The 56206-nt window shown below is 70.7% G+C and carries 52 protein-coding genes (1 of these 52 only partly in view); 33 read left to right on the forward strand and 19 right to left on the reverse strand.

What is annotated here, in order from left to right:
- The 3 genes from ABZ796_RS03825 to ABZ796_RS03835 all read right to left on the reverse strand — a co-directional run.
- Window positions 1-1177: glycine betaine/L-proline ABC transporter ATP-binding protein (locus tag ABZ796_RS03825; RefSeq protein WP_357334754.1), on the reverse strand; the 1177-nt coding region annotated here is incomplete at its 3' end.
- Complete coding sequence (gene betA, locus ABZ796_RS03830) at window positions 1174-2904, reverse strand: choline dehydrogenase (protein ID WP_357334755.1); 1731 nt, start codon at window positions 2902-2904, stop codon at window positions 1174-1176. The genes betA and ABZ796_RS03825, both read right to left, overlap by 4 nt.
- Before the next feature lie 17 nt (window positions 2905-2921).
- On the reverse strand, window positions 2922-4391 hold the full coding sequence (locus ABZ796_RS03835; RefSeq protein ID WP_357334757.1) for an aldehyde dehydrogenase family protein: 1470 nt from the start codon (window positions 4389-4391) through the stop codon (window positions 2922-2924).
- A 167-nt stretch (window positions 4392-4558) separates the two neighbouring features.
- Between ABZ796_RS03835 and ABZ796_RS03840 the strand changes: the two genes are divergently transcribed.
- The 15 genes from ABZ796_RS03840 to ABZ796_RS03910 all read left to right on the forward strand — a co-directional run bounded on the left by ABZ796_RS03840 (window position 4559) and on the right by ABZ796_RS03910 (window position 19306).
- Window positions 4559-5131 (forward strand): TetR/AcrR family transcriptional regulator, encoded by a 573-nt coding sequence (locus ABZ796_RS03840; RefSeq protein ID WP_357334758.1) that lies wholly within the window; start codon window positions 4559-4561, stop codon window positions 5129-5131.
- A gap of 88 nt (window positions 5132-5219) precedes the next feature.
- Window positions 5220-5972, forward strand: coding sequence for an IclR family transcriptional regulator (locus ABZ796_RS03845; RefSeq protein WP_357334759.1), 753 nt, complete (start codon window positions 5220-5222; stop codon window positions 5970-5972).
- 134 nt (window positions 5973-6106) lie between these two features.
- The gene (gene hutU / locus ABZ796_RS03850) at window positions 6107-7789 is read left to right on the forward strand and encodes a urocanate hydratase (RefSeq protein ID WP_357334760.1); all 1683 of its coding nucleotides are present in this window, start codon (window positions 6107-6109) and stop codon (window positions 7787-7789) included.
- Complete coding sequence (locus ABZ796_RS03855) at window positions 7786-9120, forward strand: formimidoylglutamate deiminase (protein ID WP_357334762.1); 1335 nt, start codon at window positions 7786-7788, stop codon at window positions 9118-9120. Before hutU ends, ABZ796_RS03855 begins: the two co-directional genes overlap by 4 nt.
- 2 nt (window positions 9121-9122) lie before the next feature.
- Window positions 9123-9704, forward strand: a complete 582-nt coding sequence (locus ABZ796_RS03860) for a HutD family protein (RefSeq protein ID WP_357334764.1) — start codon at window positions 9123-9125, stop codon at window positions 9702-9704.
- Between the two features lie 75 nt (window positions 9705-9779).
- Window positions 9780-11234, forward strand: coding sequence for an aromatic amino acid ammonia-lyase (locus tag ABZ796_RS03865; RefSeq protein ID WP_357334765.1), 1455 nt, complete (start codon window positions 9780-9782; stop codon window positions 11232-11234).
- Between the two features lie 346 nt (window positions 11235-11580).
- The gene (locus tag ABZ796_RS03870; RefSeq protein WP_357334767.1) at window positions 11581-12093 is read left to right on the forward strand and encodes a hypothetical protein; all 513 of its coding nucleotides are present in this window, start codon (window positions 11581-11583) and stop codon (window positions 12091-12093) included.
- Complete coding sequence (locus ABZ796_RS03875; RefSeq protein WP_357334768.1) at window positions 12090-12734, forward strand: ABC transporter permease; 645 nt, start codon at window positions 12090-12092, stop codon at window positions 12732-12734. Before ABZ796_RS03870 ends, ABZ796_RS03875 begins: the two co-directional genes overlap by 4 nt.
- A complete protein-coding gene (locus tag ABZ796_RS03880; protein ID WP_357334770.1) occupies window positions 12707-13474 on the forward strand; it encodes an ABC transporter permease subunit in 768 nt (255 codons plus the stop codon). The genes ABZ796_RS03875 and ABZ796_RS03880 overlap by 28 nt, the downstream gene beginning before the upstream one ends.
- 17 nt (window positions 13475-13491) lie before the next feature.
- Entirely contained in the window at window positions 13492-14010 is a 519-nt protein-coding gene (locus tag ABZ796_RS03885; RefSeq protein ID WP_357334771.1) for a glycine betaine ABC transporter substrate-binding protein, read from the forward strand.
- A gap of 9 nt (window positions 14011-14019) precedes the next feature.
- The gene (locus tag ABZ796_RS03890) at window positions 14020-14235 is read left to right on the forward strand and encodes a glycine betaine ABC transporter substrate-binding protein (protein ID WP_357334773.1); all 216 of its coding nucleotides are present in this window, start codon (window positions 14020-14022) and stop codon (window positions 14233-14235) included.
- Window positions 14236-14404: 169 nt separating this feature from the next.
- Window positions 14405-15592, forward strand: a complete 1188-nt coding sequence (locus tag ABZ796_RS03895; RefSeq protein ID WP_357334774.1) for an allantoate amidohydrolase — start codon at window positions 14405-14407, stop codon at window positions 15590-15592.
- An 11-nt stretch (window positions 15593-15603) separates the two neighbouring features.
- On the forward strand, window positions 15604-16746 hold the full coding sequence (hutI, locus tag ABZ796_RS03900) for an imidazolonepropionase (protein ID WP_357334895.1): 1143 nt from the start codon (window positions 15604-15606) through the stop codon (window positions 16744-16746).
- Window positions 16747-16802: 56 nt separating this feature from the next.
- Entirely contained in the window at window positions 16803-17456 is a 654-nt protein-coding gene (locus ABZ796_RS03905) for a hypothetical protein (RefSeq protein ID WP_357334776.1), read from the forward strand.
- The gene (locus ABZ796_RS03910; protein ID WP_357334777.1) at window positions 17453-19306 is read left to right on the forward strand and encodes a YhgE/Pip domain-containing protein; all 1854 of its coding nucleotides are present in this window, start codon (window positions 17453-17455) and stop codon (window positions 19304-19306) included. Before ABZ796_RS03905 ends, ABZ796_RS03910 begins: the two co-directional genes overlap by 4 nt.
- Here the strand turns inward: ABZ796_RS03910 and ABZ796_RS03915 are convergent.
- Window positions 19303-20064 carry a hypothetical protein gene (locus tag ABZ796_RS03915; RefSeq protein WP_357334779.1) on the reverse strand — a complete coding sequence of 254 codons (762 nt, stop codon included), beginning with the start codon at window positions 20062-20064 and terminating at the stop codon, window positions 19303-19305. The two genes, ABZ796_RS03910 and ABZ796_RS03915, sit on opposite strands and share 4 nt — an antisense overlap.
- A 14-nt stretch (window positions 20065-20078) precedes the next feature.
- Window positions 20079-20414 carry a PepSY domain-containing protein gene (locus ABZ796_RS03920; RefSeq protein ID WP_357334780.1) on the reverse strand — a complete coding sequence of 112 codons (336 nt, stop codon included), beginning with the start codon at window positions 20412-20414 and terminating at the stop codon, window positions 20079-20081.
- A 79-nt stretch (window positions 20415-20493) separates the two neighbouring features.
- Here ABZ796_RS03920 and ABZ796_RS03925 point away from each other — a divergent pair, with 79 nt between their 5' ends.
- Together ABZ796_RS03925 and ABZ796_RS03930 are read left to right on the forward strand one after the other, a co-directional pair.
- Complete coding sequence (locus ABZ796_RS03925; protein ID WP_357334781.1) at window positions 20494-21171, forward strand: response regulator transcription factor; 678 nt, start codon at window positions 20494-20496, stop codon at window positions 21169-21171.
- Entirely contained in the window at window positions 21168-22505 is a 1338-nt protein-coding gene (locus ABZ796_RS03930; RefSeq protein ID WP_357334782.1) for an ATP-binding protein, read from the forward strand. The genes ABZ796_RS03925 and ABZ796_RS03930 overlap by 4 nt, the downstream gene beginning before the upstream one ends.
- Here the strand turns inward: ABZ796_RS03930 and ABZ796_RS03935 are convergent.
- Window positions 22502-23125 (reverse strand): TetR/AcrR family transcriptional regulator, encoded by a 624-nt coding sequence (locus tag ABZ796_RS03935; protein WP_357334783.1) that lies wholly within the window; start codon window positions 23123-23125, stop codon window positions 22502-22504. The genes ABZ796_RS03930 and ABZ796_RS03935 overlap by 4 nt on opposite strands.
- Window positions 23126-23189: 64 nt before the next feature.
- Between ABZ796_RS03935 and ABZ796_RS03940 the strand changes: the two genes are divergently transcribed.
- The gene (locus ABZ796_RS03940) at window positions 23190-24020 is read left to right on the forward strand and encodes an alpha/beta hydrolase (protein WP_357334784.1); all 831 of its coding nucleotides are present in this window, start codon (window positions 23190-23192) and stop codon (window positions 24018-24020) included.
- Between the two features lie 76 nt (window positions 24021-24096).
- Window positions 24097-24885 (forward strand): enoyl-CoA hydratase/isomerase family protein, encoded by a 789-nt coding sequence (locus ABZ796_RS03945; protein WP_357334785.1) that lies wholly within the window; start codon window positions 24097-24099, stop codon window positions 24883-24885.
- Window positions 24886-24895: 10 nt separating this feature from the next.
- Here ABZ796_RS03945 and ABZ796_RS03950 read toward each other — a convergent pair whose 3' ends face one another.
- Window positions 24896-25480, reverse strand: coding sequence for a hypothetical protein (locus ABZ796_RS03950; protein WP_357334786.1), 585 nt, complete (start codon window positions 25478-25480; stop codon window positions 24896-24898).
- Between the two features lie 52 nt (window positions 25481-25532).
- Between ABZ796_RS03950 and ABZ796_RS03955 the strand changes: the two genes are divergently transcribed.
- Window positions 25533-25979 carry a MarR family transcriptional regulator gene (locus tag ABZ796_RS03955; RefSeq protein WP_357334787.1) on the forward strand — a complete coding sequence of 149 codons (447 nt, stop codon included), beginning with the start codon at window positions 25533-25535 and terminating at the stop codon, window positions 25977-25979.
- Window positions 25980-26139: 160 nt separating this feature from the next.
- On the opposite strand, the gene ABZ796_RS03960 is transcribed toward ABZ796_RS03955, so the two are convergent.
- The 4 genes from ABZ796_RS03960 to ABZ796_RS03975 all read right to left on the reverse strand — a co-directional run bounded on the left by ABZ796_RS03960 (window position 26140) and on the right by ABZ796_RS03975 (window position 29872).
- A complete protein-coding gene (locus ABZ796_RS03960; protein ID WP_357334788.1) occupies window positions 26140-26556 on the reverse strand; it encodes a hypothetical protein in 417 nt (138 codons plus the stop codon).
- Window positions 26510-27784, reverse strand: a complete 1275-nt coding sequence (locus tag ABZ796_RS03965; protein ID WP_357334789.1) for a DUF222 domain-containing protein — start codon at window positions 27782-27784, stop codon at window positions 26510-26512. Before ABZ796_RS03965 ends, ABZ796_RS03960 begins: the two co-directional genes overlap by 47 nt.
- Window positions 27785-28361: 577 nt before the next feature.
- Window positions 28362-28745, reverse strand: coding sequence for a DoxX family protein (locus ABZ796_RS03970; protein ID WP_357334790.1), 384 nt, complete (start codon window positions 28743-28745; stop codon window positions 28362-28364).
- A gap of 74 nt (window positions 28746-28819) precedes the next feature.
- A complete protein-coding gene (locus tag ABZ796_RS03975) occupies window positions 28820-29872 on the reverse strand; it encodes an Lrp/AsnC family transcriptional regulator (protein ID WP_357334791.1) in 1053 nt (350 codons plus the stop codon).
- Between the two features lie 122 nt (window positions 29873-29994).
- On the opposite strand from ABZ796_RS03975, the gene ABZ796_RS03980 reads away from it, so the two are divergent.
- Entirely contained in the window at window positions 29995-31173 is a 1179-nt protein-coding gene (locus ABZ796_RS03980) for a dipeptidase (protein WP_357334792.1), read from the forward strand.
- 4 nt (window positions 31174-31177) lie between these two features.
- Here the strand turns inward: ABZ796_RS03980 and ABZ796_RS03985 are convergent, their stop codons facing one another.
- Both ABZ796_RS03985 and ABZ796_RS03990 read right to left on the reverse strand, forming a co-directional pair.
- The gene (locus tag ABZ796_RS03985; protein ID WP_357334793.1) at window positions 31178-32074 is read right to left on the reverse strand and encodes a MerR family transcriptional regulator; all 897 of its coding nucleotides are present in this window, start codon (window positions 32072-32074) and stop codon (window positions 31178-31180) included.
- 8 nt (window positions 32075-32082) lie between these two features.
- Window positions 32083-32520: an SRPBCC family protein gene (locus tag ABZ796_RS03990; RefSeq protein ID WP_357334794.1), complete on the reverse strand. Its 438-nt coding sequence runs from the start codon at window positions 32518-32520 to the stop codon at window positions 32083-32085.
- Window positions 32521-32622: 102 nt separating this feature from the next.
- Between ABZ796_RS03990 and ABZ796_RS03995 the strand changes: the two genes are divergently transcribed.
- The 7 genes from ABZ796_RS03995 to ABZ796_RS04025 all read left to right on the forward strand — a co-directional run bounded on the left by ABZ796_RS03995 (window position 32623) and on the right by ABZ796_RS04025 (window position 41760).
- On the forward strand, window positions 32623-33894 hold the full coding sequence (locus tag ABZ796_RS03995) for an FAD-dependent oxidoreductase (RefSeq protein ID WP_357334795.1): 1272 nt from the start codon (window positions 32623-32625) through the stop codon (window positions 33892-33894).
- Complete coding sequence (locus ABZ796_RS04000) at window positions 33891-34646, forward strand: DUF1365 domain-containing protein (RefSeq protein WP_357334796.1); 756 nt, start codon at window positions 33891-33893, stop codon at window positions 34644-34646. The genes ABZ796_RS03995 and ABZ796_RS04000 overlap by 4 nt, the downstream gene beginning before the upstream one ends.
- Entirely contained in the window at window positions 34643-35935 is a 1293-nt protein-coding gene (locus tag ABZ796_RS04005) for a cyclopropane-fatty-acyl-phospholipid synthase family protein (RefSeq protein ID WP_357334797.1), read from the forward strand. The genes ABZ796_RS04000 and ABZ796_RS04005 overlap by 4 nt, the downstream gene beginning before the upstream one ends.
- Entirely contained in the window at window positions 35932-37290 is a 1359-nt protein-coding gene (locus ABZ796_RS04010; RefSeq protein ID WP_357334798.1) for a deoxyribodipyrimidine photo-lyase, read from the forward strand. The genes ABZ796_RS04005 and ABZ796_RS04010 overlap by 4 nt, the downstream gene beginning before the upstream one ends.
- The gene (locus ABZ796_RS04015; protein WP_357334799.1) at window positions 37287-38633 is read left to right on the forward strand and encodes a TIGR01777 family oxidoreductase; all 1347 of its coding nucleotides are present in this window, start codon (window positions 37287-37289) and stop codon (window positions 38631-38633) included. Before ABZ796_RS04010 ends, ABZ796_RS04015 begins: the two co-directional genes overlap by 4 nt.
- Window positions 38630-39631, forward strand: coding sequence for an SDR family NAD(P)-dependent oxidoreductase (locus ABZ796_RS04020; protein WP_357334800.1), 1002 nt, complete (start codon window positions 38630-38632; stop codon window positions 39629-39631). The genes ABZ796_RS04015 and ABZ796_RS04020 overlap by 4 nt, the downstream gene beginning before the upstream one ends.
- Window positions 39632-39747: 116 nt before the next feature.
- Window positions 39748-41760 carry an MMPL family transporter gene (locus ABZ796_RS04025; RefSeq protein ID WP_357334801.1) on the forward strand — a complete coding sequence of 671 codons (2013 nt, stop codon included), beginning with the start codon at window positions 39748-39750 and terminating at the stop codon, window positions 41758-41760.
- Here ABZ796_RS04025 and ABZ796_RS04030 read toward each other — a convergent pair.
- Both ABZ796_RS04030 and ABZ796_RS04035 read right to left on the reverse strand, forming a co-directional pair.
- Window positions 41744-42784, reverse strand: a complete 1041-nt coding sequence (locus ABZ796_RS04030) for a 2-oxoglutarate and iron-dependent oxygenase domain-containing protein (protein ID WP_357334802.1) — start codon at window positions 42782-42784, stop codon at window positions 41744-41746. The genes ABZ796_RS04025 and ABZ796_RS04030 overlap by 17 nt on opposite strands.
- A 122-nt stretch (window positions 42785-42906) precedes the next feature.
- Complete coding sequence (locus ABZ796_RS04035; RefSeq protein ID WP_357334803.1) at window positions 42907-43614, reverse strand: dienelactone hydrolase family protein; 708 nt, start codon at window positions 43612-43614, stop codon at window positions 42907-42909.
- A gap of 79 nt (window positions 43615-43693) precedes the next feature.
- Between ABZ796_RS04035 and ABZ796_RS04040 the strand changes: the two genes are divergently transcribed.
- A complete protein-coding gene (locus ABZ796_RS04040) occupies window positions 43694-46948 on the forward strand; it encodes a BTAD domain-containing putative transcriptional regulator (RefSeq protein ID WP_357334804.1) in 3255 nt (1084 codons plus the stop codon).
- 7 nt (window positions 46949-46955) lie between these two features.
- Here the strand turns inward: ABZ796_RS04040 and catC are convergent, their stop codons facing one another.
- The 4 genes from catC to ABZ796_RS04060 are packed head-to-tail and all read right to left on the reverse strand — an operon-like array spanning window position 46956 to window position 50174.
- Window positions 46956-47237, reverse strand: a complete 282-nt coding sequence (catC, locus tag ABZ796_RS04045; protein WP_357334805.1) for a muconolactone Delta-isomerase — start codon at window positions 47235-47237, stop codon at window positions 46956-46958.
- On the reverse strand, window positions 47237-48112 hold the full coding sequence (gene catA / locus ABZ796_RS04050) for a catechol 1,2-dioxygenase (protein WP_357334806.1): 876 nt from the start codon (window positions 48110-48112) through the stop codon (window positions 47237-47239). The genes catC and catA overlap by 1 nt, the downstream gene beginning before the upstream one ends.
- 38 nt (window positions 48113-48150) lie before the next feature.
- Window positions 48151-49254 carry an enolase C-terminal domain-like protein gene (locus ABZ796_RS04055; protein ID WP_357334807.1) on the reverse strand — a complete coding sequence of 368 codons (1104 nt, stop codon included), beginning with the start codon at window positions 49252-49254 and terminating at the stop codon, window positions 48151-48153.
- The gene (locus ABZ796_RS04060) at window positions 49251-50174 is read right to left on the reverse strand and encodes a LysR substrate-binding domain-containing protein (RefSeq protein ID WP_357334808.1); all 924 of its coding nucleotides are present in this window, start codon (window positions 50172-50174) and stop codon (window positions 49251-49253) included. Before ABZ796_RS04060 ends, ABZ796_RS04055 begins: the two co-directional genes overlap by 4 nt.
- 192 nt (window positions 50175-50366) lie before the next feature.
- Between ABZ796_RS04060 and benA the strand changes: the two genes are divergently transcribed.
- From benA to ABZ796_RS04080, 4 genes are all read left to right on the forward strand, one after another.
- Window positions 50367-51734, forward strand: a complete 1368-nt coding sequence (gene benA / locus ABZ796_RS04065) for a benzoate 1,2-dioxygenase large subunit (RefSeq protein WP_357334809.1) — start codon at window positions 50367-50369, stop codon at window positions 51732-51734.
- Between the two features lie 2 nt (window positions 51735-51736).
- Complete coding sequence (benB, locus tag ABZ796_RS04070; protein WP_357334810.1) at window positions 51737-52261, forward strand: benzoate 1,2-dioxygenase small subunit; 525 nt, start codon at window positions 51737-51739, stop codon at window positions 52259-52261.
- Window positions 52262-52271: 10 nt separating this feature from the next.
- Window positions 52272-55016, forward strand: a complete 2745-nt coding sequence (benC, locus tag ABZ796_RS04075) for a benzoate 1,2-dioxygenase electron transfer component BenC (RefSeq protein WP_357334811.1) — start codon at window positions 52272-52274, stop codon at window positions 55014-55016.
- 72 nt (window positions 55017-55088) lie between these two features.
- Window positions 55089-56206, forward strand: partial view of an aromatic acid/H+ symport family MFS transporter gene (locus tag ABZ796_RS04080; RefSeq protein ID WP_357334812.1) — the 5' portion only. It continues 169 nt past the right edge of the window; 1118 of the gene's 1287 nt are visible here — the first part of the coding sequence; the start codon lies at window positions 55089-55091; the stop codon falls past the right edge of the window.

Genomic DNA, 56206 nt, shown 5'->3' on the forward strand with positions numbered 1-56206 from the left:
TCGAGCGCCGAGGCGGACATGCCACTCCCTCCCCGGCCCCGGCCCCGGCCCCGGGGCCGGGGCCGGTCTCGGGGCCGGTCTTCGTGACCGACTCCTCCTCGGCGACCACCACGCGGAGGATGGCCTCGTCGTCGACGATGCCGATCAGCTCGCCGTTCTCGACGACGCGCACCGGATGGGCGGAGGCCAGGGCCGCGCGGGCGGCCTTCCACACGACCGTGTCGGGATCCATGGCGGGCCCGTCGAGCGAGTCCCAGGGGCGTACCGGCTGCATGACGTAGCGCAGGGTCAGCACGTGCCCCTTGGGGACCTCGCTGACGAAGTCGCGGACGTAGTCGTCGGCCGGGTGGGCGACGATCTCGGCGGCGGTGCCGAGCTGCACCATCTCGCCGTCGCGCATGATCAGGATCCGGTCCCCGAGCTTGATGGCCTCCTGGAGGTCGTGGGTGATGAAGACCATGGTCTTGCCGACCTCGTGGTGCAGCCGCACGATCTCGTCCTGCATGTCGCGCCGGATCAGCGGGTCGAGGGCGGAGAACGGCTCGTCGAAGAAGAGCACCTGCGGGTCGACCGCGAGGGCACGGGCCAGGCCCACGCGCTGCTGCATGCCGCCGGAGAGCTGGTCGGGGAAGGAGTTCTCGTAGCCCGAGAGGCCGACCAGGTCGACCATCTCCTGGGCCCGGCGCCGGCGCGCGGCCTTCCCCTCGCCACGTACCTCGAGGCCGTAGGCCACGTTGTCGATCACCTTGCGGTGGGGGAGCAGGCCGAAGTGCTGGAAGACCATCGACATGTGCCGGCGGCGCATGTCGCGCAGCTTGCCGGAAGGGAGCGAGGTGATCTCCTCGCCGTTGACGACCACGCTGCCGGCGGTGGGCTCGATGAGCCGGTTGAGCAGCCGGACCAGCGTCGACTTCCCCGACCCGGACAGGCCCATGATCACGAAGACCTCCCCGGGCAGGACCTCGAAGGAGACGTCCTTGACCGCGGCGACACAGCCGGTCTTGGCCTGCAGGTCCGTGCGGGACAGCTCCGCGTCGCCGGAGCCGATGACCTTGTCCGCCTTGGCGCCGAAGATCTTCCACAGGCCCTCGACCTCGAGGGCGGGCCGGCTGTCGGCAGCGGTCTCGGGAGCTCCGGGTGCGTCGATGCTCTCTCTGTCAGTGGTCGGCACGGTCATGCCCGCTCACCTGTCCTGGCCGCCGGCTCGGGGTGGAGCGGGCTGCCCTCGCGGTAGTTGTAGAAGGGCGCCTCGGACGGCGGCAGCGGCGTCTTGCCGAGGATCAGGTCGGCGGTCTTCTCGGCCACCATCATCACCGGTGCGTAGATGTTGCCGTTGGTGACGTAGGGGAAGACGCTGGCATCGCAGACCCGCAGGCCGTCGGTGCCGTGCACCTTCATCGTGAGCGGGTCGGTCACGGCCATCTCGCCGGTGCCCATCGCCGCCGTGCAGGAGGGGTGCAGCGCGGTCTCGGCATCCTCGCGGACCCACTCGAGGATCTCCTCGTCGGTCTCCACGGACGGTCCGGGCGAGATCTCGCCGGCGTTGTACTTCGCGAACGCGGGCTGGTTGAGGATGTCGCGCGCCACCCGGACCGCCTCGACCCACTCCTTGCGGTCGGTCGGCGTCGAGAGGTAGTTGAACCGCATCGAGGGATGCACGCGTGGGTCCCTGGACCTGATCCGCACCCAGCCGCGGGTGTCCGCGTACATCGGGCCGATGTGGACCTGGTAGCCGTGGCCCTCGGTCGGGCTGGTGCCGTCGTAGCGGATCGCGATCGGCAGGAAGTGGAACATCAGGTTGGGGTAGTCGACGTCCTCGTTGGAGCGACAGAAGCCGCCGCCCTCGAAGTGGTTGGTCGCGCCCAGCCCCTTGCGCTGGAACAGCCACTGGAAGGCGATCTTGGGTCGCTGGTGCCAGGCCAGGCCGGGGGCGATCGAGACCGGCTCCTTCGAGGCGTACTGGATGTAGACCTCGAGATGGTCCTGGAGATTGGCCCCGACGCCGGGCAGGTGGTGGACCAGCGGGATGTCGTGCTCGGCGAGGAGCTCACGGTCGCCGACGCCGCTGAGCTGGAGCAGCTGCGGGGTGTTGATCGCGCCGCCGCAGAGGATCACCTCACCGGCGTGGACGGTGTGCCGGCGGGCGGCGCGGCCGAGGCCGCGGGTGTATTCGACACCGGTCGCCCGGGGCTTCTCGCCGGTCGTGTCGAAGAGGATCCTCTCGACGAAGGCGAAGGTCTGGACGGTGAGGTTGGGACGCTTCCGGGCCGGGTGGAGGTACGCCCGGGCCGCCGACCAGCGGCGGCCCCGCTTCACGTTGCGGTCGAAGGGCGCGAAGCCCTCCTGGCGGTAGCCGTTGACGTCGTCGGTCAGCGGGTAGCCGGCCTCCTGGGCGGCGTCGAAGAACGCTCCGAAGAGCGGGTTCTCGCACTTGCCGCGCTCGAGATGGAGCGGGCCGTCGCCGCCGCGCCAGTCGTCGGCGCCGGAGCTTCCGTCGGCGAGGTGTCGGCTCTCCATCCGCTTGAAGTAGGGCAGACAGTGGGCGTAGTCCCAGGTCTCCATGCCCGGGTCGGCGGCCCAGCGCTCGTAGTCCAGCGGGTTGCCGCGCTGGAAGATCATGCCGTTGATGCTGCTGGAGCCACCGAGGACCTTGCCGCGGGCGTGGTAGACCTTGCGGCCGCCCATGTGCGGCTCCGGGTCGGTCTCGTACTTCCAGTCGTAGAACCGGCTGCCGATGGGGAAGGGGAGCGCCGCCGGCATGTGCACGAACGGGTCGATCTTGTAGTCGCTGTGGCCGGCCTCGAGCACCAGGACGCGGTGAGCGGGGTCCTCGCTGAGGCGCGCGGCCAGAGCGCTGCCCGCCGAACCACCGCCGACGATCACGTAGTCGTACTGCTTGTCCATCGAAGTAGCTCCTGCTCTCACGCGCCGAACCAGCGGCTGGGCTCTGGGGTGGTGTTGTGCCAGATGTGCTTCGCCTCGCGGTACTCGTCCAGGCCGGCCATGCCGAGCTCGCGGCCGACGCCGGACTGCTTGAAGCCGCCCCACTCGGCCTGCGGCACGTACGGGTGGAAGTCGTTGATCCAGACCGTGCCGGCCCGCAGCCCCGCGGCGATCCGGCGCGCTCGGTCGGGGTCGGAGGTCCACACCCCACCGGCCAGACCGAAGATCGTGTCGTTGGCCAGGGCGAGCACCTCCTCCTCGGTGCGGAACGTCTCCACGGTCAGCACCGGCCCGAAGGACTCCTCACGCAGGACGGACATCCCGGCGCGGCAACGGTCGAGCACCGTGGGCGGGAAGAAGTAGCCGGCGGCGTACTCGGGATCGGTGAGGCGGGACCCGCCGCAGCGCAGGACTGCGCCCTCGGCGATGCCGGCCTCGACGTACGCCGTCACCTTCTCCAGGTGCGGCAGCGAGATGAGCGGACCGGTCTCCGCCTTGTCGTCGAACGGCCCTCCGAGCCGGATGGCGGATGCCCGCTCGACCAGAGCGTCGACGAACTCGTCGTGGATCGACTCCTCGACCAGGAGGCGTGCGCCGGCGGAGCAGACCTGCCCGGAGTGGAGGAAGACCGCGGTCAGCGCGTTGTCGAGGGCCGTCTCCCGATCGGCGTCGGCGAAGACGATGTTGGGGTTCTTGCCGCCGAGCTCGAGGGCGACCTTCTTGACCGTGGCGGCGGCGGTGGCCATCAGGTGCTTGCCGGTCTCGAGGCCGCCGGTGAAGGAGAGCAGGTCGACCCGCGGGTCCTCCGCGAGCGGGGCGCCCGCGACCGGGCCGGCGCCGAGAACGAGGTTGCCCACGCCCGCCGGGAGCCCGGCTTCGGCGAGCAGCCTCATCAGGTGGATCGCGGTGTGCGGCGTCAGCTCGCTCGGCTTGAGGACGAAGGTGTTGCCCGCCGCGAGCGCCGGGGCGACCTTCCAGGCCGTCTGGAGGAGCGGGTAGTTCCATGGCGTGATGAGCGCGCAGACGCCGACGGGCTCGTGGACGATCACGGACTCGACCTCGGGCCGGTCGGTGACGACCGGGCGAGTGTGGTCCTCGACGGCGAGGCGGGCGTAGTGGTCGAAGACGGCGACGATGTCATCGACGTCGAGCTCGCTCTCGACCAGGCGCTTGCCCGTGTCGAGCGACTCGGCCCGGGCCACCAGCTGCTTGTCTCGCTCGAGCAGACGGGCGACCCGCTCGAGCAGGGCTCCGCGCTCGGCGGCCGGAGTCCGGGGCCAGGGACCCTTGTCGAAGGCGCGGCGTGCCGCGGCGATCGCGGAGAGGGTGTCCTCGGCTCCGGCCTCCGCAACGGTGCCGACGAGCGCGCCGTCGGCGGGACAGCGGATCTCCCGCTGGTCGCCCGACTGCGCGGGCGACCAGCGCCCGTCGATGTAGATCTCGCTCATGCAACCTCCGGCGTCTGGTTGCCCAACAGGCAACCGCGGGTGAATTGCAAAAGATCCTGCGCGGCCACGAAGGGCCAGGTCAAGGGCTGGAGGGACAAAATTGTTGCAGGCGGTACAAAATTGTTGCAACTGATACAAATGGCTTCGTCAGTTGTTACAGTCGCCGCATGACGAGCGTGAGCCCCGCCCCGGCCAAGGACCCGCAGCGCCGTGCTGCCTGGGCCGAGCTGGCGACCGACTACGTCCACGAGCGTGGTCTGATCGGCCTGAGCCTGCGCCCGCTCGCCGCCGAGCTGGGCACCAGCAACCGGGTCCTGCTCTACCACTTCGGCACCAAGGACCAGCTGGTCGCGGACGTGCTCCGCACCTCCAACGAGCGGTCGGTCGCCGAGGTCGCCTCGCTCGAGCCCTCCGAGGACCTGCGCAGCGCCGTCCATGACCTCTGGTCGGTGATGGAGGGCGACCGGTGCAGCTGGATCTATGTGGAGGCGGCCGCGCTCGGCCTCTTCGGCAGGGAGCCGTACGCCTCGGCGGTCCGTGAGGCCAACGCGGTGTGGATCGCCGGCCTGATCGCGCACCTGGAGAAGTCCGGCGTGGGTTCCGCGGTCGCTGAACGGGCAGCCCATGTCATCGACGCGGCCTTCCAGGGTCTCCAGCTCAGCCTCGGCCTCGACGGCAGCCTCCCCGAGCGCGCCCGCTCCGTCGACGATCTCGCCGACGCCGTCGCTGCCCTGGCCTGATCCTTCGTGGGCGCTCCCGCCGGCAGGTGAGATCCTGGCTGCCACGAGTCCGTGACCGAATCGCCGGTCCGATCCGAGAGGTGGCGTCTTGGGAGTCCCTGCTGCCGAGCAGACGCTGGCCATCCTGCGCCACCTCGCGAGCCAGGCGAGCCCGCTGCAGGCGTCCGCGATCGCGCGGGCTCTGGAGCTGCCGCGCTCCACGACGTACCACCTCCTGAACACGCTCATCGAGTTCGGCTTCGTCGTTCACTACCCCGATCAGCGGGTCTACGGGCTGGGCGTGGGGGCCTACGAGCTCGGCAGCGGCTACGCACGTCAGGAGCCGTTGCAGCGGCTGGCGCGGCGTCCCGTCGCCGCGCTCGCCGACCGCTGCGGCAACAGCGCCCATCTCTCGGTGCTCCTCGGCCGCGACGTCGTGTACGTGATCGAGGAGCGGGCCGCGGGCAGGCCGCTCCTGATCACCGAGGTCGGGGTGCGGCTGCCGGCGGCGACCACGGCCTCCGGCCGCGCGATGCTCGCATCCCTTCCGCATCCCCAGGTCAGGGCGCTCTACGCCGACCGCGAGGCGTTCTCGCTCGAAGGTCCCGGGGCGCCGACATCGCTGTCCCAGCTACGCCGCCTGCTCGTCGACGTCCGCGCCAACGGCTTCGCCGCCGAGCACGGGGAGGTGACCGAAGGCCTGGCCTCGGTCGCCATGCCCGTGCTCGACGGCACGGGCTACCCGGTCGCCTCGGTGGCGGTCACCTATCCCCAGGCGGAGCAGTCGCCAGAGCTCGTCGAGCGGCTGGTCGGCGAGGTGCGTACGACGACGCGGATGCTGTCGCGCCGCCTGGGCGGCTGACCGTCTGGCGACGGGTCTGGTATCCCAGACCACGATCGGGAGAACGCCCTTCCTCTCGTGCCGGGCCGGGAGTGCAATGGCACTGGGCCGAGAGCCCTCGCCGATCGACGTGAACCACCAATGAGGAGAAGCCCATGGAAGGCGCCCGCCCCGTCCGCTCACCCCGCGGCACCGAGCTGACCGCGCGCAGCTGGTCGACCGAGGCCCCGCTGCGGATGCTCATGAACAACCTGGATCCGGAGAACGCCGAACGTCCCGACGACCTGGTCGTCTATGGCGGGACCGGAAAGGCAGCCCGCAGCTGGGAGGCGTACGACGCACTCGTCCGTACCCTGAAGAACCTGGGCGACGACGAGACCATGCTGGTGCAGTCCGGCAAGCCGGTCGGTGTCATGCGCACCCACGAATGGGCACCGCGTGTGCTGATCGCCAACTCCAACCTGGTCGGCGACTGGGCCAACTGGGAGGAGTTCCGCCGGCTCGAGGACCTCGGGCTCACGATGTACGGCCAGATGACCGCCGGCTCGTGGATCTACATCGGCACCCAGGGCATCCTGCAGGGCACGTTCGAGACCTTCGCGGCCGTCGCCGACAAGCTCGCCGCATCCGGCCGGATCAAGGACGGCAACGGAACGCTCGCGGGCACCATCACGCTCACCGCCGGCCTCGGTGGCATGGGTGGCGCCCAGCCGCTCGCCGTCACCATGAACGACGGTGTCGCGATCTGTGTCGACGTGGACCAGAGCCGCATCACCCGCCGCATCGAGCACCGCTACCTCGACGTCCAGGCCGACGACCTCGAGCACGCCCTCGAGCTGGCCGTCCGGGCCCGGAACGAGAAGCGCGGCCTCTCCATCGGCCTGCTCGGCAACGCCGCCGAGGTCTTCCCGCGGCTGCTCGAGATGAAGGCGCCGATCGACATCGTCACCGACCAGACCTCCGCCCACGACCCGCTGTCCTACCTGCCGGCGGGCGTCGACTTCGACGACTGGCAGGCCGCGGCCGAGCGCGACCCGGCGGGCTTCACCAAGGACGCGCAGGCCTCGATGGCCGCACACGTGCGGGCGATGGTGGAGTTCCAGGACGCCGGCGCCGAGGTCTTCGACTACGGCAACTCGATCCGCGACGAGGCACGCAAGGGCGGCTACGAGCGGGCCTTCGAGTTCCCGGGTTTCGTGCCGGCGTACATCCGCCCGCTCTTCTGCGAGGGCAAGGGCCCCTTCCGGTGGGCGGCGCTGTCCGGCGACCCCGAGGACATCCGCAAGACCGATGAGGCGATCCTGAAGCTCTTCCCGGAGAACGAGCGCCTGCACAAGTGGATCACCATGGCGCAGGAGCGGGTGCACTTCCAGGGTCTCCCGGCGCGCATCTGCTGGCTGGGCTACGGCGAGCGCCACCTGGCCGGCCTGAAATTCAACGAGATGGTGGCCAGCGGCGAGCTCTCCGCACCGATCGTGATCGGCCGCGACCACCTCGACTGTGGCTCCGTCGCCTCGCCGTATCGCGAGACCGAGGCGATGAAGGACGGCTCCGACGCGATCGCCGACTGGGCCCTGCTCAACGCCCTGATCAACACCGCTTCGGGCGCCTCCTGGGTCTCGATCCACCACGGCGGCGGCGTCGGGATGGGCCGTTCGATCCACGCCGGTCAGGTCTGCGTGGCCGACGGCACGGACCTGGCGGCGCAGAAGCTCGAGCGGGTCCTGACCAACGATCCGGGTACGGGCGTCATCCGCCACGTCGACGCCGGATACGACGAGGCCGTCGCCGTCGCCGACGAGCGCGGCGTGCGCATCCCCATGCGGGAGCAGGCGTGACGGCGTACCTCGCCGAGTACGCCTGGCTCGGTGGGGACGAGGTCGACGTCGACGTCCTCATCGAGGTGGACGGCGACCGGATCCGTGCCGTCACACCGGGCGTACCCGGTTCGGCTTCCCCCGCAGGCGCGACGCGCCTGCGGGGGCTCACCCTTCCCGGGCTGGCGAATGCGCACTCGCACGCCTTCCACCGGGCGCTGCGCGGCCGCACCCACCGGGGCGGCGGCACCTTCTGGACCTGGCGCGAGGACATGTACGCCGTCGCCGGACGACTCACCCCGGACTCGTACTACGCGCTGGCCCGGGCGACGTACGCCGAGATGGCGTTGGCCGGGATCACCACGGTGGGGGAGTTCCACTACCTCCACCACGATCCCGACGGGCGCCCGTACGCCGAGGCGAATGCCATGGGCGAGGCACTGATCGCGGCGGCGGCTGACGCCGGCATCCGGATCACGCTGCTCGACGCCTGCTACCTGACCGGTGCTCCGGGGCAGCCCCTCGAGGGCACCCAGCTGCGCTTCGGGGACGGCGACGCGGCAGCCTGGGCCGACCGCGTCTCGGCGCTGTCCGGCTCGGATCACGCCCGGATCGGAGCGGCCATCCACTCCGTCCGCGCGGTGCCCGCCGACCAGCTCGCCACGGTGGCCGGCTGGGCCGCCGAGCAGGGAGCGCCACTCCACTTCCACCTCTCCGAGCAGCGTGCCGAGAACCAGGCCTGCCAGGAGCGCCACGGCTGTACGCCCACCGAGCTGCTCGCCCGCCACGGGGCGCTCGGCCGGCTCTCGTCGGCGGTGCACGCGACCCACCTGACCGACACGGACATCGCCGCGCTCGGCGACTCCGGTACGACGATCTGCATGACCCCGACCACCGAGCGCGACCTCGCGGACGGCATCGGGCCCGCCCGCGACCTCGCCGACGCCGGCTCGCCGGTCTCGCTCGGCAGCGACAGCAACGCGATCATCGACCTGCTGGAGGAGGCCCGGGCACTCGAGCTCGACGAGCGGCTGCGTACCGAACGACGCGGCCACTGGTCCGCGGCCGGGCTCCTGCGGGCGGCGACCGTCGACGGGCACGCCTGCCTCGGCTGGCCGGAGTCCGGCCGGATCGTGCCGGGGGGCCTGGCCGACCTGACCACGGTCTCCCTCGACTCCGTGCGCCTCGCGGGGTGGGCGCCCGGGACGCTCCTCGAGTCGACGGTCTTCGCCGGTGCCGCGCAGGACGTCACCGACGTCATCGTGGGTGGCAACGAGGTCGCCCGCGATCGCCGGCATCTCGCTGTCGGTGATGTGGCCGGTGCGCTCCACCGCGCAATCACCGGGATCTGAGGATGGCGTTCGATCTTCGCCGCGCGGAGGAGCACGTCCGGCGCTCGTGGCGCAACGGCGGGGGCATGACCGCCGAGGTCGCGGCGTGGCCCCCGGGCACGGATGCCGGGTCCGACTTCTCCTGGCGGGTCAGCTTCGCCGACGTCGCCGAGTCGGGTGACTTCTCGACGTTCCCCGGCGTGGACCGGGTGATCACGCTGATCGACGGACCGCCCATGACGCTCGAGCTGCTGGGGGAGACGACGGTGCTGCGGCCGTTCGTGCCGTACTCCTTCGACGGTGGGGTGCCGGTGCGGTGCTCGGTGGCGGCGCCCACCCGCGACCTCAACGTGATGACCCGGCGCGGGCGGGCGTGCGCCACGGTCGAGATCCTGGACGCGGGTAGCGGCGAACAGCCTCTGTCTCAGGCGTCGCCGCTGCTCGTGATCGGCCTCACGGGTGAGGTGGGCGCCTGCTCGGGCGACGACTCGGCCACGCTCGGCTCGGGTGACGTGCTCATCACCGACCAGCCCGTGACCGTCGAGGGTGCCGGAGTCGCGGCGGTCGTCCGCATCGCCTCGGGACCGTCTGGGATCCAAGACTGAATCCGCCCGACGACGAGTGCGCCGCAGGATGCCCGAAGCGTTGAATTGAGCCCACGAAACCCCAAGGAGCTCACCATGTCGCGCGGCAAACCTCACGTACTCATCGACGGCACCTCACTCGGCCGTGACGAGATCCTCCTGGTCGCTCGTGGAGGCGCCTCGGTCGAACTCGACCCAGCCGCGCGAGAACGGGCGCAGAAGTCGTGGGAGACGGCGGAGGCCGTTGCCCGCAGGCGTCACGTCTACGGGCGTACGACGGGGGTGGGTGCCAACCGGCAGGAGGAGGTCGGCGGCGACGCAGTGCTGGGACACGGACTCCGGTTGCTCCGCAGCCATGCGGGCGGAGTCGGCTTCGAGCTGGCCGCCGACGTGGTTCGCGCCACCATGGTCATCCGGCTCAACCAGCTGGCCGCAGGTGGGTCCGGGGTCCACGTACGCGTCCTGGACGCTCTCGAGCAGGCTCTCGACCTCGGCGCTCTGCCGAGGGTGCACAGACTCGGTGCGATCGGCACCGGCGATCTGACCGTCCTCGCGGAGATCGCGCTCACCCTGGCCGGCGAGCGTCCGTGGGCGGTCGGGGAGGCGCCGCCGGTTGCGGTCGACACCGGGGACGCGCTCGCGTTCATGAGCAGCAACGCCGCGACGCTGGCCGAGTCGGTCATCGCCTGCGCCGACCTGCAGACTCTCCTTCGCGCCAGCCACACCGTCGCCGCCCTCTCCTTCCTGGCGCTGGGTGGCTCCGCCGAGGCCTATGCCGCGGTCGTGCACGAGGCACGACCGCATCCTGGCCAGGAGCACTGTGCCGCGGAGATGCGTCGGTTGCTCGGGCTGACCGGACATCCGGTGGCGGGCCGCCGGATCCAGGATCCGTTCGGCCTGCGGGCATTCCCGCAGGTTCAGGGACCCGCGCTGGACAGCCTTGCTCAGCTCGAGCAGGTCCTCTCCGTCGAGGTCAACGCGCGGGCTGAGAACCCGTTCATCTCGGTGGAGGCCGACGACGTGTTCCACCACGCGCACTTCCACACGGCGTACGTCGCGGTGGCGCTGGACCAGGCTCTCGCATCCGTTCACCAGGTGGCGGAGCTGTCCGCCGCCCGCCTCGGCGACCTGGTCGAGCCGACCATGACGGGTCTGACACCGTTCCTCGCCTCGGGGCCGGCGGGCAGCTCCGGTGTGATGATCCTCGAGTACGTCGCCCACGACGCCCTTGCCCAGATGCGGCACGCGGCGCTGCCCGTGACGATGGGCACCGCTGTCGTCTCCCGCGGGCTCGAGGATCACGCGAGCTTCTCGACGCAGGCGGCACGACAGGCGATCGTGGTGGTCGAGGCGTACCGCCACGTGCTCGCCTGCGAGCTCGTGGCCGCGGTGCGAGCGCTTCGCGTGCAACAGCCTGAGCTCGGCGACATCCCCGCGCGGGCCGCGCTCGAGCGAGCGGCCCAGGTCCTGGACCCGAGCCTCGAGGACCGGTCGCTCGGCGACGACCTCGATCGCGCGGCCGATCTGCTCCATGAGCTGGCAGCGCTGTGAGCTGAACGGTCAAGTCTCGGATCCCAGACAGTACCGGGCTGTGGCCCGTATCCGTGGCCGATGCCCGAGAGGTGCACTGGGACCCACACCACATTCGATGACCCCAGCAGTGGAGGTGAGTGCCGGATGATCCGGTTCGACTCAGTGAGCAAGGAATACCCCGACGGGGCCGTCGCCGTAGGTGGCCTGGAGATGACCGCGCCGACCGGCAAGATCACGGTGCTCGTCGGGCCCTCGGGCTGAGCTGCAGGACGAGTTCCTCCGGCTCCAGAGCGACCTGGGGAAGACCATCGTTTTCGTCACCCACGACATCGATGAGGCGGTCAAGCTGGGTGACCAGGTCGCCGTGCTCCGGGTCGGCGGCAAGCTCGCCAAGATCGCAGAGCCCGCGCGGCTCCTGGCGCACCCCGTCGACGACTTCGTCGCCGACTTCGTGGGGCGCGACCGCGGATACCGCGGACTCGGCTTCCAGAAGGCCCCCGAGCTGCCGCTCACGTCGGAGCCGACGGCGAGCCTCGGTGACAGCGCCGAGCAGGTGCGAGCCGCCGCGGGTGGCGAGCCGTGGACCCTGGTCGTCGACGACAGCGGGTGCCCTCTGGGCTGGGTCGACGCAGAGCAGATCGCCGGCACGGTCACCGCCGAGGTGCTGCACCGCGGAGGCACCCTGGCCGCCACGAACGGGACGCTGCGCAACCTGCTCGACGCAGCCCTGTCCTCGCCGGCGCGGCGCGGCGTGGTCGTGGACGAGCACGGAGCGTTCCTCGGCACCGTCCTCGCCCACCAGGTGCTCGACGTCATCGAGAGCACCGAGCGCACCGCGGCGGTCGACACCGAGCCGGCCGGGAGTGCGACACGATGAGCTGGTTCATCGACCACCTGCCTGCGGTGCTCTCGCTCACCTGGAGGCACGTCTACCTGGCCGGCGTCCCGCTCGTGCTCGGACTGCTCGTCGCGGTTCCCCTGGGCTGGCTGGCGCGGCGGTACCGGGTCCTGTACCCGCTGCTGATCGCCGGGACCGGTCTCCTCTACACGATTCCGTCGCTCGCCCTGTTCATCCTGATGCCGCTGTTCATCGGTACCAAGATCCTCGACCCGGTCAACGTGGTCCTCGCGATGACGATCTACACGGTGGCACTGCTGGTGCGTACGGTGGCGGACGGTCTGGGGGCCGTGCCCGACTCGGTCAACCAGGCGGCGACGGCGATGGGCTTCGGGCGGGTGCGACGACTGTTCATGGTCGAGCTCCCGCTGGCGGTCCCGGTCATCTCGGCCGGCCTCCGGGTCGCCGCGGTGAGCAACGTCAGCATCGTCAGCGTCGCGGCGATCATCGGCGTACCCCAGCTGGGCTCGCTCTTCACCGACGGCTTCCGCCGCAACTTCATGGAGCCGATCCTCGTGGGCGTGGTCGCGTGCGTCCTGCTGGCGCTCGTCTTCGACCTCGTGATCATCGCCGGAACCCGGCTCATCACCCCGTGGCAGCGTACGAGGAGGGCCGCCTGATGAACCTCGTCCTCACCTGGTTGACCGACCCCACCCACTGGTCGGGCGACGACGGTGTCCCGCACCGCATCCTCGAGCACCTGACGTACTCGGCCGTCGCCCTCGTGATCGCTGCGATCATCGCGATCCCGCTCGGTCTGTACGTCGGTCACACCGGCCGCGGGAAGTTCCTGGTCGTCAACATCGCCGGGGCCGCCCGCGCCATTCCGAGCCTGGGTCTGCTGTTCATCATGGTTCTGGCCCTCGGACCCCGGCTCTCGGGCGACGCGGCCTTCGTGGTTCCGTGCCTTGTCGTCCTGGCCGTGCTGGCCGTCCCGCCGATCCTGGCCGGTGCGTACGCGGGCGTCGAAGAGGTCGACGCCGGCGCCCGGGATGCCGCGAAGGGCATGGGGATGCGAGACGTCCAGGTGCTCGTCAAGGTCGAGCTGCCGTGCGCGCTGCCGCTCATCTTCTCGGGCCTGCGCTCGGCCACGCTCCAGGTCGTCGCGACCGCGACCATCGCCGCGACAGCCGGCCTCGGCGGGCTCGGGCGTCTGCTGATCGACGGCCTGGCGGTACGTGACTTCGGCCAGATGGCTGCGGGAGCCGTGCTGGTGGCAGCACTCGCACTCGTCGTCGATCTGGCCTTCGCGCTGGTCCAGCGCTACGCGGTGTCCTCGGGCCTGACGGGCCGTCGAGCTGCTTCCCGACGATCGCGGCCGAAGGCGTCCGCCGATTCCATCCCGATCACCATCAGCTGACCCGAGAGGAAAACCCAATGCACAGCATGAAGATCTACCTCGCCGTAGCGGCCTCGGCCGCGCTGCTCGCCGGATGTGGCAGCGGCGACCCGCTGGCGACCGAGCCCGCCGGAGCAGACGAGGAGGGCACCATCACCGTCGGTTCCGCCGACTTCCCGGAGAGCGCCCTGATCGCCGAGATCTACGCCGGAGCGCTGGAGGCGAAGGGCGTCGAGGTCGACAAGACGTTCAACATCGGCAGCCGTGAGGCGTACGTCCCGGCGTTGCAGGACGGCTCCATCGACCTGATCCCGGAATACACCGGCGCGCTCCTGCACTACTTCGACGAGGACGCGACCGCCACCGAGCCCCAGTCGGTCTACGAGGCGCTGACGGCCGCTGCGCCGAAGGGGCTCTCGGTCCTGGCCATGTCGCCGGCCGAGGACAAGGACGCCATCGCGGTCACGAAGGAGACTGTGGACGAGTACTCCCTGAAGTCCATCAGTGACCTCGCCGCGGCGGACCTCTTCACCACCGACCCCTCGATCGAGCAGTAGGGGTTCATCATGCTCGAGGATCCCGAGAACCTGTTCCCTGCGGAGAACGTGGTCCCCCTGATCGCCGAGTCGAAGGTCGACGACACGACCTCGCAGGCGCTCGACGCGGTCTCGGCCGAGCTCGACACACAGACGCTGGCGGCTCTGCTCAAGGAGGTCATCGTGGACAAGAAGGATGCCGAGGACGTGGCGGCAGGGTTCTTGTCCGAGGCCGGCCTGGCCTAGCTCGGCTGGTTCGACCGGAGCGGCATCGCGAGCCCAGGGCCCGCGATGCCGCTCCTTGCTCTTCTTCCCGAGCCGATGCGGTGTCGTACGCGGGGCGTGTCTGGGATACCGGACAGTTCACCCCGACGACACCCTTGCCCCGGACCCCGGAACCCGATGAACTCGTGCCATGACGTTCGAGCGCATGTGGGCCGACATCGCCCCGGTGGGCAGATCCGCCACCTCCCAGGGTTACTTCCGTCAGCCGTACACCTCGGCCGAGATGGAGCTGCGCTCCTGGTTCGCCGAGGAGTGCGCCCGGCGAGGGCTCGATCTCGAGCGTGACGGCAACGGCAACCTGGTCGCCTGGTGGGGGAGCGGCGACGACGCGGTACTCACCGGGTCACATCTGGACAGTGTCCTCGACGGCGGGGCGTACGACGGACCGCTCGGGGTGGCTTCCTCCTTCGCGGCCGTCGATGTCCTGCGGGACCGAGGTTTCACCCCGCGCCGCCCGATCGCGATCGGCGTCTTCGCCGACGAGGAGGGGTCTCGCTACGGGCTCGGCTGCCTCGGCTCCCAGCTCGCGACCGGCCTGACGACCCCGGAGCAGGCGCGGGCCCTGCGTGATCGCAACGGCCTTCCTCTCGAGGAGGTCATGGCCGACGCGGGCCTCGAGCCGGCGCTCGGCCGGTCCGCCTGGCTGGACCGCGTCGGCTGCTACGTCGAGCTCCACGTCGAGCAGGGCCGCAACCTCGTCGACCGTGACGCCGCGGTGGGCGTCGCGAGCGGGATCTGGCCGCACGGTCGATGGCGCTTCGACTTCGACGGGGAGGCCAACCACGCCGGCGCCACCCGCATGGAGGACCGGCGCGACCCGATGCTGACGTTCGCCATGACCGCGCTCGCGGCCGACGAGGAGGCCCGCCGCGCCGGGCAGCGCGCCACCTTCGGCCGTGTCGAGGCCACCCCCAACGGCACCAACGCGGTGCCCTCGAGAGTCGCCGCGTGGCTCGACGCCCGCTGTGAGAACGACACCATGCTCAGCGATCTCGTCGCCACCCTGGAGAAGCGGGCCGGCGAGCGGGCAGGTCTCGACCGGACCCGCGTCACCGTGACCGCCGAGTCGCTGTCGGCCGCCGTCGAGTTCGACCCCGACCTGGCGACCCGGATCGCCGCTCCGGGCGGCTGGCCGATCATCCCGACCCAGGCCGGACACGACGCCGGCATCCTGTCGACCGCGGGCATCCCGACCGCGATGCTCTTCGTCCGCAACCCCACCGGCATCTCGCACTCACCCGAGGAGCGGGCAGAGATGGCCGACTGCATCGCCGGCGTCGAGGCGCTCGCCGACACCCTCGCGGAGCTGGCCCGGTGAGCGTCGCGACGCTGGTCACCGGCATCGGCGAGCTCTTCGTCGGTGACGCCGCCGGAACGGTGCTGGAACAGGCCGCGTTCGTCGTCGAGGGCGGCCGGGTGGCATGGGTGGGACCCGCCGCCGAGGCACCGGCTGCCGACGCGGCGTACGACGTGGGCGGGCGCGCCGTGATTCCCGGGTTCGTCGACTCCCACAGCCACCTCGTCTTCGCCGGCGACCGCTCGGCCGAGTTCGCCGCGCGGATGGCGGGGCAGAGCTATGCCGCCGGCGGCATCCGTACGACCGTGCGCGCGACCCGCGAGGCCAGCGACGCGCAGCTCACCGCCCACGTCGCGTGGCTCGTGGCCGAGATGCGGGCGCAGGGCACCACCACCCTCGAGATCAAGAGCGGCTACGGGCTGAGCGTCGCCGGCGAATCGCGCTCGTTGGCGGTGGCGCGGCAGTTCACCGACGAGACGACGTTCCTCGGCGCTCACGTCGTGCCGGAGGGGATCAGCGCGGAGGACTACGTCGCGCTGGTCACCGGCCCCATGCTCGAGGCCGCGCGGCCGCATGCCCGCTGGATCGACGCCTTCTGCGAGCGCGGTGCCTTCGATGCCGACCAGGCCAGGGCGGTGCTGGCCGCGGGGGCGGCTGTCGGTCTGAAGGGCCGGCTGCACGCCAACCAGCTCACCTACGGCGCCGGCGTCCAGCTGGCCTGTGAGCTCGGCCTGGCGGCGGTCGACCACTGCACCTATCTCAGCGACGCCGACGTGGACGCGCTCGCGCAGTCGGGCACCGTCGCCACCCTGCTGCCCGGCGTGGAGTTCTCGACCCGCCACCCGTACGTCGATGCCCGTCGCCTGATCGATGCGGGCGTCCGGGTCGCGCTCGCGTCGGACTGCAACCCGGGTTCCTGCTTCACCAGCTCGCTGCCGTTCTGCATCGCGCTCGCCGTACGTGACATGGGCATGACGCCGAGCGAGGCCGTGCGGGCCGCGACCGCGGGTGGCGCCGCGGCCCTCGGCCGGACCGACGTCGGCCATCTGAGCACCGGAGCGGCCGCCGACTTCGCCGTTCTCGATGCGCCCTCCCACGTGCACCTAGCCTACCGGCCGGGGGTGCCCCTGGTCGCCGAGACCTGGCGGGCCGGTCAGCGGGTCGACGGGCGCTGACCGCTCAGCCGCTGTGTCTGACCGTCATCGGCCGCATTTGGTGACAGGGTTTGGCCATGAGCGAGGACGCGGTCGACGAGGACAAGACGAGGCTGCGAGCCCTCGGCGTACGTGTTCGGCAGGGGGTCCGGGATCTGCTCCCGACCACGTCGTTGACGTTGCGCGGGGGAGAGGTCGCGGTGGCTGTCGGCCCGCCGGGAGGTGGGCACACGTCGCTGGCGCTGGCGCTGGCCGGGCGGCTCCGGCTGGATGCGGGCAGGGTGGAGGTGGACGGTGACGCGTCGCCTCGGGTCCTGCAGGCCGCGGTGGCGCTGGTCGACGTGCCGGGCGTGTCCGAGCCGGACGAGATGGTGCCGTTCCGCACGATTCTCGGCGAGGAGCTCGCCATGGCGAAGCAGAAGCCGAGTGCGGTGGCTATCGACGGCTGGCTGGGGGAGTACGACCTCGCGACCGGCATCACCACGGAGGCGGTCCCCCCGGGGCCGCGCCTGGAGATCCTCGCGCGGATGGCGCTGCTGCGGCCGGGCACCCGCTACCTCGTCCTCACCTACCCCGAGCGTCTCGGCCTGCCCGTCGGGGACTGGCTGGGCATCGCGACCGACCTCGCCGAGTCCGGGAGCCGGCCCGGGGTCCTGGTCACCGCGAGCCCCGCGGTCTCGATCCCCGCCGGAGTGCGTACGTTCACCATCGGTCCGACGGAGGAAGCATGAACTCGCTGCGTATCGCCCTCACCGAGCTGCGCCGGATCACGGCCGGACGCCTGGCGAAGCTCGTCATCGTGGCGCTCGTCCTCGTCCCCACGCTCTACGCCGGGCTCTACCTCTACGCCAACCACGATCCGTACGCCCACTTCGACGAGCTCCCGGCGGCGCTCATCGTCGAGGACACCGGCGCGACCACGACCGACGGCACGAAGATCGACGCCGGCCGAGACGTCGCCGACAAGCTCCTGAAGTCGGGCGACTTCGACTGGTCGGAGGTCTCCGCGGCCACGGCTGAGAAGGACATCCGCGAGGGCGACTACTACTTCGCGCTGCGGATCCCGGAGGGGTTCTCCCGGACGCTGACCGGGGCGGAGCGGCTCGACCCGGAGCAGGCGCAGATCCAGGTCATCACCAACGACGCCAACTCCTACCTGTCCACCACGATCGCGACCAACGTCACCGACAAGGTCCGCGACGCCATCGCCAGCGAGGTCTCCGAGCAGGCCGCGGCCAGCTTCCTGCTCGGCATCTCCGACCTCCGCTCGGGTCTGGTGAAGGCCGCCGACGGTGCCGCGAAGCTGGAGAAGGGCGCGGGCACGCTGCGCGACGGCGCCGGCGAGCTGGCCACCGGGGCCGGCGACCTCGAGAGCGGCCTGAACACCATCGAGGGCAAGGTCACCGACCTGCCTACCAAGACGCGCGAGCTCGCGACCGGCGCCCGGAAGGTCGCCGACGCGAACGGCGAGATCGCCGCCACCGGGCAGCGGGCGGCGACCGCCGTCGACGACGCCGTCGCCGCCTACGACGCGACCCGGTCCGACCTCGACGCCCGGCTCGAGGCCGAGGGTCTCGACCAGCAGCAGCGCGCCGAGGTGCTGGCCGTCTACGACCGCGGATCCGCTCCGCTCGACCGGGTCGACCAGCGGGTCGGCGATGTCTCCGGGCAGCTCAACGACCTCGCCGCCGGAGCAGATCAGGTCGCCGACGGCAACGAGCAGCTCGCCTCGGCGATGCCCGATCTGGTCGCCGGGATCTCCCGGGCGGCGGACGGCGCCGGCGAGCTCAGCACCGGTGCGACCCAGCTGCGTGACGGTGCCGCGAAGCTAGCCACCGGTGCCGGCGACCTGAAGAAGGGGCTGCAGGACGGCGCCGCGCAGGCGCCCGCCACCAACGAGGAGCTGCGCGAGCGGATCGCCTCGACGATCGCCGACCCGGTCGCCATCGACTCGGTCTCCGAGGCGAAGGCGTCCTCCTACGGAGCCGGGCTGGCTCCCTTCTTCCTCGCCCTGGGCGCATGGATCGGCGGGTACGTCCTCTTCCTGCTCGTCCGGCCGATCTCGACCCGCGCGCTGGCCGCCAACCAGACTCCGCTACGGATCGCGCTGGGTGGCTGGCTCACGCCAGCGCTGATCGGTGCCGCGCAGATGGTCGTCGTGCTCGTGGTCGTCGGTACCGCCGTCGACATCACCCCGGTGAACTGGCTCGGCACGTTCGGATTCCTGCTGCTCACCTCCGCGACCTTCATCGCGATCGTGCACATGCTCAACGCGCTCCTCGGTGCACCGGGCCAGTTCCTCGGTCTGGTCCTGATGGTCGTCCAGCTGGTCACCGCCGGCGGCACGTTCCCCTGGCAGACCATTCCCGGGCCGTTGCACTGGCTCCACCACGTACTGCCGATGAGCTATGCCGTCGACGGGCTGCGCCAGCTGATGTACGGCGGGCTCTCGGGGCGGGTCGTCTCCGACGCCCTCGTCCTGGCCGCCTTCCTCGTCGGCGCACTGCTGCTGACCAGCTACGGCGCCCGCCGACAGCGTGTCTGGACGCCCAAGCGGGTGCGTCCGGAGATCGCCATCTAGCTCCGGTACGCCTCACCCAGCCGTGCCTCTCCGGCGCGGCGGGCCTGCGCGGGGGAGACGCGGGTGACCGAGAGCAGCTCTTCGCGGCCACCGGCCCCCTTGTCGATCGTGAGGACCAGTCCGATGCCTCGCGCGTAGTACTTGTGCTCCAGCACGTCGGGCTCGAGCGGCGTGGTGTCCGCGGTCATCAGCAGGTCTCGGTAGTCGCCGGCGGGCACCGTCGCCCGCCGGCCGGTCGCGAGGATCTCGCCCCTGTCCTCGGCATGGCCCTCGTAGAACTCCTGCCGGTAGCTGGCCCCGACCTCCGGCGAGGCGGGCATGATGACTCCGGCCCGGGCGGCGTCGACGCCGGCCTCGAACGACCCTTCGCGGGTGGCGATCTTCCCGTTCTCGAACTCGGCGGTGTGCTCGCCGAGGTACCAGACCGTGCCGGCCCCGTCCTGGGCGTACCAGTCGAGGGTGTCCTCGACGACCTCTCCGTCGCGGGTGACCGTGTCGCGTACGACCCGGGCGGTGACACCGTTGGCGATCTCCCGGGTGACCGAGGTGGCCGTGACGATCACGTCGAGGGTCTCGCCGTCCTCGGTGGTCTCGCGGTAGGTCCAGCGCGTTCCCGGCTCGAGCGGGAACCAGGGGTTCGTGACCTCGGTCGTGAACTCGGTGGGGTCGAGGTCGGTCGCCTTCGTGGCGGCATCCTCGGCGCCGCAGCCGGCCAGCGCCACCAGGCAGCCGGCGAGGGCGACAGCGAGGCGAGGCATCGTACGTCCTCGGGTCAGTCGTCGTCCGAGCCGGAGTCGTGGTCACCATCGGTGCCGACGACCTGGAAGTGCTCGTCGAGCTGGACGTCTACCTGGATGCCGTCCTCGAGGGTCACCTCGACCTCGTACTTGCTCTCCTCGTCGTCGACCTCGGTCCCGGTGACCTTGCCGCCGCCGGTCTCGTCCAGCGCGGCCTGCTCGGCCTGATCGAGCTCGGAGGCGGGGATGGGCCGTTCGGTGGTGTCGTCGTCGCCGGACAGGGCACGTGCGGCGCCCACGGTTCCGGCAGCGACCACGGCCGCGCCCGCGATGACCATGGCGATGCTCTTGTGGTTCAGCTTGATCTTCATGTCTCTCACGCTAGGTCGATCTGATGAGGAGCCGATGAGTCTCTCATCCGGCACTCATCTGCGCGCCTAGCATGAACACGTGCGGGTGCTGCTGGTCGAGGACGAGGCGAAGCTCGCCGCGCTCGTCGCCCGTGGGCTCACCGAGCGTGGCGGCGTGGTCGACTCCGTCGGGACCGGCGCGCAGGCGCTCGCCTCGGCCCGCGGTGGCGAGTACGACGTGATCCTGCTGGACGTCATGCTGCCCGACATCGACGGGTTCGAGGTCTGTCGCCGGGTCCGTGCCGCGCGGGTGTGGACCCCGATCCTGATGCTGACCGCACGCACGGCGGTGGTGGACCGCATCGCCGGCCTGGACAGCGGTGCCGACGACTACCTGGCCAAGCCGTTCGCCTTCCAGGAGCTGCTGGCCCGGATGCGCGCTCTGGCCCGGCGCGGCCCCGTGCCCAGGCCGGTGGCGCTGGAGGTCGGCGACCTGCGGATGGACCCGGCGGCGCGACGAGTCTGGCGTGGGGCGACCGAGCTGTCGCTCTCGACCCGCGAGCTCACCCTCCTGGAGGCCCTCATGCGCCGGCCTGACCAGGCGCTCACCCGCGAGCAGCTGCTCGCACTGGCGTGGGGCGACCCCCACGACGTCACCTCCAACGTCGTCGACGTCTACGTGCGCTATCTGCGAGCCAAGATCGACCGGCCCTTCGGCGTGAGCACCCTGCGGACCGTACGTGGCGTGGGCTACCGACTCACCGCGGAGACGTCGTGAGGGGCTGGCCGCCGTCGCGGTGGCCGTTGCGTACCCGGGTCGCGCTCGCCTTCCTGGCCGCGACGGCGATCGCGGTCACCGGCCTCGGTGTCCTGGTCCAGCTGCGGGTGAGCGATGCGCTGGAGGACCGCCTGCGCGACTCGGTCGCCGCGGAGGCCGACCGGCTCGAGGCGGAGCGCGACGGAGACCTGCCGGAAGCCGTCTCGGCCCTCGGCGGCGAGGTCCATGCCCAGCTCCTCACCGAGGACGGCGACGTCGAGGCGACCTCGAGGCTCGTGGCGGACCCGCTGCTCGACGCCGCCGAGCTCCGGGCGTCCCGCAGGAGCGGCTGGCTCGAGAAGACTGTCACCGTCCTCGACGACGACGCCGCGGCCGAGGGAAGACCCGACCCGGAGCAGGAGCGGCTCCTTCTGCTGGTCAAGCCGGTCGGGCAGGGCTTCCTGGTCGTGGGTACGTCGCGCCAGGACGCGGACGACGCCCTCAGCACGCTGCGCAACCAGCTGCTGATCGCGGGGCCGCTCGCTCTGGCCGTGGCCGGTGGGCTCGGCTACGTCGTCGCCGGTGCGGGCCTGCGGCCGATCGAGCGGATGCGCTCCCATGCGGCCACGATCTCCGCGCGCAGCGCCGGCGAGCGACTACCTGTCCCGGAGGCCGACGACGAGCTCCGCCGCCTCGCGCTCACCCTCAACGCCATGATCGGCCGCCTCGACGAGGGTCTGCAGCGCGAACGCAGGTTCGTCGCCGATGCCAGCCACGACCTGCGTACGCCGCTGGCGCTGATGCGCACCGAGATCGAGCTGGCGCTGGCCGGGCAGCGAACTCCCGAAGAGCTGAGGCTGGCCCTGCACTCCGTCGAGAAGGAGGTGCGACGCCTGATCGCGCTGGCTGAGGAGCTGCTGGCGCAAGCCGGGTCCGGGGACTCGTTGCCGATCGAGTCGCGCCCGGTCGACCTCGTGGACCTGGCCGCGCGCGTTGTCGAGCGGTTCCGGGTGGCCGCCGGAGGCCGCGACATCACGCTGACGGCGCCACGCACCGTCGACGTCCCCGGCGACGCCGCCCGCCTCGACCGGGCCCTGTCGAACCTCGTCGACAACGCGATCCGGCACGGCGCCGGTGACATCGAGGTCGTGGTCGGTGCCGCGCCCGGCGGTGCGGTCGTCACGGTCACCGACGAGGGTGACGACCTCCCGGACCACACCTGGCCGCAAGACCCGGGGCTCGGCCTGACGATCGTCCGCGAGGTCGCCCGGGCGCACGGCGGCACGATCGACGTCGACCGCGTCGATGGCCGCACCTGCGTACGTCTGGTGGTTGCGTCGCCGCAGGACCACTAGCGGTCATGGCACGGGTCAGCGGTGGCGGTGACGAGGCCGGCCGCGAGCCGGTGGAAGACCTGGGACATCTCGGCGCGCGCCCGGGGCCGGTCGTCGGCGGCGAGCACGTAGAGCGCGGCCTCGTCGGCCATCGCGACCAGCGCGTGTGCCAGCGGGCGGGTCGGGAGCGCCTCGATGGAGCCGTCGTCGATGGCCTGGCGGAGGAGGCCCTCGATGAGGTCGAGGATGTAGGGCTGGCACAGCTCGCGCCAGCGCGCCCAACCGAGCACGGCCGGTCCGTCGAGCAGCACGATGCGCTGAACCTCCGGCGCCTCGCACGCGTCGAACCACGAGTCGAGGGCGGCGCGCATCAGACCGGCGAACTCGGTCTCGCCGCTCGACAACGCCTCGGCCGCGACCCGCTCGGTCACCTCCGACTCGACTGTCGTGAGCACGCTGGCGAAGAGCTCCACCTTGTCGCCGTACTGGTGATACAAGGCGCCTCTGCTCACGTTGGCGGCGGAGGTGAGCGCCTCGGTGCCCACGCCGTTGAAACCGTGGGTGGCGAAGAGCTCGCGCCCGGCTGTGACCAGCGCGGCTCTCGTCGCCGCGGAGCGGTCGGCTTGCGTACGTCGTTCCATTTCCATACAGTCTGTTCGTAACTTACCTACACCTTGCACGTAACTGTATCCCGCAGGAGAGTCCATGCCGGTGATCACTCTGCCCCAAGGTCGGCTCAACGTCCGGGTCGCCGGGCCGGAGGAGTCCGGCCGTCCCCCGGTCGTGTTCCTGCATCCGATCCTCGCCGACGGGGCGTTGTGGCGCCCCGTGGCCGACCGGCTTGCGGAGCAGGGTGTGCGCAGCTACGCGCCCGACTGGCCACTGGGTTCCCACACCCTTCCGCTGGAGCCGGCGGCCGATCGCTCGCCGGCGGGTGTGGCGGGTATGGTCAGCGACTTCCTCGCCGCCCTCGACCTGCGCGACGTCACGCTGGTCGGCAACGACACCGGAGGCGCCATCGCGCAGTACGTCGTGGACGCCGGTGATGAGCGCGTCTCGCGCGTCGTGCTGATGAACTGCGACGCCTTCGACGTGTTCCCGCCGTTCCTGGTCAACTTGATCCTCGGCCCTCTGCGCAGCGTCCTCGCCGGCAGGATCGCGTTGCTCCCGATGAGGCTGCGCCCGGTGCGTCATTCCTGGCTGGGATTCGGTCTGCTCGCGAAAAGCCTGCCCGCAGAGCTCACGCGCTCCTGGATCGAACCGGCACTGCGTGACCGTCGGATCCGCTTCGACCTCTCGAGGCTCCTCCGCAACGTCCGCCCGGCGGAGCTGCAGGGCGTGACCTCGCGGCTCGCGCGGGCCACGGTGCCGATCACCGTTCTCTGGGGGACGGGGGACCGGGTGTTCCGGCCGTCCCTGGGTCGGCGACTGGCTGACACCATCGGGACCGACCTCGTCCCGGTCGACAGGGCGAGGACCCTGCTCGCACTGGACGCTCCGGATGCGGTGGTGGCCGCCATCCGCGCCGCCGCCTGAGGGGCCACGGGGTGGGAGTCCTCTACGGTGTGACGCGTCGCCTGACGTACTCGTGCTTGAAGGGAACCGCGAAGCCATGAACACGAACCAGCCGGACAGTGCCGTCGACCCGGGTGTCGGTCTGAGCGTCGACGGTGCGGTGGCGACCGTGCTGCTGGACCGTCCTGACGTACGCAATGCGCAGCATCCGGCGATGTGGGCGGCGATCGCGGGGTTCCTCGAGTCGCTCCCGGACGAGGTGCGGGTCGTCGTGGTGCGCGGTGCTGGGGGCACGTTCTCGGCGGGGCTGGACCTGTCGCTGGTCGACCCGGGTCAGACCGAGGTGGAGGGCAGCCTGGTTGCGACGCTGGCGCGCAGCGACCAGGAGGTCGTCGACCTCATCGGGGAGTACCAGCGGCCGTTCGTGGCGCTGGCCGACCCGAGGTTCATCTCGATCGCCGTCGTCGACGGGTACGCGATCGGTGCCGGTTTCCAGCTGGCGCTGGCGTGCGACCTGCGGATCATGGCCGAGGACGCCTGGGTCTGCATGAAGGAGCCTGCGCTGGGACTGGTGCCCGACCTGGCCGGCACCAAGCCGCTGGTCGAGGCGGTGGGCTATTCGCGAGCGCTCGAGATCTGTGCCACCGCGCGGAAGGTGGGTGCCGAGGAGGCCGGGCGGATCGGGCTCGCGCAGAGCGTGGTGCCCAGGGCCCAGCTGGACTCCACGCTCGCCGATCTGGTCGCCTCGCTCGTCGCCCACGATGCGACCGCGGTGCGGCGTACGCACGAGCTCCTGGCGGCGGCGTCGGGGCGGAGCCTCGATGAGCAGCGTCTCGCCGAGCGCACCGCGCAGGTGGGCCGCCTCCGCGCCGTGCTCGGACGCTGAGTCGGCGAGCCTAGGAGACCGGCTGGCCCTGGTCGACGAAATCGATCCCGACGGCCAGCTGGCGCAGCCGGGTGCCGAACCAGGCGGCCGCGAGGCAGATGACGAGGTACATCGAGACCGCCTGGGTCGCGTAGTTCGGGTAGTGGAGCACCCAGATCACGTGGTCGTCGGGCGAGGCTGGGTCGGCCCAGATGTAGGGCATCATCCAGGCGATGAAGCCGCCGGTCAGCTGGGACGCGACGAAGATCAACAGGGCCTCCCCGGCGCGGCCCCACCACTGGCGAGGCAGCTCGCGACGCAGCGCCGGCCCGACCTTGCCGACGAGTCCCGGCCGCCAGCCGGCACCGGGCGCGACCCGGGCCGAGAGCCGCGGAGCCACCGCGATCAGCAGGAACGAGAGCACCAGGAACGCGGTGATGCCGAACGAGGTGATCCCCGGCACCAGGGCGACCCGGCTCCGCATGAGGCCGGGGGTCAGCAGCAGTGCGGCGAGCGGAGTGCCCACGAGCAGGGCAGCGAGGTAGCACCGGAGCAGGGCACCGGCGAAGGTGAGGGAACCAGCGGCCGACCGGGGTGGCGAGAGCTCGATCCTCATGGCCGGAGACTAGCCTGTTATTTCACCAAGGTGAAACAAATTAGGAGTCCACGTGTCCGAGGACGGCAACCGGCTCGGTTCCGAGCTGAGCCTCCATGTGGTGATGTTCCACGAGGCCATCGCCCGCCGCCTGGGCGTCGGCAACAGCGAGCACAAGATGCTCGACCTCGTCGCCCGTCACCCCGACGGCATCACCCCCGGGGAGCTCTCGGCCGCCACCGGCCTGAGCAACGCCGCCGTCACCAAGATCGTCGACAAGCTGGTCGCCGCCGACTACGTACGACGTGAGCGCAGCTCGCGTGATCGCCGGTCCTTCCGGATCCACACCACACCCCACTTCCGGCAGACCTCGCGCCCGACGGCGGCCGGGCTCGCTCGGCGGATCGAGGAGATGAACCGAGGGTTCGACCAGGAGGAGCTCGCTGCCATCGGGAGTTGGGTCACGGGAGTGATCGAGGCGCTGCGGGCCGAGACCGAGCGACTGGAGTCCGGCGACTGAAGGCACGTCAGTCGGCCTCGAGGACCGGGCTGCCGTCGGTGGGATGACGATGGCGCTGGCGGGAGTCAGGTCGACCCGATAGGTGTCGCCTGCGGTCACCGAGGCGAGCACAGCCTCAGCTTCGGCGCGGCTCCCGAAACGCTGCGTTGCTGGAGGCGTTCTAGGACCATCGCGCCCAGTCCGCTGGAGTGTCGACCGACGGCTGATCGACCACCCATTGGCGGAAACGGTCGATCTCGGCTTGGTAGGCAAGCGGTGGGTAGCTGCTCCAGTCCTTGACTCCCGGCCAGAGCAGCTCGACCTCGATGTCGTTGTCGCGCGCCGTGATCGAGTAGAGCTCCCGGTTGTCCCGTCGGGAACCGATCACCATCCCGTTGAGAACGTGGTCGCAGGTGAAGTCTCGAACCCATCGCGGCCGGAAGCGGCTGCGCCGGGCGTCAGGTGTCGGGCAAGGAGCGACCTCGATGCTGTGGATAACTCGGATCGAGGCCAGGTTGTGGACGGAAAGTGGCCCGCGGTCATGATCGGAATCAGGTGCGGCGGGTGAACCGGATGCTGCCATCCGGTAGGCGCTCATGAACGTACGCCGGGTTGTGCGCCAGCCGGTGATGATGGGGACACAGCAGGGCCCCGTCTTTCAGGTCGGTTTTGCCGCCGGCGGCCCAGGGGTCGAGGTGGTGAGCGTCGCACCACTCCGGTGGCATGTCACAGCCCTCGGCTTGGCAGCACTTGTGCTGCAGCCGGAGTGCTTTGCGCTGGATGGGTTGGAAGAACCGGCTGCCGCGGCCGGCGTCGAGGACCTCACCGTCACCACCGAGGACCCAGGGGATGATGGTGGCGTTGCAGGCCATCCGCCGGGCCTCGGCCGCGGTGATGGTGGCCCCGTTGGTCTCGTCATAGCCCAGGGTGGCGACCCCGAGGTCCTTGCGGAGCTCCTGGAGGCTGATGACCACGTTGACCACGGTGGCGTCGCCACCGTGACGCGGCAGGCTGGCGGGATCGATGGTCTCCAGCAGACGCGAGAACCCCTGACCCATCAGCCGCTCCCACGGCAGCAGCGGGCTGCCCTTGGCGACGAGCTGTTGTTTGCGGGGTTGGGCGTAGGCCTCGACGAGTCGTTTGAACCGCATCCCGATCGAGACCGGGAGGACCCCGTCGAATCCGATGGTGCCGTCGTGGTTGTCCCACACCCGTACCGCGGTCTTCTGCTGGGCGCGTTCCTCCTCAGCGAGGAGGGCTTTGGCTTCGGCGTCCTCGAACCGAGCGGGGTGGATCTCGACCAGGATCCGTTTGCCCGCGATCCGCAGCTGGTTCACGGTCAACGTGCGCGCGTAGTCGACCAGCAGCTTCTCGGCCAGGGCCAGGTCCTCGGCACTAGCGACCGGATCCGTCTCGATCGTGTCGAGTGCTTGGGTGACTACCCGGGCCTTGTCCAACGACACCACGCCTTCGACCAGGCCGGCAGCGACCAGGTCGTATCGGGCGACCCTGGTCGCCAGTTTGATCTGCGAGCGCGCCACACCCTTGTCGACCAACAACTCGGCCCGCATCCAGGCCGAGGCGTCCTTCGCGCCGGTCTCCTCCGCGATGTCACCGGCAGATGCGAGCACCCGCAGCTTCAACGCGGCCTGCTGCGCCTGGAGCTTCTCCAACCGACCCAGCAGGTCCTTCTTCTGGCTCGTGCGCCAATAGGCGGGGTCGCTGGCGAGGAGGTCGTGAAGGGCGGTCTCGATGGTCTGCAGGGCAGCGTCGATCGCGTCGCCGGGGTTGGTGCCCCAGTGGTCGATGTTGCGGCCGAGGCTCATCGGATGCCTCTCCTTAGAGGTGTGTTGTGATGGGTCTGATTCTACGCTGAAACCAGCCCTGCTGGCTATCTATTTTCCCAGGTCAAACCCTACTTTTGGGATGAGTGAAAGATGTCGTTCTTGTGGATGGTAAGTGGCCCGAAGGGCCATCCCTCACGCCCCAGCAACACCATCTGTCCCGGGGAGTGAATGCGCTGCGCCACACCCGGGCCGCCGCCCCGATAACCAGCCAAATCTTTTCTCGATCTGGTCCGGTGTCCAGGACCGCCGCAGGCGGCCGGCGAAGCCGGCGCCCGTAGGGCGTCCTTGACGCCGGACCAGATCGAGAAGACCCTCCAGAACGGGTCGGCGGCCCACGGTCCGCCAAGAACCAGTCCCTAACCACTGTCTACGACAGAAAGGTCACCACGCTCGACCGGACCAGTCGCGGAAGCGACTGTGTTGGTCTCGACACGCTCGCTGGCGCTCGCGGCTCGACCAGCGAGCGAGGACTCGTCAGCGGGATGGATGTGCCGGCTCGACCAGCGAGGGAGTCGGCACTCGTCAACGGGACAGATGCGCCGACTCGACGAGCTGGTCAGGCGGTGAAGGGTGTGGTGCCGAAGCGTCCCACGACGACGAAGGTGGCCAGGGCGAGGTAGACGACGTTGACCAGGGCGAGCTTCGCCTGGCCTAGGCGGCCGTGGGTGATCATCGTGCCGATCATCAGGGCGATCCAGCAGGCGGCGGTGACGGGCACCAGGACAGGCGCGACGTCGAACACAGCGGGAAGGGTGAGGCCGATCGCGGCCAGGATCTCGAGGATCCCGAGAGCCCTGACGAAGGTCGGGCTGGCGCCGCGGGTCCATGCGGCGCCGTCGTGCTGGGCCAGCTTGTCCAGCGGCATGAAGGTCTTGGTGAGGCCTCCTGCCAGGGCGACGAGGGCCAGCAGTCCGGCGATGATCCAAAGGGCGACGTCCATCGTTCTCTCCTGTTCTGTGGGGTCACACCTGGAGACGAGACGGCACGATGCTCTGTGACATGACCCGATCGGCGTCAACCAGCTTTGGGAGTGTGGGTGCCGTCGGTGCTGGGCGGGTAGGGGACGAGCATCCCGGTGGAGCGGCCGAGCTCGTCGAGCTTCCAGCCGAGGCGCTTGATCTGCCGCAGGACGATCGCGGACTCGGCCACCTTGAGCGGCGCGAGGTCGCGCTGGAGATGCTCGTGGAGGAGCATGGCGCTCTCGGGCGAGCGGGTCCAGGTGCTGATCAGCAGGTTGGTCGGCCCCGGCAGACCCACGACCTGACGTACGCCTGGAGTGGCCCGGAGACGGTTCGCGCACGCGGTGACGTCGTCGACCGGCGCCTGGCACCAGGTCTGCACCACGATCGGCAGCAGCGTCAGGCCCTGGGCGACCTCGCAGCGGAAGGTGACGGCGTCGGAGGCGAGCAGCTGGCCGAGCTGGCGGCGGGTCGTCGACAACGGCCGGCCGGTCCGGCGCGCGATGTCGGCCGCGCTGCTGCGGCCGTTCCGGATCAGCGCCTGGGTGAGAGCGGCGTACGGCTCGGCCCAGGGGTTGACCGGGGCGGACCTGGCGTCGCCGGCGCTGCTGTGGTCCGGGATCCGGGCGACCGCCCGGGCGCGCTCCGGGTCGAGCCCGCCGACCCGCCAGCTGCTCGCGTCGAGGTGGAGCCGGGCGACATGGTGGGCGCGTACGCCGAGGACGCCCGGCAGGGCGGACAGGTCGTCGAGAAGCAGCTTGGGCATGTCACCGGGGCCGAGGCCGACAGCCGTCACGATCAGCCCGTAGTCGCGGGCCGCCTCCTCGATGGTGATGATCATGGGCCATGCGGCCAGCTCCTGGGCGAGGGTGCCGGCGCGTCCGCTGACGCAGGAGATCTCCGCGACGGCGAGGCTGGTCCCGTACTCGCCGCGGACACGCGGATGGCCCATGACCCAGGCGCTGCCGTCGGCGCGCAACCGCTCCCAGCGACGGCTCAGCGTCGCCGGCGAGGTGCCGAGGGCGGCGGCGAGGTCCGTCCAGGAGGCGCGCGGCCTGATCTGCAGTGCGTGGATGAGCGAAAAGTCGTCCTCATCCAGTGTCGCCATGGTCACATCCTGTCCGATCGCCCTTTCGGACGGGCGATTCGGTCCAATTCGGCGGCCGCCGGAGTACGCCTCGCCATACTCGTCCCGCTCACTCGAGCCTGCACCCGAGAGGACCCCGAAACATGACCCGACGCTGGACGAAGCGACTGCTCCTGGCCGTACTCACCATTCTCCTCATCGGTGGCGCCGGCTTCTTCGCGCTGGCGCCCGGGATCGTGGAGAACGCCCAGAACAAGCTCCGTCCGGCCAGCCTGCCGGAGGTGACGCCCGAGACGCGACGGCTGCACGACTCCCTGCGGGTCATCGACATGCACAGCGACACCCTGATGTGGGACCGCGACGTCCTGGAGCACTCGGACCGCGGTCACCTCGACCTGCAGCGGATGGAGGACGGCAATGTCGCGCTGCAGGTCTTCTCGTCGGTGTCGAAGTCGCCCAAGGGGCAGAACTACGACAGCAACACGGGGGACAGCGACAACATCACCCTGCTGACCTTCGCCCAGCTCCAGCCGCCCCGCACCTGGACGTCGCTCCTCGACCGCTCGCTCTACCACGCCGAGAAGCTCGACCGGGCGGCCGCTGACTCCGACGGCAGGCTGCGACTGATCCGCACCCGCGCGGACCTCGACGCCCTGATCGCCGACCGCGAGTCCGGGAAGGAGGTCACGGGTGCGCTGTTCTCGGTCGAGGGCCTGCAGAACCTCGAGGGCGACTTCGACAACCTGGACACGCTCTACGACGCCGGCATGCGGATGGCGGGATTCACCCACTTCTTCGACAACGAGGTGGCTGGCTCCATGCACGGTGTCGAGAAGGGTGGTCTCACCGACCTGGGACGCCGAGTGTTCGCCGAGATGGAGCGTCGCGGCATCATCGTCGACATCGCGCACGCCAGCCACACCGCGGTCGCCGAGATGCTCGCGATGGCCACCAAGCCGGTGGTGCTCAGCCACGGCGGCGTACAGGCGACCTGCGACGTCAACCGCAACCTGACCGACGAGGAGGTACGCGGGGTCGCCGCGACCGGTGGCGTGGTCGGGGTCGGTTACTGGGACGCCGCGGTGTGCGACCTGACCGTCAAGGCCGTCGCCGACGCCATCGACCATGTCGTCGAGGTCGGCGGCATCGATTCCGCGGCCCTCGGCAGCGACTACGACGGCTCGACCACCGTCGGCTGGGACGCCGGCGACCTCGCCGCGATCACCCAGGAGCTCGTCGATCGGGGCTATGACGAGACCGAGGTGGCGGCGATCATGGGCGGCAACACGCTGCGCGTGCTCCGCGCCACCCTGCCCGAGTAGGGGGTCAGCGCTGCTTCTGCGAGATGGCGTCCGCCAGCGTCCTCGCGCCGGCAGCGATGTCGTCGCCCAGGCGTACGGCGGGTTCGGGAGCGTGGCTCTGCTGGGCTCCGCCGACGGCCACGACGAGATCGGGGCGGTGGTCGTGCAGCGCGGTGATCACCGCGGCGGAGGCGGCGATGTCGGCGGTGGTGGGGATCGCGAGCACGGCGGCGGCGAGTCCTGGATCGTCGATGACACCGAGCCAGTCGTCGATCGGCAGGTCGGCACCGAGGTAGTCGGTGTCCATGCCGTGTCGTCGGGCGGCGACGGCGAAGGCGAGGAGGCCGATCTCGTGCCGGGTGTCGGGTGCGGTCCCGAGGGCGATGCGCGGCCCGTGGCCGTGGGCGGCCGCCGCCTCGTAGGCCAGGGCGAGGCGGCGCATCACCGCGTTCGAGGCCAGATGCTCGCCGGCGACGCTGACCCGGCCGTCGGCCCATGCGTCGCCGAGCTTCTCCAGCGCGGGGAAGACGTGGTCGGTCATCACCGTCTCGAAGCCGCCGAGGGCGAACACCTGGTCCAGGTTCGCCGCCAGGCCGGTGGTGTCGAGTGCCGCAGCGGCGGTCGTCAGTCGCTCTGCGAACCCGGGGGAGGGGCCGGCTCCGTCGCCCCGTGCCTCGGCGGCGATCTCGGGGGACGGCTGAGTGCGAGCGAGCCGGATCGCCTCGGCCGCGGCCAGGCCGGCCGACCATCCCTCGTCCACGAGCTGCTTCATCGAACGCAGGACGGCGACGTCGTGGTCGCCGTACAGGCGGTAGCCGCTCTCGGACCGGTGGGGAGCGATGACGCCGTATCGGCGTTCCCAGGCACGAAGCGTCGCGGTGGTGATGCCGACCCGCTGTGCCGCGTGCTTGATGGTGTACATCTGCGCGGCTACCGGCCCAGTCGGTCCAGGGTCGCGCGCATCTGCTCGGAGGCAGAGTCGCCCAGGCGGGTGAACGCGGGGGTCAGCAGTGGGGCCACCATCCTGGCCATGCCTTTCAGCTCGAACTCGGCCACGTAACGCACGGATGTTCCGCCCGTGGCTGTCGGTACGAAGGTCATCGTGTCATGGGCCACGACCGTCTTGTTCTCGCCTCGTAGGACGACGCGCTCGCCGGGCTCGTAGACCTCCACCACGTAGGTGAGATCGGTGTTGCGCCCGAGGAAGCGAGAGGTGTTCGCGTACGCCGTTCCCACCCCGCCGTCGCCGGAGATGCGGTCGGTGCGCACCGTGCCCGGATCCCACTCCTCGGTGGTCGTGAAGTCGGACAGGAAGTCGAACACCTCGGAGGTCGGTGCGGAGGTCTCCACGGTTCGATCGATCTTCATCATCGGGCCCTTTCAAACCTTTGACATACCTTGTACAAACATTGTACGTTCGATTTCAGAAACTAGCCAGCGGCGATGCCGTTGCCGGAAGAGGGAGTTCCCATGAGCCGAGCGGCCAACACCCCGCGGCCGACCGTCGCCGTGATCGGCGGCGGAGTCTCGGGGCTGACCGCTGCGTACCTCTTGGCACGTAGCCACGACGTCACGCTCTTCGAGGCCGAGCGGAGGCTCGGTGGCCATGCGCACACCCACGAGGTCTCGAGTGCGGCGGGAGCCGTCCTCCGGGTGGACAGCGGCTTCATCGTGATGAACGAGCGCACCTATCCGAACCTGCTCCGGCTCTTCGCGGAGCTCGGCGTCGAGACCCGGCCGACCGAGATGAGCATGAGCATCGTCTGCGACGACTGCGGCCTCTCCTACGCCGGTGGCAAGGGGCTGGTCGGCATCCTGGCCGACCCGGCTCGTCTCGGTGACCCGCGCTTCCTGCGCATGCTGGCGCAGGTGCCGCGGTTCCACCGTCGCGCCCGTCGGCTGCTCGAGACCGACAGTGATCTGACATGGGGCGAGTTCCTGAAGGAGGGCGGCTTCAGCGACTACTTCGTCCAGCACTTCGCCGTGCCGCTGGTCTCCTGCGTCTGGTCGTGCGGTGACGAGGACGCCGCGGCCTACCCGGCGCGGCACCTGTTCGCCTTCCTCGACCACCACGGGATGCTCCAGGTGACCGGGTCGCCCACGTGGCGCACGGTCGTGGGCGGGTCCCGCGCCTATGTCGACAAGATCGCCGAGCACGTGGGCGACCTCCGTGTCGGTGAACCGGTGACCGCCGTGGAGCGGTACGCCGATGGGGTCGAGGTGCGCACCGGGACCGGGTCCAGGCGCTTCGACCGCGTGGTGGTGGCGACCCACGCCGACCAGGCGCTGAGGCTCCTGGCTGACGCGTCCCCGGAGGAGAAGGCGGACCTGATGGCGATCGGGTATTCGCGGAACGAGACTTGGCTGCACCGTGACGACGCCCTGCTGCCGGCCTCGCCCCGTGCCCGGGCGTCGTGGAACTATCGCCTCGCCTCGTGCGGGGGTGGCGCCGACAAGGTGGTCGTCAGCTACTGGATGAACCGGCTCCAGGGTCTCGACGACCACGACGAGCATGTGGTGACGCTCAACGCCACCGAGCATGTCGATCCGGCCAAGGTCACCGCACGGATGAGCTACGAGCACCCGGTGTTCACCACCGAGGCGGTCGCGGCAGCGGCCCGGCTGCGTACGTCCGGGGGGCCTCGCCTGGCCTTCGCCGGTGCCCATCTCGGCTGGGGCTTCCACGAGGACGGCTGTCGCTCCGGCGTGGGGGCGGCCGAATCGTTCGGGGTGACCTGGTGAGCACTTCACCGGTCTTTCCCGAGGTCCCGGCGCTGGTCGTGGGTCATGTCAGCCACACCCGCGAGAGGCCGTTGCGGCACTCGTTCCGTCACCGCAGCTACCAGTGGCTCGTCGACGTCGACGAGCTGCCTCGCCTCCCGCTCTGGCTGCGTCCCCTGGCCGGGTTCCGGGCTGCCGACCATCTCGAGGCAGGCTCCTCGGGGCGCGGCATCCGGGGCGACCTCGGCGCGTTCCTCGCCGGCCACGGCATCGACCTCACGCCGGCCGATCGGGTGCTGATGCTGGCGAACGCCCGTGTCCTGGGCCATGTCTTCGATCCCCTCACGGTCTTCTGGGTGCAGGCGGACGACGGTGCTTTGCGCGCCGTCGTCTTCGAGGTGCACAACACCTACGGCGGCCGCCACGCCTACCTGCTCGACATCGATCGACACGGGCACGCCCGCACGGGCAAGGCCTTCTACGTGTCGCCGTTCAACGACATGGCCGGGACCTACGAGATCGGGCTGCGGGTCGACCCGGAACACGTCTCGGTCACCGTCGGTCTCGACCGCGACGGCGCCCGCGTGCTGACGGCGAACACCCGCGGGACCCCGGAGCCCGCGACGCGTCGTGCGCTGCTGCGGGTCAGCCTCACCCATCTGCTGATGCCCCATCGGGTCAGTGCGCTCATCCGGTTCCACGGGATCCGGCTGTGGCTGCGCAGGTTGCCCGTCATCCCACGTCCCGTCCCCCAGAAGGAGGCCACATCATGAGTGTGAAGCCGGTGACGCTCGAGAGCGCGGAACCCGTGCTGCTCGAGCTGTCGGCGAATGGATCGCAGGCTCCCACGGGCGGCCTGCGAGCAGGCATCGCCAAGCAGATCCTGCGCCTGGCCACCCGGCAGGTCTCGGTCGACGTCGCGCTCCCCGACGGCACGCTGCTCAACCGCCGCCGCGGATCCTCCGCCGATGGAAGGCCGGGCATCGTGCTGCGACGCCCGGAGTCGTTCTACGGCCGGATCGCGGCGAACCCGAAGATCGGTCTCGGCGAGGGCTACACGGCCGGTGACTGGGACACCGCGGACGGCACCGATCTCGCGGACGCGCTGACGCCGTACGCCGAGCGCCTCGGCGGGCTGCTGCCGGGCTGGATGCTGCGGCTGGGCCGCCTGGTCGACCAGCCCATCCCCGCCGACCAGCGCGGCGCCGTGGAGCACTCCCAGGAGAACATCGCGGCTCACTACGACCTCGGGAACGACATGTTCGCCGCGTTCCTCGACCCCAGCCTCAGCTACAGCTCGGCTCTCTTCGACCACACCCGACCGGTCGCCGAGCAGAGCCTGCACGAGGCCCAGCTGCGCAAGGTCGACGCGGCCCTCGACCTGGCCGGCGTCGGTGCCGGCGACGAGGTGCTGGAGATCGGTACGGGGTGGGGGACCCTCGCGATCGAGGCGGCTCGGCGCGGTGCCCGGGTCACGACCGTCACGCTCTCGGTCGAGCAGGCCGCCCTGGCCAGGGAACGGATCGAGGCCGTCGGCTGCAGTGACCGGGTCGAGGTGCTCGTGCAGGACTACCGCCACGTCGTCGGCACCTTCGACGCCGTGGTCAGCGTGGAGATGATCGAGGCGGTCGGCGAGCGCTACTGGCCGGACTACTTCGCCGCCTTGTCACGTCTGGTGCGTCCGGGCGGGGCCATCGCCCTGCAGTCGATCCTGATGCCGCACCAGCGCTACCTGGCGACCCGCCACTCCTACGGCTGGATCCAGAAGCACATCTTTCCGGGCGGGCTGATCCCGTCCGCCACCGCCATCGCCGAGCAGGCCGCCCACGTCGGACTGAGCGTGACCCGCACCGACCGGTTCGGAGCCGACTACGCCGAGACCCTGCGCCGCTGGCGCTCCGCCTTCCTGGCCGCGTGGCCGACGATCGAGTCGGACACCTTCGGCGAGGAGTTCCGTCGAACCTGGGAGTTCTACCTGGCCTATTGCGAGGCGGGCTTCCGGGCGGGAGCCATCGACGTCGCCCAGATCCGCCTGGAGGCCGACGGACGGGAGGACTCGTGACGACGTCGTTGATGTGGTTCCGGCGGGACCTGCGTCTGGGGGACCATCCCGCCCTGCAGGCCGCGGCCGCCGACGGGCCGGTGGTGCCGCTGTTCGTGCTCGACCCGCGCCTGGCCGGCTCCGGGCGGAGGTGGGGACGGCTGCTGGCCTCGCTCGCCGCGCTGCGCGAGGAGATGGGCGGGGCTCTGGTGATCCGCCAGGGCGACCCGGCCGAGGTGGTGGCCCAGGTCGCCGCCGAGGCGGGGGCGAGCCAGGTGCACGTCTCGACGGAGACGACCCCCTACGGCCGCCGACGCGACGCAGAGGTGGAGCGGCACCTGGCGGACGCCGGTATCGGGCTGGTCGGCACCGGCAGCTCGTACGCCGTGACCCCGGGCAGGGTCCGGAACGGGACCGGGGCGCCGTACCGCGTCTTCACACCCTTCCTGCGGGCGTGGCGCGAGCACGGCTGGCGGGCGCCCGCGGGTGACCCTCAGGTCGAGTGGATGACGAAGCTCGAGTCGGAGCCGCTGCCCGATCCCCCCGACCAGCTCGACCAACTCGAGCAGGAGGCCGGTGAGCGTGCGGCGCTCGACCGCTGGGAGGACTTCTGCGCCGACGACCTGGCCGGTTACGCCTCGGCCCGGGACCGGCCCGACCTCGACCGGACCAGCCGGATCTCGACGGCTCTGAAGTACGGCGAGATCCACCCGCGTACGCTCCTCGCCGATCTGGGCGCGCACGACACCGGCGCCTCCGGAGAGGACGTCGAGCGTTTCGTCGCGGAGCTGGCCTGGCGTGAGTTCTACGCGGACGTGCTCTGGCACGAACCCCGGTCGGCCTGGCGTGACCTGCGGGGAGCACTGCACGGCATGCAGTACGACGAGGACCCCGAGCTGGTGGAGGCGTGGAAGTCGGGTAGGACCGGCTTCCCGTTCGTCGATGCCGGCATGCGCCAGCTGCTCGCGGAGGGCTGGATGCACAACCGCGTACGGATGGTGGTGGCGAGCTTCCTGGTCAAGGATCTGCACATCTGGTGGCCGGTCGGCGCCCGGCACTTCCTCGACCATCTCCTCGACGGTGACCTGGCCTCCAACAGCCATGGCTGGCAGTGGGTCGCCGGGACCGGAACCGACGCCGCGCCGTACTTCCGGGTCTTCAACCCGATCACCCAGGGGCTTCGGTTCGACCCGCAGGGTGAGTACGTCCGGCGCTGGGTACCTGAGCTCCGTCATCTCCAGGGCGCGGCCGCCCACGAGCCGTGGCGCCACTCCGACGGCTTGGCCGACGGCTACCCTGAACGCGTCGTCGACCATGCCGAGGAGCGTCGCGAGGCGTTGGCCCGACTGGCAGAGCTGAAGGACTCGACCCCATGATTCCGTCGCGTACGGCGACCCATGAGTTCCGGCACACGGTGCCGGACGCGGCCGACGTCGTCTTCGGCTGGCACGGCCGGCCCGGCGCGTTCCAACGGCTGGTGCCACCGTGGCAGCCTGTCCGGATCGCCGAGGAGGCCCAGGACCTCGCCGGAGGCACGGCGGTGCTCGACTTCCCCGCCGGCCGGCACTGGGTGGCGCAGCACCTGCCCGAGGAGTACGTCGCCGGGCACAGCTTCGCCGACCGCCTGGTCTCGCGTCCGTTCCTGGTGCCGGTGTCCTGGCACCATCGCCACGACTTCGAGAGCGTCGGCGACGGCACCACCGTGGTCGACAGGGTCACCACGACACTGCCGAGGCGGCTGCTCGAGCCGATGTTCGCCTACCGGCAGCGTCAGCTCGCCGACGACCTGGCGGTTCACCGCTCGGCGGCCGACACACCCCGGCTCACCGTGGCGGTCACCGGCGCCTCCGGCCTGGTGGGGAGCGCGGTCGCGGCCTTCCTCACCACCGGCGGCCACACCGTGGTCCGCCTGGTGCGCCACCGGCCGACCGCCCCCGACGAGCGTTCCTGGGACCCGGCGGACCCCGACCCGGCCTCGCTGGCGGGAGTGGACGCCGTCATCCACCTGGCCGGGCACAGCATCGCCGGCCGGTTCACGGACAGACACAAGGAGCTGATCCGCGACTCCCGCATCGGGCCCACCCGTCTGCTCGCCCGGGCCAGTGCGTCGGCAGGAGTGGGTGCCTTCGTCTGCGCGTCGGCGATCGGGATCTATGGGGCCGACCGCGGCGAGGAGATCCTCACCGAGGACTCCACGACCGGGGACGACTTCCTCGCCCACGTCGTCCGCGACTGGGAGGAGGCGGCGCTGGCCTCGGTCGATGCCGAGACGCGGGTCGTTCTGGTGCGCACCGGGATCGTGCAGAGCCCGCGAGGGGGAGCTCTGCGCGTGCAGCGACCGCTGTTCGCCACCGGCCTCGGCGGACCGATGGGGTCAGGGGAGCAGTGGCAGTCGTGGATCGGGATCGACGATCTCGTCGACATCTACCACCGGGCTCTGGTGGATCCCGGGCTCCATGGTCCGGTGAACGCCGTCGCGCCCGCCCCGGTGCGGCAGCGTGCCTATGCCGCTGCCTTGGGGCGAGCGCTGCACCGTCCGGCGATCCTGCCGACACCGTCGTTCGGTCCCCGTCTGCTCCTGGGCAGGGAGGGGGCGCAGGAGGTGGCCTTCGCCAACCAGCGGGTGGTCCCGCAACGACTCCTCGGGCTCGACCACCGCTTCCGGTTCATCGAGGCCGAGCAGGCCTTGCGACATGTCCTCGGGAGCGTGCGCACATGAGCCGGACCACAGCACCTGACCAGGGGCTCGACCGGGTGCTCGACCGCACGGTCGTGCTGGGCTACACCCGCATCGGCTACGCGATCCGTCGCCGTCGCTGGGCCGAGGGTGACCCACGCCCGGAGGCGCTGGCAGGTAGCACCGCCGTGGTCACCGGCGGCGGGAGCGGTCTCGGGGAGGCCACCGTGCTGGGCCTGGCCCGGCTCGGCGCGCGCGTCCATGTCCTCGTACGCTCGCCCGAACGCGCCGCACCCGCGGTGGCGCGGATCGAGCGGCTGCTTCGCGTCGAGGGCCGGGTCGCCGACCTTCGGACCGAGCGCTGCGACGTCTCCGATCCGGCCATGATCGACGCGTTCGCCGAAGACTTCTGCGCGCGCGACGGCGGGCGCACCGCTGTCGACGTGCTCGTGCACAACGCGGGGGTCATGCCGCCCGAGCGGGCCGAGTCGGTCGAGGGCCACGAGCTGTCCGTCGCCACCCATGTGCTCGGGCCGATCCGGCTGACCGAGCGGCTGCTGCCGGCCCTGCGCCGCTCGGAGCGCGGCGCCAGGCAGGTCTTCGTCGCCTCGGGCGGGATGTACACCCAGCCCCTTCCCGTGGACGACCCCGAGTTCGAGCACGGCACCTACCAGGGCGCCGTGGCGTACGCGAGGTCCAAGCGCATGCAGGTGGAGCTGGCCCCGATCCTGGACCGGCGGTGGTCGCCGGACCGGATCTCCACCTTCGTCATGCACCCCGGCTGGGCGGACACACCCGGCCTCGCCCGATCGCTCCCCGCCTTCCGTACGTTGAGCCGACCGTTGCTGCGACCGGCCGAGGCCGGCGCGGACACGGCCGTCTGGCTCGCCGCCACCGAGCCCGTCCCGCCGTCCGGCACCTTCTGGCACGACCGGCGGCAGCGTCCCACGAGCTATCGGTCAGCGACCCGCCCCGGTCGCGGAGAGGCCGAGGCGCTGTGGAGCTGGGCGGCGGCCGCCGCCGGCCTGGACGGGCTCTAGCTCCGATGTCACCCGATGCGTCACCAACCCCCTCTTGGAAAGGCCTGACCATGCGGTCCGCGCTAGCAGTCCTCGCACAAGTCACCACGAGAAAGGCCACGGCATGGCTGGTCCTGGTGATCACAGTCCTCCTGGCCGGTGCGGTGATGGCGGTCGGATCGTCACTGAGCTCCACCAGCGCGGCGCCCGATCCGCTGCCGGAGGACGCCGAGTCGGCCCGGGTCGCCGAGCTCCAGCAGAGCTTCCCGGGCGGGGACGTGCTGCCCGCGGTCGCGGTGGTCGAGCGTGCGGGTGGGTTGACCGCGGATGACCGGGCTTGGGTCGCCGAGGTGTCGCAGCGCTGGGCCGAGATCAGCGGGAACGAGGTCTCGCCGTCGATCCCGGCGACCGACGGCGACGCCCTGATCGTCGCCATCGACGTCGATGCCGATGTGACCGGGCTCGATCTCACCGAGCTCGTCGGCGACCTGCGGGACACGGTCGACGAGGACCGGCCCGACGGCCTCACCGTCGAGCTCACCGGTGGTGCCGCCTTCGCCGCCGACATCTCCTCGGCGTTCGAAGGTGCCGACGTGCGGCTGCTCCTCGTGACCGCCGCGGTCGTCGCCATCCTGCTGATCCTGACCTACCGCTCGCCGGTGCTGTGGCTCGTGCCCCTGATCGTGATCGCGGTGGCCGACCGCACCGCCTCGGTGGTGACTCAGATCGTCGCGGACTGGACGGGCAGCGGGCTCGACGGCTCGACGTCGGGGATCACCAGCGTGCTCGTCTTCGGTGCCGGCACGAACTATGCGCTCCTGCTGGTCTCGCGCTACCGCGAGGAGCTCCGGCGGCACGCCCACCACCGCGATGCCCTCGCCGCCGCGGTGCGCGGTTCGGCCGAGGCGATCGTGGCCAGCAACCTCACGGTCGTGCTGGCGCTGCTGGTGCTCGTGTTCAGCGTCGCTCCCAACAGCCGGTCCCTGGGGGTCTCGGCTGCGATCGGCCTGCTGGTGGCGCTGCTGTTCGCGCTCTTCGCTCTGCCCGCCGCGCTGTCGTTGTTCGGTCGCGGCCTGTTCTGGCCGTTCGTTCCTCGGAACGGCGACGACAAGAAGTCCCGCGACGGGGTCTGGTTCCGGATCGCCCGCACCGTGGTGGCCCGGCCGGCCGCGGTGCTGGCCGTGGCCGCGGTGATCCTCGGCGTACTCGCCTCCGGGCTCCTGGGCGTCAAGGTCGGGCTCTCGCAGACCGACCAGTTCCGTGTCGACGCCGAGTCCGTCGACGGCCTGGACACGCTCTCGAAGCACTTCCCGCCAGGCGCCTCCGACCCGGTGACGATCGTGGTCGGAGCCGACGAGGCCGACGCGGTGCTCGCGCAGGTCAACCAGCTGGACGGCGTCGACAGCGCGCGCCCCTCGGGCGAGAGCGGCGACCTGGTGAAGATCACCGCGACGCTGGACGACGCGCCGGCGACCCCGGAGAGCATCGAGACGATCGAGACGATGCGCAGCGATCTGGCCGGGACCGGCGCCCTGGTCGGCGGCAGCGTGGCCAAGGACCTGGACAGCCGCAACGGCGCCGAGCGTGATCTCAAGGTCGTGGTGCCGATGATCCTGCTGGTGGTGCTGCTGGTGCTCTTCGCGGTGCTGCGGTCGATCGTGACGCCGCTGGTGCTCGTCACGATCAGTGTGATCGCCACCTTCTCCGCCCTCGGCCTGGGGGCCTGGATGAGCACGCACGTCTTCGGGTTTCCCGCACTCGACGTCAGCACACCGATCTACGCCTTCCTGTTCCTGGTTGCGCTCGGCGTCGACTACACGGTGTTCCTCGTCCTGCGGGCGAGGGAGGAGGCCGCCGAGCACGACACCGTCGATGCGGTGGTCATGGCGGTCGGGCTGACCGGTGGCGTCATCACCAGCGCCGGCATCGTGCTGGCCTCGGTGTTCGCGGTGCTGGGTGTGCTGCCCCTGATCACGCTGACCCAGGTGGGCCTGATCGTGGGCCTGGGCATCCTGCTGGACACGTTCCTCGTCCGCACGGTGGTCGTGCCGGCGGTCTTCGCGCTGGTCGGCGACAGGATCTGGTGGCCGGCGGCGATCTCCCGCCGGCGCACCGAGGAATCCGAGCCGCTGGTCAGCGACCCGCGGTGAGCACGCGGGCTGCCTCCCGGCCGGCGGTGGCGTTGAGCACCCCGGCTCGGGAGCCCGCGAGCTTGGCGGCGATGTGCTCGTCGACGGTGACGTCGCGGTAGAGGCGGGGATGCTCGTCGTCGACGAACCGCGGCAGCGGCCCGACCATCGCCTCGGCGTCGCCGTCGAAGAAGTACGCCGCCGACCGGCGCCGCTGGATGGTGCCGTCGACGATCGGGGGCTTGACCCGGTGCAGGGTCGAGAGCCACTGCTCGTTGGTCAGCCGGGTGGTGAGGTCGCCGAGGTTGATCAGGAGCGCTCCCACGGCCGGGCTGACGTCGTGCCAATTGCCGCCGTGCAGGACCTGGAGTCCCTTGACCCGGTCGGCCCACAGGATCGTGACGATGCCGAAGTCGGTGTGCTCGCCCATGCCGATCATGTCCTCGTCGACCTCGACCCGGGTGCCTTCCGGCAGCGCGTAGTTGTTCATCCGCAGGACCTCGATCGGGTGGGCCGCGAGGCTCGCGATCGCGCCGCGCTCCAGGTCGAGCGCGTCCTCGAAGATCGTGACCATGGTGCGCGCGACCCGGGCGGCCTCGGCGCGCCAGGCGTCGATGCGCGCCTGGAAGCCCGGCACCGTGGGCCAGGTGTTCTCCGCGTAGTGCGCCGTGACGAGGTCGGCGTCGGGGTGGTCGGAGACCGACGAGCCGACGTTGAAGGCCTCGAAGAAGTCCTTCATCCGCGTCTCGGACTGCACGCCGGCGCTGAGCGCGAGCGTCTCGGACTTGGGCGGGGTGTAGCCACGGTTCTCGGCGGCCGGGCGGCGCCACCGGCTCTTCTCCTCCAGGGACTGGGCGAAGAAGTCGTCCATGGCCGCAGCCAGACCCTCGGCGAGGGACGGCGCGACGCCGTGGCCGAGGATCTGGATGAAACCGACCTCACGGCAGGCGGTGTCGATGGCGGCCGCGACGGCGGCCTTCTCCTGGGGCGTTCCGCCCTGGACGTACGCAGCGATGTCGACGGCGGGGACGTGAAAAGTGGTCACGGTGCTCTCCTTGCTCGGAGCAGACGGATGGTCGTGCCCGGAGGTGTCCGCTTTCCCGGCCAGGAGGCCTTGCTTTCCGTTGAACTCGGGCGCCACCACAGTAGGACGCCGAGGTTTCCGCGCTATTTCGGGTCGAGATGCTCGCCGAAGAAGGCGAGGATGCGCCGCCAGGCGTCCTCCGCCTCGGGCTCGGAGTAGTTGAAGCCGACCACGCGCTCCAGGACGGGGGCCGGAGTGGGGAAGCCCCAGTCGTTCATGAAGCTGTGGCCGACGCCCGGGTACTCCTTGACGTCATGGGGCACGTCGCCCTCGGTCAGCGCCGCCTCGACCTTCGCCGCTGCGCCGCGCAGGAGAACGTCCTTGGCGCCGTAGCTAGCGACCATCGGGCACGAGGAGCTCAGCGCGGACAGACTTCCGGGAAGCACCCCGTAGTTGGGTGCGGCAGCGTCGAAGATGCCGCGCGGGGCCAGCAGGAGGGTGAAGCCGCCGCCCATGCAGAAGCCGACGACGCCGACCTTTCCGGTGCAGCGCGGATCTTCGGCGAGGTGGTCACGAGCGGCGATCAGGTCGTCGACCGCGGTGCCCTTGCCGGTCATCAGCGACCTCATCGTGCTGACGACACACCCGACCTTCGGGCCCCGCTCGTAGAGCGCCGGGGTCAGCGTCAGGTAGCCGTTGGCTGCGAACCGGTCACCGATCCGCTTGATGTCCGCGGTCATGCCGAGGATGTCCTGCACGACCACCACGCCGGGCCAGGGCCCGGCACCCTCGGGAACCGAGAGGTAGCCACGCGTCGGACCCGCGGGAGCGGCATAGTCGATCATCGACATCTCATCACCTCGGTGCGACATCTTCGCAGGTCCGACGATCCTGCGGGCCGGACGGCGCCGGACCCGATAGGATTTCGTGGTGATTCGCCAGGCTCGGGGTCTTGACGGAGAGGCCGAGGTGCGTCCTGAGCGTACGTTCGGCCCCAGGCTCCGCCAGCTGCGTGAGTCGCGTTCGCTGACCCAGGGCGCGCTGGCGCGGGCCTCGGGACTCAGCGTCGCGTCGATCCGCGACCTCGAGCAGGGCAGGACCAGGCGTCCCAGGGCCGCTTCGCTGCGCGCGCTCGCCGACGCCCTGGACCTGAGCGCGGAGGAGACGGCCCGGTTCACCGAGGCATTCGCACCCGCCCGCGAGGTCGACGGCGGCTTGGTGAGCCTCGCCGTCCTCGGCCCGACCGTCGTGGTACGCGACGGGGTGCCGGTCGACGTGCCCGACCAGGTCGGGCTGCTGCTGCGGCGGCTGGCCCTGCAGCCGGGGGAGAAGGTCGGGCGTGACGAGCTGCTCGACCTGCTGTGGCCCGAGCTCACCTCCGCGGCGTCGAGCCGGCGGCTGGCCCAGCTGCTCCGGCGCCTGCGTGCCCTCGTCGCGCCGATCGCGGTCGTCCAGGACGGCAGCGCCCTCCGTCTCGACGCCTCGGCCGACGAGCTCGACCTGGTCGCCTTCCGCGAGCTGATCACGACCGACGAGATGGCCCCGCTGACCGATGCGGTCGGCCTGTGGCGCGGGCGCCCCGACGGGTTCGACCAGGCGCCGTGGCTCTCGAGCACGATCGAGGACGAGTACGTCGCGGTCTTGCTCAGATGGGCGAGCCTGGCCGTTGCCGAGGGCCGGGCCATCGAGGCGCTCCCGGTCGTGGGCGAGCTCGCCCGGTTGCGGCCGCTGGACGAGCCGTTGTGGGCGGCGTACGTGAAGGTGCTGGCGGCGGCCGGGCGGCAGGCCGAGGCGCTCGCGGCCTACGACACGGTCCGTTCCGTCCTCGCCGAGGAGCTCGGGCTGGACCCGAGCCCGGTCCTCGAGGACGTACGCCAGGGGACTCTGGAGGGACGCTGGCATGCCCGGCGACCGACGCTGGTCGAGGGCGCCCGCCGTCGGGACGTACCTCGGGAGGTGCCGGCGGCACCCGCACTGATCGGGCATGACGCCGAGCTCGCGATGCTGACGGCAGGGCTCGGCGAGGGCGGCGGTGCCGCGGTGCTGGTCACCGGGCCGGCCGGATCCGGGAAGAGTGCGCTGGCCCTGACCGCCGCGGCCCGGCTGGCCGGGGACTTTCCCGATGGCCAGCTCTACGCCGACCTCCACGGCGTCTCGGGTGAGGCGGTCGAGCCCGGCTCGGTGCTGCGGCGCTTCCTGCGCTCGCTCGGCCTCTCCGGCCAGCAGATCCCGACCGACGATGCCGACGCCGCTGCCCTTCTCCGCAGCGAGCTCTCCGACCGCCGCATGCTGATCGTGCTGGACAGCGTCGACAGCGCCGGCCAGGTCATCCCGCTGCTGCCCGGACTCGGTGCCAACCGGACGATCCTCACGAGCCGCCACCGGCTGCCTGCCCTCGCGGGCACGATCGACCTGGGCCGCCAGATCCACCTCGGCGAGCTCAGCACCGAGGCCTCCGTCGACCTCATCGGCGCGATCGTCGGTCGGGAGCGCGTCGCCGCAGCACCGCGCGCGAGCGAGTCGCTGGCACTGGCCTGCGGCCGTCTCCCGCTGGCGCTCAGGATCGCCGCGGCCCGGCTGCTGAGCCGCCCGGAATGGTCGATCGAGACGTACGCCGACCGGCTGAGCGAGAGCTCCCACCGGCTGGCCGAGCTGGCCGTGGGCGAGGTGAGCGTGGCGGCCAGCCTCGAGATCTCCTACGCCGCCATGCCCGCCGAGGCGCAGCGCGCCTTCCGGCTGTGCTCGCTGATCTCGGCCTACGACTTCGACCCGGCTCCGGCGTGCGCCCTCCTCGAGCGCGACCCCGACACCGCGCAGCGGCTGCTCGAGGACCTGGTCGACGCCAACATGCTGCAGACCGTCATCTCGGACAACACCGCCGCCGACGGAGCCGACGACGGTGTCGGCCGCTACCACTACCACGACCTGCTCCGGCTCCATGCCGGTGATCTGGCCGCGGCCGACCCCGAGCAGCCGCAGGCGCAGCGCCGGCTCGCCGACTGGCTGCTCGACACCACGGTCAGCGCCGGCGACACCGTCTATCCGGGCCGCCTGCGCGCGCTGGAGATCGAGCCGTCGCCGGGGATCCCCTTCCCTTCCGCTGATGAAGCCCGCACCTGGCTGGACCGCGAGGCGCAGCTGCTGATCGCGTTCGCGAAGCAGGCAGCGGCCGACCCCCAACGGCGTCACTACGCCTGGAAGCTCGTCGACCAGGCCCGGATCCACTACCGGACCCGCCTCGACGTGACCACCTACCTCGAGCTGATGACGGTCGGGGCCGAGGCCGCCGCGCTGGAGGGCGAGGCACGGGCCGAGGCCTTCCTGCGTACGCTGCGAGCCGATGTGCTCGGCGTCCTCGGGCGGATGGACGAGGCCTGGGCGGAGTCGGACCGCGCGTGGAGTCTCCTCGACGCAAGCGGTTGGACGCAGGGGCTGGCGTTCGCGGCGATCGTCGACGGCCACCGCCACCGGGTCGCGGACTCCGGACGTGAGGCCGAGGTCGCCTACACGCACGCGCTGAAGATCCTCGGCGACGTCGAGGGCACCGAGGGGCTGCGGGCCTGGGCGCGTCAGGCTCTCGGCATCGCCTGCACCGAGCAGGGTCGCTTCGAGGAGGGACGCTGCCACCATCTCCGGGCGGTCGAGCTGAGCGAGGCGCAGGGCAGCGCCACCCCGCTCGAGCTCGCCACCCTGGCCGCGGCCGAGCGTGCCCTCGGCATGCTCGACTCGGCCGGCGCTCGCCTGGAGTCGGCGCTGGCGCAGGCCACCCGCAACCGGAGCCCGTTCGCCGAGGCCAACGCGCTCGAGGAGCTCAGCCTGCTCGCCCTGGTCCGGGGCGACCATGCCTCTGCGCTCGAGCTCGCCGAGCGGGCCCACCTGACCGCGCGGGCCCACGGGGACGTACGTTTCGTCGCGTCGACGGCGTGCAGCTATGCCGCCGCCCTCGATGCGACCGGAAGCCACCGCGATGCCGCCGAGACCTATGAGTACGCGGTGCGGCTCAGCCACGCCCACGTCGCCTCGTTCACCGAGACCCGTGCTCGGATCGGGCTGGCCCGGGCGCTCCAGGCGGAGGGCGAGACCACGGCCGCCCGGGTCCACGCCCGCCGCGGCCGGCAGCTGGCCGCCGAGCACGGCTTCGCGCCGTTGCGACGCGAAGCCGACCGGGTGCTCGGGCAGCTCTAGTCGAGCGTCAGGTCTCCACCTTGGAGGGGTGCTTGGCCAGCGGGGTGACCTGGACGTCCATGTAGGGGAACAGCGGGAGTCCGGAGAGGAGCTGGTGGAGCTCGTCGTGGGACTCGACGTCGAAGACCGAGAAGTTGGCGTACTCCCCGGCGATCCGCCACAGGTGCGGCCACTTCCCGGCGCGCTGGAGCTCCTGGGCGTAGGCCTTCTCGCGGGCGATGGTGTCGTCGCGGACGTCCGGATCCAGGTCGTGCGGGATCCGGACGTCCATGCGTACGTGGTAGAGCATCAGCCGCGAACCGGGTCCAGCACGAAGCCGTAGTCGACGCTCACCGAGCCGTCCTCGGCGGCGACGGGCGCGAGCACCAGCTCGGGCTTGACCGCCGAGGCGATGTCGTCGTCGTTGTGCTCGTCACCGGGGAAGTAGAGCTGGGCGGTGAGCAGCTCGTGACCGGGGGCCGACACCTTGACGTGCAGGTGCGCCGGACGCCAGGCGTGCCAGCCGGCGGCGGCGATGAGCTTGCCGCAGGAGCCGTCGGTCGGGATCTGGTACGGCGCCGGCTGGATCGTGTGGATCTCGAAGGCGCCGTCGGCCCCGACCGTGAAGCTGCCGCGCAGGTTCCACTCCGGGATGCCGGGTGCGAACTGCGAGTAGAAGCCGTCGGCGTCGGCGTGCCACAGCTCGACCTTGGCGCCGTCGAGCGGGGTGCCGTCGGTCGAGGTGATCGTGCCGGTCCAGGTCAGCGGGGTGCCGGACTCGCCCTCGCGCATCGGGATGGTGCCGTTCGCACCCTGCTCGGGGGCGGCGGGGACGTAGTAGGGGCCCTCGATGGTGCCCTTGTTGCCCTCGCGGTGCTCGGTGGCGACCTTCTCGACCTCGTGCTCGACCCAGACGTCGAGGAAGAGCGGCCACTCGCCGTCCTTGCCGACCTGGATCAGCCACGCCTTGAGCGCGTTGAACTCGTCGTAGCTGACCTTCTCCTCGCGGATCGTGTCGTAGACGGCGTTGAGCACGCGCTTGGCGAGCCGGTCGACGCGCTCCGGCGGGGTGTCCTTGACGGCCTCGAAGGGCGACTTGTCGGCGGCGAACCGCTCGGTGGCGGAGGCGCCGGAGGCAGCCGCGGTGGCGGCCTCGGCGGACTCGAGGGTCTGGTCGGTGGTCATGAGTGTGTCCTCTCGTGTTGCGGTGTGGGGTCTGGTGTTCAGTTGTCGGTGCGGTAGTGATCGAGCTTCTCGGCATCGATCTCGACCCCGAGGCCGGCACCAGGACGTACGGCGAGCTCGCCGTCGCGGATCTCGAGCGGCTCGGTGAGCAGGTCATCGGCCATGTCGAGGAAGTTGGACAGCTCACCGGCCCGGCGGGAGGTGAGCCGGTGAGCGGCACCGAAGGCGATCGAGCAGGCGCTGCCGAGCTGGCCGTCGATCTGGTTGCCCATCACGACCTCCAGGCCGAGGCCCTCGGCGAGATGGAGCACCTGCTGCGAGCCGGTGAAGCCGGTGCGCGCGGTCTTGATGCTGATCGCGGTGGCGGAGCCGCCGAGCACCTCCCGGGTGACGTCGGCCGCCGTCGGGACCGACTCGTCGGCGATGAACGGTACGTCCACCTGGCTGACCAGCCAGCGCCTCCCGAGCACGTCGTCGGCGGGGTTGAGCTCCTCGGCGAAGAGCAGGTCCAGGTCGGCCATCTGCTTCATCGCGCGGGCGGACTCGGCGGCGGTCCAGCCGCGGTTGCCGTCGACGTACAGCTCGATCTCGGTGCCGAACCGTTCGCGCAGCGCACGGACGACGGCGGTGTCGAGCTCGATGGGGGAGCGGCCGACCTTCACCTTGAACGTCGAGATCCCGTACGTCTCCCGCATCCGCTCCGCCTCGGCGACCATCGCCTCCGGGGAGTCGAAGCCGAGCATGTGGGAGACCCGCATCCGGTCGGTGAAGGCACCGAGCAGGTCGACGACCCGCAGGTCCAGGGTCTTGCCGAGGGCGTCCCACATGGCCATGTCGACGGCCGCCTTGGCGGTCGGGTTGCCGACGGTGCGCTCCATCAGCACTCGGGCGGTCTCCCGCTCGAGCAGCGTGAGCCCGGCGAGCTGCGGGGCGAAGAGCTGGTCGACGACGGCGATGATCCCGGCCTGGGTCTCGCCGTAGGTGAACGGCCGCGGCGGCGCCTCGGCGACACCCACGACGCCGTCGTCGGTGTGCACCCGGACGAGCACGTGCTGGGCGGTGTGGACCTCGCCGGAGGCGAAGCGCAGCGGCTTGCGGTAGGGGATGGCGAACGGGATCGCCTCGATCTTGGTGATCTTCATGATGAGACTCCGAATCGGGGAGCTTCCAGACGAGGCGCGGTGAACAGGTCGGCGGCCTCGAGGATCTCGATGACGGCGTCGACGACGGGGTTGTCGTCGTCGGTGCGGTAGGCGAGGGAGAGCTCGACGCTGCCCGCGTCGAGCAGGTCGCGGAAGACCACGCCCTCCAGCGGAAGGGCCCGGACCGACGCCGGGACGACCGCGACGCCGAGGCCCGCGGCGACCAGCGCCAGCAGGACCGCGGTGCTGGGCGCCTCGTGCTCGCGCTGCGGCACGAAGCCGGCCTCGCGGCAGCTGCGCAGGACGGCCTCGTTGACCGCCGAGTCGCGGGCGCTGTAGGCGATGAACGGCTCGGTGCGCAGGTCGGCCAGCGCGACGACGGGCTCGACGGCGAGCCGGTGGTCGACGGGGATGGCGAGCGCGAGCGGCTCGACCTCGAGGGTGCGCAGGGTCAGTCCCTCGCCGGTGGCGGGCGGCCGTAGTACGCCGAGGTCGAGCGCCCCGCTCTGCAGTCGCTCGCACTGGGCCGGCGTGAGCAGGTCGGCGTGGATCTCGAGCGCCACCTCGGGCAGCTCGCGCTTGACCACGCGGGCGATGCCCGGCAGGTGCGAGAACGAGGCGGTGCCCGTGAGCCCCAGGCGGACCAGGCCGTGGCGGCCGGCCCCGATGCGGCGTACGCCTCGGACGCTGTCGTCGACGGCGGCCAGCACCCGGGCGGCCTCGGTGCGCAGGAACTCGCCGGCCGGGGTGAGGGAGACCTGCCGGGTGGTCCGGGTGAACAGGGTGACGTCGAGCTCGGACTCGAGCTGGCGGATCGCCTGGGAGAGCGCCGGCTGGGCGATGTGCAGCTGCGCCGCGGCCTGCCCGAAGTGGCAGGTCTCGGCGACCGCGGCGAAGTACCGCAGGTGGCGTAGCTCCATGAATCGCTCCTCAAGACGTGGTGACCGTCGCCACACTAGGCCTGCGATAGATAAACAACAAGGACGAAACTGCCGCATATTGATTGATCTCGATGATCAATGGATACCTAGGTCGGAACTGGGCATTCGCCTGGTGTGACGGCCGCCACGTCTTGCGAAGGTGTGGTGACCGTCACCCGTTGGAGGCAAACCATGACCGCACCGCTCACCGAGAGCCTGGGCCACATCGAGAACGTCCTGGCGGACGCCGTGGTCGAGGACCGCGAGGCCGGGATCTACCGCGCCAACCGCCGGATCTTCACCGACGAGGAGATCTTCGAGCTGGAGATGAAGCACATCTTCGAAGGCAACTGGATCTACCTCGCCCACGAGAGTCAGGTGCCCAATCCCGGTGACTACATCACCACCTACATCGGGCGGCAGCCGGTGATGATCACTCGCGACAAGGACGGCGAGCTGCACTGCATGATCAACGCCTGCGCCCACCGTGGCGCGATGCTGTGCCGGCGCAAGACCGACAACCGGATGACCCTGACCTGCCCGTTCCACGGCTGGACGTTCCGCAACGACGGCACCCTGCTCAAGGTCAAGGACCCCGACGACGCGGGCTACCCGGAGAGCTTCAACACCGAGGGGTCGCACAACCTCACCCACGTGGCCCGTTTCGACAGCTACCGCGGCTTCCTGTTCGGCTCGCTCAACGAGGACGTGCTCCCGCTGGAGGAGCACCTCGGTGACACCGTGAAGGTGATCGACATGCTCGTCGACCAGTCGCCCGACGGCCTCGAGGTGCTGCGCGGATCCTCCACCTACACCTACGACGGCAACTGGAAGGTCCAGGCGGAGAACGGCGCCGACGGCTACCACGTCACCGCCACCCACTGGAACTACGCCGCCACCACCTCGCGCCGCAACACCGGCGAGTCGAAGAACACCACCAAGACCGTCGACGCCGGCAGCTGGGGCAAGGCGGGTGGCGGCTACTGGTCCTACCCGAACGGCCACCTGTGCCTGTGGACCTGGGCGGCCAACCCCGCCGACCGGCCGCTGTGGGACCAGATGGACACCCTCAAGGAGCAGTTCGGCGATGCCAAGGGCGAGTTCATGGTCAAGGGCTCGCGCAACCTGCTGCTCTACCCGAACGTGTATCTGATGGACCAGTTCTCGACCCAGATCCGGCACTTCCGCCCGATCTCGGTCGACAAGACCGAGGTCACCATCTACTGCATCGCCCCCAAGGGCGAGAGCCCCGAGTCACGGGCCTGGCGGATCCGGCAGTACGAGGACTTCTTCAACGCCTCCGGCATGGCCACGCCCGACGACCTGGAGGAGTTCCGCTCCTGCTTCCTGACCTACCAGGCCTCCGCCGCGCCGTGGAACGACATGAGCCGCGGCGCCGAGCACTGGCACACCGGACCCGACGAGGTCGCCGAGGCCCTCGACATGCCGGGCGTCATCTCGGCCGGCGCCAAGAACGAGGACGAGGGTCTCTACCCGGTCATGCACGCGCAGTGGGCCGAGCAGATTCGTACGGCCATCGCGAACGAGAAGGGCAACTGACCATGACGCTCACGCAGAACGCTGCGACCGGGTCGAAGCTCATCACGCACACGATGATCGAGCAGTTCCTCTACCGCGAGGCGCGCTTCCTCGACGACCGCGAGTACGAGTTGTGGCTCGGATGCTACGCCGACGACGTCGTCTACTGGATGCCCTGCTGGGACGACGCCGACCTCCTCACCGAGGACCCGCAGACCGAGATGTCGCTCATCTACTACCCCAACAAGGGTGGCCTGGAGGACCGCGTCTTCCGGATCCGTACGGAGCGGTCCTCGGCGACCTCGCTGCCGGAGCCGCGTACGTCGCACAACATCAGCAACGTCGAGGTCATCGAGCGCCGCGGCGACCTGGTCGACGTGCGCTTCAACTGGCACACCATGTACTTCCGCTACAAGACCATCGATCCCTACTACGGCACCTCGTTCTACACGATCGACTTCTCCGGCGAGCAGCCGCTGATCCGCCGCAAGACCGTGGTGCTGAAGAACGACTACATCCACCACGTCGTCGACATCTACCACGTCTGAGGCCCCTGCGATGACTGCAACAGAGACCGAGATCGCGACCCATCAGGTGGCCCTCTCCTTCGAGGACGGGGTGACCCGGTTCATCACCGTCCGCGAGGACCAGACCGTCGCCGACGCGTCCTACCGCCAGCGGATCAACATCCCGCTGGACTGCCGCGACGGCGCCTGCGGGACGTGCAAGGCGCTGTGCGAGTCGGGGGAGTACGACGGCGGCACCTACATCGAGGACGCGCTCTCTGAGGCGGAGGCCGCCGAGGGGTACGCCCTGCCGTGCTCGATGAAGCCGCGCTCGGACCTCGCGCTGCAGATCGCCACCACCTCCGAGGTCGCCAAGACCGGCGCGGCGAGCTACACCGGCACCGTCGTCGGCCTGGACCGGCTGAGCCCGACCACGGTCGAGCTCTCCATCGACATCCCCAACCGCGGCGAGCTGGCCTTCCTGCCCGGCCAGTACGTCAACATCGCCGTGCCCGGCACCGAGGTGACCCGCTCCTACTCCTTCGCCAACGCCCCGCACCAGGAGCGGCTCGTCTTCCTGGTCAAGCTGACCCCGGGCGGCGCGATGTCGACCTGGCTGACCGAGCGCGCCGCCGTCGGCGACGAGGTGACCTTCACCGGCCCGAACGGCTCCTTCTTCCTGCGCGAGGCGCGCCGGCCGGTGCTGATGCTGGCCGGTGGCACCGGGCTCGCGCCGGTGCTCTCGATGCTGCGCCAGCTCGAGGTCGACGGCTGCGACCGCGGTGGCCGCCTGGTCTACGGCGTCAGCACCGACGACGACCTGGTCAAGCTCGACGAGGTCGGTGAGCTGGTCTCGCGGCTGCCCGGCTTCACCTGGGACCAGTGCGTCTCCGACCCCGCCTCGACCGCCGCCAACAAGGGCTACGTGACGAGCCTGATCCGCGAGGAGGACCTGCACGGCGGCGACGTCGCGATCTACCTGTGCGGCCCGCCGCCGATGGTCGAGGCGGTGCGTACGCACGTCGCCGGTGCCGGCCTCGAGCCCACCGGCTTCTACTACGAGAAGTTCGCCCTCGCCGTCCCAGCCACTGCCGAGGCGTCGGCCCCGTCGGCCGAGGCGTCGCCCGCGTCGGCCGAAGCGTCACCCGTACGCGTCGAGCTGGAGACCCACCCGGAGTCGCGGGCCCTCGCCGGCCAGGAGATGCTCCCGGCACTCGACCTCGGGCCCGCCGGGCCGGCCGCCGTGGCTCGGGACGACGGAGATGTCGTACGCCGCATCGCCGGCCAGCTGGTCGCGCCGGTCCCCGCTGGTCGAGCCGCGAGCGCCAGCGAGCGTGTCGAGACCAACACGGTCGAGGACCTGATCGAGTCCCCCGAGGCGCGGAGCATCGGTGGCCAGGTGACCTTCGCTCGAGACGACTCTGTTGGTCTCACTGAGTTTGATCCGGTGGGGCCTCCGCCTAGCGGCTCCGGCGGCTCGACCAGCGGAGGAGCCGGCTCGACCAGCGAAGACACGACAGTGGACGGCTACACGATCGGGGAGGAGCACCCGGACATTTCCGCGTCGGATGCGATCTTCGAGGCCCGAGCGGCGCTGGAGGTGGGGGCGCTCGATCTGACCATCGGGCGGCTCGACTCCCAGCAGCTGGCCGGCTATCGGCTGCTCGCCGAGTCGACCCTCCCGTACGTCGACGGGGACCGGTTCCTCGACGCCCACGGCTACACCGAGTCGAACGCGGCCTTCCACGACTACCTGTTCACCCTCACCGGCAACAGCCACCTGCTGGCCGCCTACCAGGCGCTCGGGGTGAAGGGCCGGATGGAGGATGTGCTGCGCAACGCCACCTGGTGCCACCCGCAGTGCACCCAGGACCACCTCGACATCGTCGAGGCCTTCGAGCGCGGCGACCGGCTCGCCGCCCGCGACCTGATCAAGGCCCACAGCGAGCGGTCCAAGGAGACGATGCGCCGGGCGATGGCCGAGTCGGCCGCCGCGAACAGGCCACGGTTCATCACCCCGGGCCGGTTCGCCGGCCAGGTCGTGGTGGTCACCGGCGCGGCCCAGGGCATCGGCGCCCAGGTGGCCCGCCGGGTGGCAGCCGAGGGCGGGAAGGTCGTCCTCGCCGACCGCTCCCCGCTCGTGGCCGAGGTCGCCGACGAGCTCACCGGCCAGGGCGCGACCACGAGCGCGGTCGAGTGCGACCTCGAGCACTACGAGGGCGCGGCCGCGCTGATGGAGCGGGCGCTGGCGGCGTACGGCCGGATCGACGTGCTGATCAACAACGTCGGCGGCGCGATCAACTTCAAGCCGTTCACCGAGTTCACCGCCGACCAGATCGACGCCGAGATCACCCGCTCGCTGATGACGACCCTCTATGCGTGCCGAGCCGTCCTGCCGGGCATGGTCGAGCGCGGCCACGGCGTCATCGTCAACGTCTCCTCGGCCGCGACCCGCGGCATCCATCGGATCCCGTACTCCGCGGCGAAGGGCGGGATCAACGCGATCACCGCCTCCCTCGCCCTCGAGTACGCCGGGTCGGGGATCCGGGTCACCGCGACGGCCCCGGGAGGTACGGAGGCTCCGCCACGCCGGATCTCCCGGGGCACACCAACGCCCCGGACGGACGCCGAGAAGGCGTGGTTCCAGGCCCACATCGACCAGACCCTCGAGACCTCACTGATGCACCGCTACGGCACGCTCGACGAGCAGGCCGCCGCGATCTGCTTCCTCGCCTCCGAGGAAGCCTCCTACATCACCGGCACGGTCCTTCCCGTCGCCGGCGGTGACCTCGGCTGAGCCACCAGGTTCCTCTCTCGGGGCCGTCACTCCCTTCGCGAGCGCCGCTCGCGTCACCCATGGAGATCACCCATGTCCGAAAACACCGATGAAATCACTCGGGCCAAGACCGGGCGCCAGCTCGCCTGGGTCGTGGCGCTCTCCGCGCTGGCCCTGATGTTCGACGGCTACGACCTCGTGGTCTACGGCACGGTGCTGCCGACCCTGATGGCAGATCCCTCCCAGATCGGGCAGCTCTCCGCGGGCCAGGCCGGGACACTGGGCAGCTACGCCCTCGTCGGCGTGCTCGTCGGCGCGCTGAGCGCCGGCGCGGTCAGCGACCGGATCGGCCGCCGGAAGGTCGTGCTCGCCAGCATCACCTGGTTCTCGCTCGGCATGGCCGCGACAGCGTTCGCCCAGTCGATCGCCGTCTTCGGCATCCTCCGGTTCCTCACCGGCATCGGGCTGGGTGCGATCCTGGCGACCGTCGGCGCCCTGGTCGCCGAGTTCGCGCCGCCGGAGCGGAAGAACCGGCTCAACGCGATCGTCTACAGCGGCATCCCCGCCGGTGGCGTGACCGCCTCAGTGATGGCGCTCATCATCGACCCGAGCGGCTCCAACTGGCGGATCCTGATGGCCATCGGTGCCGCTCCGCTGGTGCTCCTGCTGCCCTTCGCCGTCGCCAAGCTGCCCGAGTCGCAGCTGTGGCTCGACTCCCGTGACCGGGTCGCGTCGACCAGCACCGCCCAGGATGCGGTCGGCTTCAGCGCCCTGGCCCGCCGCCCGCTCGCGTTCCCGACGATGATGCTCGGACTGATGAGCTTCTCCGGCCTGCTGCTGACCTATGGCCTGAACACCTGGCTGCCGAAGATCATGGAGGACAACGGCTACGGCAAGGCGTACGCGCTCACCTTCCTGCTGGTGCTCAACGGTGGCGCCATCATCGGCGGTCTCCTCGCCTCCTACATCGCCGACCGGACCGGCGCCAAGAAGGTGGTCTCGACAACCTTCGTGCTCGCCGGCCTGATGCTGTTGCTGCTGCCCCTCGGGCTGCCGCTCGCCATCTTGTTCCCGGCCGTCGCGATCGCCGGCGTCGGCACCATCGGTACGCAGGTGCTCATCTACGGGCTCGTCGCCAACTACTACCCGACCCGGGCCCGCGGCGCGGGCGTGGCGTGGTGTGCCGGGTTCGGCCGGCTCGGCGGGATCGT

Origin of the sequence: Nocardioides sp. NPDC047086, assembly GCF_040643685.1 — a bacterium.
Classification (GTDB): domain Bacteria; phylum Actinomycetota; class Actinomycetes; order Propionibacteriales; family Nocardioidaceae; genus Nocardioides.

What these genes read in the sequence shown, in the direction of transcription:
- betA (WP_357334755.1), bottom strand. Translation starts at nt 2,904, where the DNA reads ATGGACAAGCAGTACGACTACGTGATCGTCGGCGGTGGTTCGGCGGGC.
- ABZ796_RS03885 (WP_357334771.1), top strand. Translation starts at nt 13,492, where the DNA reads ATGCACAGCATGAAGATCTACCTCGCCGTAGCGGCCTCGGCCGCGCTG.
- benA (WP_357334809.1), top strand. Translation starts at nt 50,367, where the DNA reads ATGACCGCACCGCTCACCGAGAGCCTGGGCCACATCGAGAACGTCCTG.
- ABZ796_RS04055 (WP_357334807.1), bottom strand. Translation starts at nt 49,254, where the DNA reads ATGAAGATCACCAAGATCGAGGCGATCCCGTTCGCCATCCCCTACCGC.
- ABZ796_RS03965 (WP_357334789.1), bottom strand. Translation starts at nt 27,784, where the DNA reads ATGAGCCTCGGCCGCAACATCGACCACTGGGGCACCAACCCCGGCGAC.
- ABZ796_RS03995 (WP_357334795.1), top strand. Translation starts at nt 32,623, where the DNA reads ATGAGCCGAGCGGCCAACACCCCGCGGCCGACCGTCGCCGTGATCGGC.
- ABZ796_RS03945 (WP_357334785.1), top strand. Translation starts at nt 24,097, where the DNA reads ATGAACACGAACCAGCCGGACAGTGCCGTCGACCCGGGTGTCGGTCTG.
- ABZ796_RS04020 (WP_357334800.1), top strand. Translation starts at nt 38,630, where the DNA reads ATGAGCCGGACCACAGCACCTGACCAGGGGCTCGACCGGGTGCTCGAC.
- benB (WP_357334810.1), top strand. Translation starts at nt 51,737, where the DNA reads ATGACGCTCACGCAGAACGCTGCGACCGGGTCGAAGCTCATCACGCAC.
- ABZ796_RS03890 (WP_357334773.1), top strand. Translation starts at nt 14,020, where the DNA reads ATGCTCGAGGATCCCGAGAACCTGTTCCCTGCGGAGAACGTGGTCCCC.
- ABZ796_RS04060 (WP_357334808.1), bottom strand. Translation starts at nt 50,174, where the DNA reads ATGGAGCTACGCCACCTGCGGTACTTCGCCGCGGTCGCCGAGACCTGC.
- ABZ796_RS04015 (WP_357334799.1), top strand. Translation starts at nt 37,287, where the DNA reads ATGATTCCGTCGCGTACGGCGACCCATGAGTTCCGGCACACGGTGCCG.
- ABZ796_RS03840 (WP_357334758.1), top strand. Translation starts at nt 4,559, where the DNA reads ATGACGAGCGTGAGCCCCGCCCCGGCCAAGGACCCGCAGCGCCGTGCT.
- ABZ796_RS03835 (WP_357334757.1), bottom strand. Translation starts at nt 4,391, where the DNA reads ATGAGCGAGATCTACATCGACGGGCGCTGGTCGCCCGCGCAGTCGGGC.
- ABZ796_RS03920 (WP_357334780.1), bottom strand. Translation starts at nt 20,414, where the DNA reads ATGAAGATCAAGCTGAACCACAAGAGCATCGCCATGGTCATCGCGGGC.
- ABZ796_RS03865 (WP_357334765.1), top strand. Translation starts at nt 9,780, where the DNA reads ATGTCGCGCGGCAAACCTCACGTACTCATCGACGGCACCTCACTCGGC.
- ABZ796_RS03985 (WP_357334793.1), bottom strand. Translation starts at nt 32,074, where the DNA reads ATGTACACCATCAAGCACGCGGCACAGCGGGTCGGCATCACCACCGCG.
- catC (WP_357334805.1), bottom strand. Translation starts at nt 47,237, where the DNA reads ATGCTCTACCACGTACGCATGGACGTCCGGATCCCGCACGACCTGGAT.
- benC (WP_357334811.1), top strand. Translation starts at nt 52,272, where the DNA reads ATGACTGCAACAGAGACCGAGATCGCGACCCATCAGGTGGCCCTCTCC.
- ABZ796_RS04005 (WP_357334797.1), top strand. Translation starts at nt 34,643, where the DNA reads ATGAGTGTGAAGCCGGTGACGCTCGAGAGCGCGGAACCCGTGCTGCTC.
- ABZ796_RS03960 (WP_357334788.1), bottom strand. Translation starts at nt 26,556, where the DNA reads ATGAGCGCCTACCGGATGGCAGCATCCGGTTCACCCGCCGCACCTGAT.
- ABZ796_RS03915 (WP_357334779.1), bottom strand. Translation starts at nt 20,064, where the DNA reads ATGCCTCGCCTCGCTGTCGCCCTCGCCGGCTGCCTGGTGGCGCTGGCC.
- ABZ796_RS03975 (WP_357334791.1), bottom strand. Translation starts at nt 29,872, where the DNA reads ATGGCGACACTGGATGAGGACGACTTTTCGCTCATCCACGCACTGCAG.
- ABZ796_RS03905 (WP_357334776.1), top strand. Translation starts at nt 16,803, where the DNA reads ATGAGCGAGGACGCGGTCGACGAGGACAAGACGAGGCTGCGAGCCCTC.
- ABZ796_RS03970 (WP_357334790.1), bottom strand. Translation starts at nt 28,745, where the DNA reads ATGGACGTCGCCCTTTGGATCATCGCCGGACTGCTGGCCCTCGTCGCC.
- ABZ796_RS03980 (WP_357334792.1), top strand. Translation starts at nt 29,995, where the DNA reads ATGACCCGACGCTGGACGAAGCGACTGCTCCTGGCCGTACTCACCATT.
- ABZ796_RS03895 (WP_357334774.1), top strand. Translation starts at nt 14,405, where the DNA reads ATGACGTTCGAGCGCATGTGGGCCGACATCGCCCCGGTGGGCAGATCC.
- ABZ796_RS03910 (WP_357334777.1), top strand. Translation starts at nt 17,453, where the DNA reads ATGAACTCGCTGCGTATCGCCCTCACCGAGCTGCGCCGGATCACGGCC.
- ABZ796_RS03940 (WP_357334784.1), top strand. Translation starts at nt 23,190, where the DNA reads ATGCCGGTGATCACTCTGCCCCAAGGTCGGCTCAACGTCCGGGTCGCC.
- ABZ796_RS03875 (WP_357334768.1), top strand. Translation starts at nt 12,090, where the DNA reads ATGAGCTGGTTCATCGACCACCTGCCTGCGGTGCTCTCGCTCACCTGG.
- ABZ796_RS03950 (WP_357334786.1), bottom strand. Translation starts at nt 25,480, where the DNA reads ATGAGGATCGAGCTCTCGCCACCCCGGTCGGCCGCTGGTTCCCTCACC.
- ABZ796_RS03935 (WP_357334783.1), bottom strand. Translation starts at nt 23,125, where the DNA reads ATGGAACGACGTACGCAAGCCGACCGCTCCGCGGCGACGAGAGCCGCG.
- ABZ796_RS04035 (WP_357334803.1), bottom strand. Translation starts at nt 43,614, where the DNA reads ATGTCGATGATCGACTATGCCGCTCCCGCGGGTCCGACGCGTGGCTAC.
- hutU (WP_357334760.1), top strand. Translation starts at nt 6,107, where the DNA reads ATGGAAGGCGCCCGCCCCGTCCGCTCACCCCGCGGCACCGAGCTGACC.
- ABZ796_RS03860 (WP_357334764.1), top strand. Translation starts at nt 9,123, where the DNA reads ATGGCGTTCGATCTTCGCCGCGCGGAGGAGCACGTCCGGCGCTCGTGG.
- ABZ796_RS03990 (WP_357334794.1), bottom strand. Translation starts at nt 32,520, where the DNA reads ATGAAGATCGATCGAACCGTGGAGACCTCCGCACCGACCTCCGAGGTG.
- catA (WP_357334806.1), bottom strand. Translation starts at nt 48,112, where the DNA reads ATGACCACCGACCAGACCCTCGAGTCCGCCGAGGCCGCCACCGCGGCT.